48 protein-coding genes (1 of these 48 running past the window's edge) are annotated in these 46,924 nt (G+C 69.8%); 20 read left to right on the top strand and 28 right to left on the bottom strand.

The features are described 5' to 3' along the window. Window positions 1-478 precede the first annotated feature (478 nt). Window positions 479-1,120, bottom strand: coding sequence for a DNA-3-methyladenine glycosylase (locus tag ACF1B9_RS03645; protein ID WP_391739760.1), 642 nt, complete (start codon window positions 1,118-1,120; stop codon window positions 479-481). 73 nt (window positions 1,121-1,193) lie between these two features. On the opposite strand from ACF1B9_RS03645, the gene ACF1B9_RS03640 reads away from it, so the two are divergent. The 3 genes from ACF1B9_RS03640 to ACF1B9_RS03630 all read left to right on the top strand — a co-directional run bounded on the left by ACF1B9_RS03640 (window position 1,194) and on the right by ACF1B9_RS03630 (window position 3,387). Continuing rightward, the gene (locus ACF1B9_RS03640) at window positions 1,194-1,976 is read left to right on the top strand and encodes a sporulation protein (protein WP_391739761.1); all 783 of its coding nucleotides are present in this window, start codon (window positions 1,194-1,196) and stop codon (window positions 1,974-1,976) included. Between the two features lie 216 nt (window positions 1,977-2,192). Continuing rightward, window positions 2,193-2,723, top strand: a complete 531-nt coding sequence (locus ACF1B9_RS03635) for a YbhB/YbcL family Raf kinase inhibitor-like protein (RefSeq protein ID WP_391739762.1) — start codon at window positions 2,193-2,195, stop codon at window positions 2,721-2,723. Between the two features lie 157 nt (window positions 2,724-2,880). Then, window positions 2,881-3,387: an HNH endonuclease gene (locus ACF1B9_RS03630; protein ID WP_391739763.1), complete on the top strand. Its 507-nt coding sequence runs from the start codon at window positions 2,881-2,883 to the stop codon at window positions 3,385-3,387. A gap of 59 nt (window positions 3,388-3,446) precedes the next feature. Here the strand turns inward: ACF1B9_RS03630 and ACF1B9_RS03625 are convergent, their stop codons facing one another. From ACF1B9_RS03625 to ACF1B9_RS03610, 4 genes are all read right to left on the bottom strand, one after another. Further along, window positions 3,447-4,214, bottom strand: a complete 768-nt coding sequence (locus ACF1B9_RS03625) for a sulfite exporter TauE/SafE family protein (RefSeq protein ID WP_391739764.1) — start codon at window positions 4,212-4,214, stop codon at window positions 3,447-3,449. A 62-nt stretch (window positions 4,215-4,276) separates the two neighbouring features. Beyond that, window positions 4,277-5,206, bottom strand: a complete 930-nt coding sequence (locus ACF1B9_RS03620) for an SPFH domain-containing protein (protein WP_356480082.1) — start codon at window positions 5,204-5,206, stop codon at window positions 4,277-4,279. Between the two features lie 146 nt (window positions 5,207-5,352). Then, window positions 5,353-5,781 (bottom strand): NfeD family protein, encoded by a 429-nt coding sequence (locus ACF1B9_RS03615; protein WP_391739765.1) that lies wholly within the window; start codon window positions 5,779-5,781, stop codon window positions 5,353-5,355. Between the two features lie 187 nt (window positions 5,782-5,968). Further along, window positions 5,969-6,766 carry an ABC transporter ATP-binding protein gene (locus tag ACF1B9_RS03610; RefSeq protein ID WP_376222850.1) on the bottom strand — a complete coding sequence of 266 codons (798 nt, stop codon included), beginning with the start codon at window positions 6,764-6,766 and terminating at the stop codon, window positions 5,969-5,971. A gap of 143 nt (window positions 6,767-6,909) precedes the next feature. Between ACF1B9_RS03610 and ACF1B9_RS03605 the strand changes: the two genes are divergently transcribed. Beyond that, on the top strand, window positions 6,910-7,695 hold the full coding sequence (locus ACF1B9_RS03605; protein ID WP_391739766.1) for a hypothetical protein: 786 nt from the start codon (window positions 6,910-6,912) through the stop codon (window positions 7,693-7,695). A 73-nt stretch (window positions 7,696-7,768) separates the two neighbouring features. On the opposite strand, the gene ACF1B9_RS03600 is transcribed toward ACF1B9_RS03605, so the two are convergent. Together ACF1B9_RS03600 and ACF1B9_RS03595 are read right to left on the bottom strand one after the other, a co-directional pair. Continuing rightward, window positions 7,769-8,413 (bottom strand): response regulator, encoded by a 645-nt coding sequence (locus tag ACF1B9_RS03600; protein ID WP_376223218.1) that lies wholly within the window; start codon window positions 8,411-8,413, stop codon window positions 7,769-7,771. Next, complete coding sequence (locus ACF1B9_RS03595) at window positions 8,406-9,551, bottom strand: GAF domain-containing sensor histidine kinase (protein WP_391739767.1); 1,146 nt, start codon at window positions 9,549-9,551, stop codon at window positions 8,406-8,408. The genes ACF1B9_RS03600 and ACF1B9_RS03595 overlap by 8 nt, the downstream gene beginning before the upstream one ends. A gap of 667 nt (window positions 9,552-10,218) precedes the next feature. Between ACF1B9_RS03595 and ACF1B9_RS03590 the strand changes: the two genes are divergently transcribed. After that, window positions 10,219-10,983, top strand: coding sequence for a transglycosylase SLT domain-containing protein (locus ACF1B9_RS03590; protein ID WP_391739768.1), 765 nt, complete (start codon window positions 10,219-10,221; stop codon window positions 10,981-10,983). 114 nt (window positions 10,984-11,097) lie between these two features. Here ACF1B9_RS03590 and ACF1B9_RS03585 read toward each other — a convergent pair whose 3' ends face one another. After that, window positions 11,098-13,650, bottom strand: coding sequence for an FHA domain-containing protein (locus tag ACF1B9_RS03585; RefSeq protein ID WP_391739769.1), 2,553 nt, complete (start codon window positions 13,648-13,650; stop codon window positions 11,098-11,100). Window positions 13,651-14,026: 376 nt separating this feature from the next. Here ACF1B9_RS03585 and serB point away from each other — a divergent pair, with 376 nt between their 5' ends. Next, window positions 14,027-15,283, top strand: coding sequence for a phosphoserine phosphatase SerB (gene serB / locus ACF1B9_RS03580; protein ID WP_391739770.1), 1,257 nt, complete (start codon window positions 14,027-14,029; stop codon window positions 15,281-15,283). Window positions 15,284-15,421: 138 nt separating this feature from the next. Here the strand turns inward: serB and ACF1B9_RS03575 are convergent, their stop codons facing one another. The 4 genes from ACF1B9_RS03575 to ACF1B9_RS03560 form a co-directional block, all read right to left on the bottom strand. Next, on the bottom strand, window positions 15,422-15,940 hold the full coding sequence (locus tag ACF1B9_RS03575) for a histidine phosphatase family protein (protein ID WP_361452677.1): 519 nt from the start codon (window positions 15,938-15,940) through the stop codon (window positions 15,422-15,424). A gap of 75 nt (window positions 15,941-16,015) precedes the next feature. After that, a complete protein-coding gene (locus ACF1B9_RS03570; RefSeq protein ID WP_391739771.1) occupies window positions 16,016-16,222 on the bottom strand; it encodes a hypothetical protein in 207 nt (68 codons plus the stop codon). Between the two features lie 146 nt (window positions 16,223-16,368). After that, window positions 16,369-16,479 carry an SGM_5486 family transporter-associated protein gene (locus ACF1B9_RS03565; RefSeq protein WP_361452851.1) on the bottom strand — a complete coding sequence of 37 codons (111 nt, stop codon included), beginning with the start codon at window positions 16,477-16,479 and terminating at the stop codon, window positions 16,369-16,371. Between the two features lie 26 nt (window positions 16,480-16,505). Beyond that, the gene (locus ACF1B9_RS03560) at window positions 16,506-17,810 is read right to left on the bottom strand and encodes a CynX/NimT family MFS transporter (RefSeq protein ID WP_391739772.1); all 1,305 of its coding nucleotides are present in this window, start codon (window positions 17,808-17,810) and stop codon (window positions 16,506-16,508) included. Window positions 17,811-17,996: 186 nt separating this feature from the next. Between ACF1B9_RS03560 and ACF1B9_RS03555 the strand changes: the two genes are divergently transcribed. Then, the gene (locus ACF1B9_RS03555) at window positions 17,997-18,671 is read left to right on the top strand and encodes a FadR/GntR family transcriptional regulator (protein WP_391739773.1); all 675 of its coding nucleotides are present in this window, start codon (window positions 17,997-17,999) and stop codon (window positions 18,669-18,671) included. Between the two features lie 54 nt (window positions 18,672-18,725). Here the strand turns inward: ACF1B9_RS03555 and ACF1B9_RS03550 are convergent, their stop codons facing one another. From ACF1B9_RS03550 to fabG, 3 genes are all read right to left on the bottom strand, one after another. Continuing rightward, a complete protein-coding gene (locus tag ACF1B9_RS03550) occupies window positions 18,726-19,103 on the bottom strand; it encodes a hypothetical protein (protein WP_391739774.1) in 378 nt (125 codons plus the stop codon). A gap of 167 nt (window positions 19,104-19,270) precedes the next feature. Further along, a complete protein-coding gene (fabI, locus tag ACF1B9_RS03545; protein WP_391739775.1) occupies window positions 19,271-20,038 on the bottom strand; it encodes an enoyl-ACP reductase FabI in 768 nt (255 codons plus the stop codon). 5 nt (window positions 20,039-20,043) lie between these two features. After that, window positions 20,044-20,763, bottom strand: coding sequence for a 3-oxoacyl-[acyl-carrier-protein] reductase (fabG, locus tag ACF1B9_RS03540; RefSeq protein WP_351083715.1), 720 nt, complete (start codon window positions 20,761-20,763; stop codon window positions 20,044-20,046). Window positions 20,764-21,259: 496 nt separating this feature from the next. Here fabG and ACF1B9_RS03535 point away from each other — a divergent pair, with 496 nt between their 5' ends. The 3 genes from ACF1B9_RS03535 to tyrS all read left to right on the top strand — a co-directional run bounded on the left by ACF1B9_RS03535 (window position 21,260) and on the right by tyrS (window position 25,581). Continuing rightward, on the top strand, window positions 21,260-22,783 hold the full coding sequence (locus tag ACF1B9_RS03535; protein ID WP_351083713.1) for a TldD/PmbA family protein: 1,524 nt from the start codon (window positions 21,260-21,262) through the stop codon (window positions 22,781-22,783). An 82-nt stretch (window positions 22,784-22,865) separates the two neighbouring features. After that, window positions 22,866-24,260, top strand: coding sequence for a metallopeptidase TldD-related protein (locus tag ACF1B9_RS03530; RefSeq protein ID WP_391739776.1), 1,395 nt, complete (start codon window positions 22,866-22,868; stop codon window positions 24,258-24,260). A 55-nt stretch (window positions 24,261-24,315) separates the two neighbouring features. Further along, a complete protein-coding gene (gene tyrS, locus ACF1B9_RS03525) occupies window positions 24,316-25,581 on the top strand; it encodes a tyrosine--tRNA ligase (protein ID WP_391739777.1) in 1,266 nt (421 codons plus the stop codon). Window positions 25,582-25,683: 102 nt separating this feature from the next. On the opposite strand, the gene ACF1B9_RS03520 is transcribed toward tyrS, so the two are convergent. Next, window positions 25,684-25,959, bottom strand: coding sequence for a GlsB/YeaQ/YmgE family stress response membrane protein (locus tag ACF1B9_RS03520; RefSeq protein WP_391739778.1), 276 nt, complete (start codon window positions 25,957-25,959; stop codon window positions 25,684-25,686). A gap of 247 nt (window positions 25,960-26,206) precedes the next feature. On the opposite strand from ACF1B9_RS03520, the gene ACF1B9_RS03515 reads away from it, so the two are divergent. Both ACF1B9_RS03515 and ACF1B9_RS03510 read left to right on the top strand, forming a co-directional pair. Further along, a complete protein-coding gene (locus ACF1B9_RS03515) occupies window positions 26,207-26,572 on the top strand; it encodes a DUF3099 domain-containing protein (RefSeq protein ID WP_391739779.1) in 366 nt (121 codons plus the stop codon). A 415-nt stretch (window positions 26,573-26,987) separates the two neighbouring features. Next, window positions 26,988-27,245, top strand: a complete 258-nt coding sequence (locus ACF1B9_RS03510) for a hypothetical protein (RefSeq protein WP_389637967.1) — start codon at window positions 26,988-26,990, stop codon at window positions 27,243-27,245. A gap of 74 nt (window positions 27,246-27,319) precedes the next feature. On the opposite strand, the gene moaA is transcribed toward ACF1B9_RS03510, so the two are convergent. The 3 genes from moaA to ACF1B9_RS03495 form a co-directional block, all read right to left on the bottom strand. Continuing rightward, window positions 27,320-28,309 carry a GTP 3',8-cyclase MoaA gene (moaA, locus tag ACF1B9_RS03505; RefSeq protein ID WP_391739780.1) on the bottom strand — a complete coding sequence of 330 codons (990 nt, stop codon included), beginning with the start codon at window positions 28,307-28,309 and terminating at the stop codon, window positions 27,320-27,322. 247 nt (window positions 28,310-28,556) lie between these two features. Then, the gene (locus tag ACF1B9_RS03500) at window positions 28,557-30,197 is read right to left on the bottom strand and encodes a cation acetate symporter (protein ID WP_391739781.1); all 1,641 of its coding nucleotides are present in this window, start codon (window positions 30,195-30,197) and stop codon (window positions 28,557-28,559) included. After that, the gene (locus ACF1B9_RS03495; RefSeq protein ID WP_376220655.1) at window positions 30,194-30,559 is read right to left on the bottom strand and encodes a DUF485 domain-containing protein; all 366 of its coding nucleotides are present in this window, start codon (window positions 30,557-30,559) and stop codon (window positions 30,194-30,196) included. Before ACF1B9_RS03495 ends, ACF1B9_RS03500 begins: the two co-directional genes overlap by 4 nt. Window positions 30,560-30,882: 323 nt before the next feature. Between ACF1B9_RS03495 and ACF1B9_RS03490 the strand changes: the two genes are divergently transcribed. After that, window positions 30,883-32,418 (top strand): S8 family serine peptidase, encoded by a 1,536-nt coding sequence (locus ACF1B9_RS03490; protein WP_391739782.1) that lies wholly within the window; start codon window positions 30,883-30,885, stop codon window positions 32,416-32,418. A 120-nt stretch (window positions 32,419-32,538) separates the two neighbouring features. After that, window positions 32,539-33,957 (top strand): CoA transferase, encoded by a 1,419-nt coding sequence (locus ACF1B9_RS03485; protein WP_391739783.1) that lies wholly within the window; start codon window positions 32,539-32,541, stop codon window positions 33,955-33,957. On the opposite strand, the gene ACF1B9_RS03480 is transcribed toward ACF1B9_RS03485, so the two are convergent. Genes ACF1B9_RS03480 through ACF1B9_RS03470 form a run of 3 tightly spaced genes read right to left on the bottom strand, consistent with a single transcriptional unit; the run spans window position 33,947 to window position 36,576 of the window. Beyond that, window positions 33,947-34,990 carry a zinc-dependent alcohol dehydrogenase family protein gene (locus ACF1B9_RS03480; RefSeq protein WP_391739784.1) on the bottom strand — a complete coding sequence of 348 codons (1,044 nt, stop codon included), beginning with the start codon at window positions 34,988-34,990 and terminating at the stop codon, window positions 33,947-33,949. The two genes, ACF1B9_RS03485 and ACF1B9_RS03480, sit on opposite strands and share 11 nt — an antisense overlap. Before the next feature lie 21 nt (window positions 34,991-35,011). Continuing rightward, window positions 35,012-35,701, bottom strand: a complete 690-nt coding sequence (locus ACF1B9_RS03475) for a lysoplasmalogenase (protein ID WP_391739785.1) — start codon at window positions 35,699-35,701, stop codon at window positions 35,012-35,014. Further along, window positions 35,698-36,576 carry a sterol desaturase family protein gene (locus ACF1B9_RS03470; protein WP_391739786.1) on the bottom strand — a complete coding sequence of 293 codons (879 nt, stop codon included), beginning with the start codon at window positions 36,574-36,576 and terminating at the stop codon, window positions 35,698-35,700. Before ACF1B9_RS03470 ends, ACF1B9_RS03475 begins: the two co-directional genes overlap by 4 nt. Window positions 36,577-36,936: 360 nt before the next feature. Here ACF1B9_RS03470 and ACF1B9_RS03465 point away from each other — a divergent pair, with 360 nt between their 5' ends. Then, window positions 36,937-37,521: a TerD family protein gene (locus ACF1B9_RS03465; protein ID WP_351083685.1), complete on the top strand. Its 585-nt coding sequence runs from the start codon at window positions 36,937-36,939 to the stop codon at window positions 37,519-37,521. Between the two features lie 67 nt (window positions 37,522-37,588). On the opposite strand, the gene ACF1B9_RS03460 is transcribed toward ACF1B9_RS03465, so the two are convergent. From ACF1B9_RS03460 to ACF1B9_RS03435, 6 genes are all read right to left on the bottom strand, one after another. Beyond that, window positions 37,589-37,747: a hypothetical protein gene (locus ACF1B9_RS03460; RefSeq protein WP_391739787.1), complete on the bottom strand. Its 159-nt coding sequence runs from the start codon at window positions 37,745-37,747 to the stop codon at window positions 37,589-37,591. A gap of 338 nt (window positions 37,748-38,085) precedes the next feature. Continuing rightward, complete coding sequence (locus ACF1B9_RS03455; protein WP_391739788.1) at window positions 38,086-38,799, bottom strand: VIT family protein; 714 nt, start codon at window positions 38,797-38,799, stop codon at window positions 38,086-38,088. Window positions 38,800-38,824: 25 nt separating this feature from the next. Then, the gene (locus ACF1B9_RS03450; protein ID WP_391739789.1) at window positions 38,825-40,060 is read right to left on the bottom strand and encodes an amidohydrolase family protein; all 1,236 of its coding nucleotides are present in this window, start codon (window positions 40,058-40,060) and stop codon (window positions 38,825-38,827) included. Beyond that, complete coding sequence (locus ACF1B9_RS03445) at window positions 40,060-41,337, bottom strand: amidohydrolase family protein (RefSeq protein WP_391739790.1); 1,278 nt, start codon at window positions 41,335-41,337, stop codon at window positions 40,060-40,062. The genes ACF1B9_RS03450 and ACF1B9_RS03445 overlap by 1 nt, the downstream gene beginning before the upstream one ends. Window positions 41,338-41,347: 10 nt before the next feature. Further along, entirely contained in the window at window positions 41,348-42,232 is an 885-nt protein-coding gene (locus tag ACF1B9_RS03440) for an SDR family NAD(P)-dependent oxidoreductase (RefSeq protein ID WP_391739791.1), read from the bottom strand. Next, window positions 42,229-43,029, bottom strand: a complete 801-nt coding sequence (locus ACF1B9_RS03435; protein WP_391739792.1) for an acetoacetate decarboxylase family protein — start codon at window positions 43,027-43,029, stop codon at window positions 42,229-42,231. The genes ACF1B9_RS03440 and ACF1B9_RS03435 overlap by 4 nt, the downstream gene beginning before the upstream one ends. A gap of 267 nt (window positions 43,030-43,296) precedes the next feature. On the opposite strand from ACF1B9_RS03435, the gene ACF1B9_RS03430 reads away from it, so the two are divergent. The 5 genes from ACF1B9_RS03430 to ACF1B9_RS03410 form a co-directional block, all read left to right on the top strand. Beyond that, entirely contained in the window at window positions 43,297-43,971 is a 675-nt protein-coding gene (locus ACF1B9_RS03430; RefSeq protein ID WP_391739793.1) for a TetR/AcrR family transcriptional regulator, read from the top strand. 29 nt (window positions 43,972-44,000) lie between these two features. Beyond that, the gene (locus tag ACF1B9_RS03425) at window positions 44,001-44,999 is read left to right on the top strand and encodes a DEDDh family exonuclease (protein WP_391739794.1); all 999 of its coding nucleotides are present in this window, start codon (window positions 44,001-44,003) and stop codon (window positions 44,997-44,999) included. 63 nt (window positions 45,000-45,062) lie between these two features. Then, window positions 45,063-45,296, top strand: coding sequence for a hypothetical protein (locus tag ACF1B9_RS03420; protein WP_072482991.1), 234 nt, complete (start codon window positions 45,063-45,065; stop codon window positions 45,294-45,296). A 72-nt stretch (window positions 45,297-45,368) separates the two neighbouring features. Further along, window positions 45,369-46,184 (top strand): SURF1 family protein, encoded by an 816-nt coding sequence (locus tag ACF1B9_RS03415; protein WP_391740087.1) that lies wholly within the window; start codon window positions 45,369-45,371, stop codon window positions 46,182-46,184. A gap of 114 nt (window positions 46,185-46,298) precedes the next feature. Further along, window positions 46,299-46,924, top strand: the start of a protein-coding gene (locus ACF1B9_RS03410) for a glycoside hydrolase family 15 protein (protein ID WP_391739795.1). Its footprint extends 1,174 nt past the window's final position; 626 of the gene's 1,800 nt are visible here — the first part of the coding sequence; the start codon lies at window positions 46,299-46,301; the stop codon falls past the right edge of the window.

Raw genomic sequence — 46,924 nt, 5'->3', positions numbered from 1 at the left:
ACGCTGTTGAGTTCTCAAGGAACGGACGCTTCCTTTGTACTCACCCGCAGAACACTCTCTGGGGCTTTCCTCCGGGCTTTTCCCTTCGGTCTTGCGTTTCCGACTCTATCAGACTCTTTCGTGTCCGATTCCCGGTCGAAGCGGGGCCGCTTTCCAGTTCCACGCTTTCGCGTTTCCCTTTCCGGCGATTCCAATCTTACCAGACTCTTTTCTCACCGATTCCGGTTCGAATTTGAATTCCGGTGGCCGATTGGAGTGGCCTTGCCTTTCGGCGTGTCCACTACATTAGCCGATTTCCTTGGCGACTCATAATCGAGTCGATGAGGTCGAATTATGGCATGCCAAATTCGCACCCGTCAGGGTGAATCATAGGTAGTGGTTGGCCACTTCGGGATGCTCGGGCGATCCAATGGATCGTACCGACAGCAGCGCCCGTTTCAAGCGGCTCGGACTACATTAGGTGGCTCCCAAGGGCGAGTCAAGTTGCGCGACGGCGTGGCACATGAGCTCTGTACGGGCTCACCGTGGGGTCTCCGTCGATCCAGAAGCGCCAGGGGTGTGTGGCTCCGTCACCGCCCACTCCGGTGCGCGGACCGTTACGCACCTGGTCGTGGGGTGGAGGGGTGCCGTGCAGTAGGAACAGCGGGGCATCGGGGTGTGCGACGGCGTCGGTGCCGTTCAGGGCGCGGTCGACGTCGAGAGCGGTAGCCAGTCGGGCCGGACCTTTGGCCAGTTCCTTGTCATTGCGGGCCGAGAGTCGACGTTTGCGGGTCAGGTCGGCGCCGACCTGAATGTCGCCGGCCCGGAGCAGGACTCCGGAGGCCTTGCCCTCCGGACCGCATACCAGGTTCAGGCAGTGCCACATTCCATAGGTGAAGTACACGTACGCGTGACCGGGCGGCCCGTACATGACGCTGTTGCGCGGGGTGCGGCCTCTGAACGCATGCGATCCCGGGTCGATCTCGCCCGCGTAGGCCTCCACCTCGGTGAGGCGCAGCTCGATGGGGCCTTCGGGGGTGCTGCGTACCAGGGTGCGGCCCAGGAGGTCGGGTGCCACGTCCAGTACGGGACGGTCGAAGAAGTCGCGTGTCAGCGGGGTACGGTCCAGGCCCTCGATCATGGCGTTCGAGGCTACCTGGAACCGACCACGGTCGTGACGCGTATCAAGAGGTCAGGACCAAGGAGGAGTAAACATGGGCTTCAAGCGGCTGCTCGCGAGCATGGGTGCCGGTGGTGCCTCGGTGGAGACCGAGCTGACCGAACTCAATGTCGTACCGGGTGGGGTCGTCCAGGGCGAGGTCCGGATCCAGGGTGGATCCGTGGAGCAGCGCATCGAGGGACTCTCCGTGGGTCTGCAGGCCCGGGTCGAGGTCGAGGGCCAGGACACCGAGACCAAGCAGGACATCGAGTTCACCACGCTTCGACTCGGTGGCGCGTTCGAGGTGCAAGCCGGGGCCGTGCACGTCGTGCCGTTCGGGCTCGAAATTCCCTGGGAGACGCCGATCACGATGTTCGCCGGTCACCATCTGCACGGCATGAACATCGGCGTGACCACGGAGCTGGAGATCGCGCGGGCGCTGGACTCGGGCGACCTGGACCCGATCAATGTGCACCCGTTGCCGGCCCAGCAGGCCATTCTCGACGCCTTCGGGCAGCTCGGTTTCGGCTTCCGCAGCGCGGACATGGAGCGCGGCCACATTCGCGGTACGCGCCAGCGGCTGCCGTTCTACCAGGAGATCGAGTTCTTCCCGCCGCAGCAGTACCGCGGGCTGAACCAGGTGGAGCTGACGTTCGTCGCGGACGAGCGCGAGATGGACGTCGTACTGGAGATGGACAAGAAGTCCGGGCTCTTCAGCGAGGGCAGCGACTCGTACCGCACGTTCAAGGTCGGGCTGAACGACTTCCAGGGGACCGACTGGGCGGCGTACCTCAATCAGTGGCTCGCCGAGGTCGGCGGTCGGCGCAACTGGCTCTAGTGCTGTGGCCGGAAGGGTTTGTCGGGGAGCTCGCGGCGTCCGGTGCGGTGCATCGCAAGGCGGAGCATCGCCCGCGTACTGGATGTACGTGGGCGATGCGACAACGCGGCGAGGTGCCGTGCCGGGCGTCGTGGGCCGGTGAACCCCTCCGGCCACAGCGCTAGGGTCGGTGGAAGACCTGCTGACAGCAGTAGAGCGATCAGGAGAGGTGCTGACGTGACCGAGCCGAAGAGGGCGCCGCTGCCGCACGACTTCCATCCCGAGGTGCCGTCCTTCACGGTGGTGAGCGAGGACCTCGCCCCCGGTGCCGTTCTGGCGGACGCCCAGGTGTTCGCGGCCGGGAACACCTCGCCGCAGCTGCGGTGGGAGGGGTTTCCGGCCGGAACCAAGAGCTTCGCCGTGACCTGCTTCGATCCGGACGCTCCGACCGGCAGCGGATTCTGGCACTGGGTGGTCTTCGACATCCCGGCCTCGGTCACGGAGCTGCCGACAGGTGCTGGTAGCGGGAAGTTCGAGGGGCTGCCCACCGGTGCCGTACAGGTCCGTAACGACTACGGGTCGAAGGAGTTCGGCGGCGCGGCACCGCCGGCCGGGGAGAACCACCGCTATGTCTTCACCGTGTATGCGGTGGACAGCGAGAAGCTGGGTGTGGACAGCGATGTGTCGCCCGCGGTCGTCGGATTCAATCTGCGGTTCCACACGCTGGGACGTGCCCAGCTGATCGGTGAGTACACAGGTCCCGCCTGATACCCGGTGAGCCGAGAATTCTCCCGCTGTTTGCCCTGCCCTGGTCCTGGAGAGATCAGGGCAGGGCATTTTTTTATTGCGTTGTCCATCACGGCCTGCCCGGCCAGAGTTGATCCGGGCCTGCCAGAGGGCGGGCGGCACACGGGAGGTGGGCGAGATGCGGGACACGCTGGTACTGAACGCGAGCTTCGAGCCGCTGTCGACGGTGACGCTGAACCGTGCGGTGGTGCTGATTCTGCAGGACAAGGCCGTCGTCGAGCAGTCGCATCCCGATCTCCGCATGCGTGGCGCCGCCGTGGACATTCCGGTGCCCCGGGTGATCAGGCTCTGCCGGTACGTACGGGTGCCGTTCCGAAGACAGGCCCCGTGGTCCAGAAGGGGTGTGCTGATACGGGACCAGCACCGGTGCGCGTACTGCGGGCGGCGGGCGAGCACCGTCGACCATGTGGTGCCGCGTGCCCAAGGTGGTCAGGACACCTGGCTCAACACGGTGGCGTCCTGCGCGGAGGACAATCACCGCAAGGCGGCCCGGACCCCGGAACAGGCAGGGATGCCGCTGCTGAAGCAGCCCTTCGTGCCGTCTCCGGCGGACGCGATGCTGCTGGCGATGGGAGCCGGTGAGCGGTCGGCGCTGCCTGAGTGGCTGGACCGTACCGCGGCCTGAGGGATACGCGTCCTGTCGTACCGGAAGCCCGCCTCCTTGCGGGGGCGGGCTTCCGTGGGTCAGCGGAGCAGCAGCTGGACGATGGCGGCCGTGCCGACCACGACGATGAGGACGCGCAGGACGATCGGACTGAGGCGGCGGCCGACCTTGGCGCCTATCTGACCGCCGAGCGCGGAGCCGACCGCGATCAGTACGACGGCCGTCCAGTCGAAGTCCGCGACGAAGAGGAAGAAGAGCGCGGCGATGCTGTTGACGACGGCTGCCAGGACGTTCTTGACGGCGTTGAGGCGCTGCATCGTGTCGTCGAGCAGCATGCCCATCAGGGAGAGATAGATGATCCCCTGGGCTGCGGTGAAGTAGCCGCCGTAGACGCTGGCGAGCATCAGTCCGAAGACGAGGAGCGGGCCGCCGTCGGGGCGGGCGGTGGTGCCGGTGTGTGCGCGTCGGCGCTGGACGGCTTTGCTGATGCGGGGTTGCAGGACGACCAGGACGAGGGCCAGGGCCACGAGGATCGGCACGATCGTCTCGAACGCCGTGGAGGGCAGGGCCAGCAGGAGGGTGGCACCGGTGAGGCCGCCGATCAGCGCACCGACGGCGAGCTTGAGGACACGACGCCCCTGCCCGGCCAGTTCCTTGCGGTAGCCGATGGCGCCGCTGATCGAACCGGGGATCAGGCCGAGGGCGTTGGAGACGGTGGCGGTGACCGGGGGCAGGCCGGTGGCGAGCAGTACGGGAAAGGTGATCAGCGTTCCCGATCCGACGATCGTGTTGATCGTGCCCGCGCTGATGCCCGCGGCGAAGACGGCGAGCATCTCCCAGGTGGTCATGGCGAATCCCCCGTGCATGATCGGTGCTTGGTGCATTGATCATGCACGAGGGCGTGTACGCGTCAGTCGACCGGGGGTTGTTCCCGGCGTTCCTTGCCGGTGTCGAAACCGGGGGCGCCGGAGCCGAGGTTGCCGAAGGCCCCGCTGAGGCCCTTGAGGGCGTCGCCGATCTCGCTGGGCACGATCCAGAGCTTGTTGGCATCGCCTTCGGCGATCTTCGGGAGCATCTGGAGGTACTGGTACGAGAGAAGCTTCTGGTCCGGGTCGCCGGCATGGATGGACTCGAAGACCGTACGGATGGCCTGGGCCTCGCCCTCCGCGCGCAGGGCCGAGGCCTTGGCCTCACCTTCGGCGCGCAGGATCGCGGACTGCTTCTCGCCTTCGGCGGTGAGGATCGCGGACTGCCGGGTTCCTTCGGCCTGGAGGATCGCGGCGCGCTTGTCACGGTCGGCGCGCATCTGCTTCTCCATCGAGTCCTGGATGGAGGTGGGCGGTTCGATCGCCTTGAGTTCGACGCGGTTGACCCGGATCCCCCACTTGCCGGTCGCCTCGTCGAGGACTCCGCGGAGGGCTGCGTTGATCTCCTCTCGGGAGGTCAGGGTCCGCTCCAGGTCCATGCCGCCGATGATGTTGCGGAGGGTGGTGACGGTGAGCTGTTCGATCGCCTGGATGTAGCTGGCGACTTCGTAGGTCGCGGCCCTCGCGTCGGTCACCTGGTAATAGATGACGGTGTCGATGTTGACGACCAGGTTGTCCTGGGTGATCACCGGCTGGGGCGGGAACGGGACGACCTGCTCACGGAGGTCGATGCGGTTCCTGATGGAGTCGATGAATGGAACGACGATGTTCAGGCCCGCGTTGAGCGTGCGGGTGTAGCGGCCGAACCGCTCCACGATGGCGGCGCTGGCCTGTGGGATGACCTGGATCGTCTTGATCAGGGCGATGAAGACGAGCACCACCAGAATGATCAGAACGATGATGATCGGTTGCATCGTGTTCCTCGTTGCCCTTCGGTTGCCGACGGATCGCGATGATCGAGGTCGAGTTCGCGGGAGGGGCCGTACGGCTCGACGGCCCCGATCTCATGATGATCGACTTCGAGTCTGACAGAACGTGCGCTGTCGTGTGGGTGGTTCGGTCACATGACGACTGCTGTGGCTCCGTCGATGTCGACGACATCGACCTGTTGGCCCGGATCGAAGCTCTGGTCCCCGTCGAGTGCGCGGGCGGACCAGATCTCTCCGGCCAGCTTGATCCGGCCGCCGTCGGCGTCGACCCGCTCCAGGACAACTGCCTGACGGCCTTTCAGCGCATCTATACCGGTGGCGAGTTGAGGCCGGTCCGCGCGGTGTCTGGTGGCGATCGGGCGCACCACGGCGATGAGCGCCACGGAGACCACGACGAAGACCAGCACCTGGGCCACGATGCCGCCGCCGAGCGCCGCGACGACCGCTGCGGCGACCGCCCCGACGGCGAACATGCCGAATTCGGGCATCGCGGTCAGGACGAGCGGGATGCCCAGTCCCACCGCGCCGATCAGCCACCACACCCACGCTTCGATGTCCACGTGGTCATGGTAGGACCGAGGGTGCCCTCGGGGACAGGGTGCAGCCGGGCGGGCGCGACGTCGCCCGTGGAGACCGTCGTCCGGCCGTACTGGACCGTGCCGTCGAACCGCCGTCCGCCGTGCGACGAGGCGGCCCGGGGTCTTTCGTTCGGATCAGGCCGGTCCGGCACGATCCGAACAAGAAGCCCTAGGAGAGCGGGAGTCCGTGGGCCGTGTAACGGTCGCCGGTGTGCTCGACGACGAGCGGCAGACCGAAGCAGAGGGAGAGGTTGCGGGAGGTGAGCTCGGTCTCCATGGGACCGGCGGCGAGCACCTTGCCCTGGCGGATCATCAAAACGTGGGTGAAGCCGGGGGCGATCTCCTCGACATGGTGGGTGACCATGATCATGGAGGGGGCGTACGGGTCACGGGCCAGTCGGCCGAGGCGGCGGACCAGGTCCTCGCGGCCACCGAGGTCGAGTCCCGCGGCGGGCTCGTCCAGGAGCAGCAGTTCGGGGTCGGTCATCATGGCGCGGGCGATCAGGGTGCGCTTGCGCTCGCCCTCGGAAAGGGTGCCGAACTTGCGGTCGAGGTACTCCGTCATGCCGAGCCGGTCGAGGAAGGCGCGGGCACGCTCCTCGTCGACGGCTTCGTAGTTCTCGTGCCAGGTGGCGGTCATGCCGTACGCGGCGGTGAGCACCGTCTGCAGGACGGTCTGGCGCCTGGGCAGCTTCTCGGCCATGGCGATGCCCGCGATGCCGATGCGGGGGCGGAGCTCGAAGACATCGGTGCCGACGCCGCCGAGTTGTTCGCCGAGGATCCTGGCGGTGCCGGTGCTCGGGAAGAGGTAGCTGGACGCGATGTTGAGGAGGGTGGTCTTGCCGGCGCCGTTCGGGCCCAGGATGACCCAGCGCTCCCCCTCCTTGACCTGCCACGAGACGTCGTCCACCAGAGCGCGTCCGTCGCGGACCACGGATACGTCCACCAGCTCCAGTACATCGCTCATGGCGCGTTGTCTCCCCATGCAGTGTCGAGATCGTCGCGTGCCTGTGGGCACAGCTCCCAGGGAAATCTACGCCACCGCGGGAACACCGCAGGCGCTGGGCCCGTGTGACGACAGGCCCCCGCTCCGTTCCCTAGGCTGTTGCCATGCTTTCGGAACCACGCTCAGGGCTGCTGGCCGCTTGGGGAAACGCGCTTCTCGCGGGGCTCGTGTCCCCGGACGACGCGGCGCTCGCCATCGTCGGGGAGGACGCGGTGCACCGTGTGGAGGGACTGCCGGGTGAGGCGGGGCCGGTGGGGCTCACGCTGGCGCTCGGACGGCTGCGGGGTCTGGGGGTGACCGGCTTCCGGGTCGCGCTGCCGGCTCCCGGACATCCGCTGGGGCTGAGCGGTCCCCCGGACTTCAACGCGCGGGCGTTGGAGGCCGAGGAGGCGGTGGTCGCCGTCGGTGCGCCGTACGGGCTGGTACCCGACGTGCGTGAGGTGGGCCCGGAGGGGGATCTGCACGTCGAGGTGGTGTGGCGTTGCCTGCCGGTGCGGGAGGCGCCGTCGGCCGATGTGCCGTCGCTGGGTGAGGCGGAGCGGGAGCTGGCCGAGGCGTTGCGGGATGCGACGGCGGTGCTGTCGCGGTTGGACGTGGCCGGTTCCGGGCCGGTGGCGGAGGCGGCGGTGGATGCGTACCGGGCGCGAGTGGAGCGGGGGCGCGAGGTGCTGGCTCCGGGGTATCCGCCGCGGGCGGTGCGGGTGCTGGAGCTGGCGCAGCGCGTCGGTCTGCTGATCTCGGTGGCGTACGAGAACGGGCACGGCGGGGCGGTGAGCGCGTCGGAGATCGCGGCCCGGGGGGAGGCGCTGCGGCCGGTGGAGCGGGTTGCTCGGCGGGCGCAGGTCGCCGCCTACAACGCTTATGTGGAGGAGCAGGAGCGCAGGCGGTAGGGCTGGGGGGCGCCCGCGCCGTGGCCGGTGGCGGAGGACGCCGCCGGCACCGGCGGCGTCCTTTCCGTCCCGCTCAGCCCGCCGCCCCGTGCCGGACGGCCCAGAGGGCCGCCTGCGTCCGGTCCGAGAGGTCGAGCTTCATCAGGATGTTCGAGACGTGTGTCTTGACGGTCTTCTCGGAGAGGACCAGTGCTCGCGCGATCTCCCGGTTGGAACGGCCGTCGGCGATCAGGCCCAGTACTTCCCGTTCCCGTTCGGTGAGGGAGCTCCCCCGGCCCGTACCGCCGCCCGCGTCGTCCTGGGCGAGGAGGGCCCCCGCGACCTCCGGCTGGAGCAGGACGTGGCCCGCGTGCACCGAGCGGATGGCGCCGGCCAGGGCGTCCGGGTCGACGTCCTTGTACACGTAACCGGAGGCTCCGGCGCGCAGGGCGGGGACCACGGTGCGCTGCTCGGTGAAGCTGGTGACGATGAGGACCTTGGCCGGATTCCCCAGCTCGCGGAGCTTGCGCAGGGCCTCGATCCCGTCGGTGCCGGGCATCTTGATGTCCATCAGGACGACATCGGGGCGGAGCTCCTCCGTCCTGGCCACTCCTTCGGCGCCGTCGGACGCCTCGCCGACCACTTCGATGTCGTCCTGGACCTCCAGGAACGTACGCAGACCGCGCCGGACCACCTGGTGGTCGTCGACCAGCAGCACCCTGATGATCCTGTCAGCCACCGGGTACCTCCATCTCGATCGTGGTGCCCTTGCCGGGCGCCGATTCAACGATGAGTCTTCCGCCGACCCCGCTCGCGCGGTCCCGCATGGACACCAGGCCCAGGTGCCGGCCTGCCTGCCGGGTCGCCGCGGGTTCGAATCCGCTGCCGTCGTCGGTGATCCGGAGCAGCGTGCCGCCGCCGTGCCGGGCCAGCGTGACGTCGACGTGCTCGGCGCCGGAGTGGCGCAGTGCGTTGTGCAGGGCCTCTTGGGAGACCCGGAGCAGCGCCTCCTCCTGGGCGGCGGGCAGGGCCCGTACGCCCAGGCTCTCGAAGGTGACCCGGGCCGTGTGGGCCCGGTCCAGGACCTGGATCTGGGTACGGAGCGTGGCGATAAGACCGTCCTCGTCGAGCGCGGCGGGGCGCAGTTCGACGACGGCGGCGCGCAGCTCGTCCACTGCTTCCGCGGCGAGCGCGGCGACCTGGTGCAGCTCGCCCTTGGCGCGGGCCGGGTCGCGGTCGATCAGGGCGGTGGCGGCCTGTGCGGTGAGCCGCAGCGAGAACAGCTTCTGGCTGACCGCGTCGTGCAGCTCATGGGCGAGCCGGGACCGCTCCTCGGCGATGGTGAGTTCGCGGCTGCGCTCGTACAGCCGGGCGTTGGTGAGGGCGATCGCCGCGTGCTGGGCGAGGATCGCCAGCAGTTCCTCGTCCTCGCCGGTGAACCCGCAGCTTCCTTCCGGCTTGGGACAGCGCTTGTTGGCGAGGAAGAGTGCGCCGATGGTCTCGTCGCCGTCCCGGATGGGGAGGCCGAGGAAGTCGGACATGTCGGGGTGCGCGGCGGGCCAGCCCTCGAAGCGGGGATCCTTTCGGACGTCCGCGAGGCGCTCGGGCTTCGCCTCGTGGAGCATCGCGGCGAGGATGCCGTGCTGCCGGGGCAGGGGGCCGATGGCCTTCCACTGCTCGTCGCTGACCCCGTCGACGACGAACTGGGCGAAGCCGCCGTGGTCGTCGGGGACGCCCAGGGCCGCGTACTCGGCGTCCAGCAGTTCGCGGGCCGAGGCGACGATCGTCTTGAGGACGTCGCGCACTTCGAGGTGCCGGCTCATGGCGAGCAGCGCGGCACTCACCGCTGCGAGGCCCGATGGTGGGCGATGACTCATGGCCTCACGGTACCGGCGGGGGTGGACGTGGCGTATCAGCCCGTGGAAGGCCTCTGATCGGGACGCAGGGACTAGGTCCATCGACGGCGTGGACTGCGGCGATCCCCCACGGGTCCGGTGGGCCCAGCCGGAGCCGTGGGGGCCACAGGGCGTCGAGCCCGGCCGGGCCTCGTACGGGCGCGCTGATTCATGTCGCCCCTTGTCCGGGGCCCCCTTGTACGCACGTGACGGGGCGCCCCCAGGGGTCCCGGACCGAGTGCGGGCCGGCCGGGCGTACGGCTCCCGCTGTGCCCGGGTCTGCCTGCGTGGACGCGGGGGCCGGGTGGGTCCGGAAAGGCCCAACTACCGTTCCCCGATGCGGAACCTAACACTCTGGATTGCTTGAGCAACGGTTGGTGAGTTTGTTGCCCGGCCGGTGTGAGGCCGGGCATAGGACCCACATCACTTACGAAGCTCGCTAGTGGAGGTGTAGGTGGCACATCAATAGGCATGAGCACGGGCCATCACGTTCGAGCGGAGCACTGATCCACTATGCGGGTTCGTACGTCACACCTTTGCCACCAGATTTTGCTGACGCTAAGAATTGCCCTCGTCCCCGACGGAGATGCGAAAGCTTCCCGTCTTCGTCCTCCGTGAGGACTCCCGCAATTCGAAGAGGTACGTCTGTATGTCCATGTCCAGCATCCCCGGCAGTCGTCGTCGCCTGAACAAGACCCAGAAGCTCTCCGTCGCGGGCATCTCCGCCGTTGCCGTCGCCTCGCTCTCGTTCTCGCTCGTCCCCGCCAACGCGGAATCAAAGTCCGAGGCGCAGACCCCCGCGTCCGCCGCCCCCGTGGTTCTCGCGTCGGCCGCCGGTACTCCGCAGGCCAAGGCACTGCAGGCCAGCCTCATCGAGCAGCACTCCACCGCCGCGAATCTGGTCAAGGCCGCCGATCGCGCCAGGGCCGAGAAGGCCGCCGCCGTGCAGGCGAAGGCCGAGGCCGCCGCGAAGGCCAAGGCCGCCGCCGCTGCCAAGGTCAGGGCCGAAGCCGAGGCGAAGGCCAAGGCCGCCGCCGAGAAGCGCAACGAGACGCAGGCCGCGAGCCGCTCCGAGGCGCGCACCCCGGTCTACGCCAACAACCTGGACGGCTGGATCAGGCAGTCCCTGGACATCATGCGGGCCCACGGCATCCCCGGTTCGTACGACGGTCTGCACCGCAACATCATGCGGGAGTCCACCGGCAACCCGAACGCCGTCAACGGCTGGGACATCAATGCCAAGAACGGCACCCCGTCCTGCGGCCTGCTGCAGGTCATCCGGCCGACGTTCAACGCGTACCACGTCTCCGGCACCTCGACGAACATCTACGACCCGGTCGCCAACATCACGGCCGCGGCCAACTACGCCGCCGACCGGTACGGCTCGATCGACAACGTCAACAGCGCGTACTGACCGGCTCCGGACGTCCTCGGACGGCCCCTGCGTCGAACGGCACACACCGATGCCGGAGGGCGGCAACCCCACGTGGGGTTGCCGCCCTCCGGCATTCCGTACCGGTGCTCGTGCCTACTTGCGCATGACCTCGGGCTCGTGGCGGCGCAGCAGTCGCGCGACCACGATGCCGCAGATGATGCCGAGCAACAGCAGCACCGAGATGTTGATCCCCCACTGGCCTGCCGAGTGCTCCCACAGCGGGTCCAGGTCGGTCGGGTTCTTCGGGTCCCACGGCGCCATGAGGTGGGAGAGGTCGAGCGTCGTGCCCGCACCGGCGATGGCCCAGCGGGACGGCATCAGCCAGGCGAACTGCTCCAGGCCGGGCGATCCGTACACCTGGAAGAGGATGCCGGTGAAGACGACCTGGACGATCGCGAACATGACCAGCAGCGGCATGGTCTTCTCGGATGTCTTCACCAGCGAGGAGATGACCAGGCCGAACATCATCGAGGTGAAGCCGAGCGCCGTGATCGTCAGGCAGAGCTCGACGGCCGGCGGCATGATCAGGCCCTCTGCGGGCAGCTCACGGGTGGAGAATCCGATGCCGCAGATGATGACGCCCTGGAAGGCCGTGATCACGCCGAGGACGATCACCTTGGACATCAGATAGGCGGAACGGGAGAGACCGGTGGCCCGTTCCCGTTCGTAGATGACGCGTTCCTTGATCAGTTCTCGTACGGAGTTGGCCGCGCCGGAGAAGCACATGCCGACCGCGAGGATCAGCATGATCGTTCCGGCGGCCCCGTTGAACCGGGACGGCGGCTTCGGCGGGGCCAGGCCGAAGTCGGCGGGGATGACCACGCTGACGACGCCGAGCACGGCGGGGAGGATCACCATCAGGCCCATGAAGCCCTTGTCCGACGCGATCACCGAGATGTAGCGGCGCATCAGTGTGAACAGCTGAGCCGTCCAGCTCTGCGGCTTGGGCGGTCGCAGTTGCTGCGGGGGCGACATGTGCACCGACTGCGGGGCGACGGCGTCGATGTCCGCGGCGTACATCTGGTAGTGCTGCGAACCGCGCCAGCGGCCCGCCCAGTCGTAGTCGCGGTAGTTCTCGAACGCGGAGAAGACGTCGGCCCACGTGGTGTAGCCGAAGAAGTTGAGCGCTTCCTCCGGCGGGCCGAAGTAGGCGACGGAACCGCCCGGCGCCATGACGAGCAGTTTGTCGCAGATCGCCAGCTCGGCCACGGAGTGGGTGACGACGAGGACCGTACGGCCGTCGTCGGCCAGGCCGCGCAGCAACTGCATGACGTCGCGGTCCATGCCCGGGTCGAGGCCGGAGGTCGGCTCGTCCAGGAAGATCAGCGACGGCTTGGTGAGCAGCTCCAGGGCCACGGAGACGCGCTTGCGCTGGCCGCCGGAGAGCGAGGTGACCTTCTTGTCCTTGTGGATGTCGAGCTTGAGCTCGGCGAGGACTTCGAGGATCCGGGCCTCTCGCTCGGCCTCGGTGGTGTCTGCGGGGAAGCGGAGCTTGGCCGCGTACTTGAGGGCCTTGGTGACGGTGAGTTCCTTGTGCAGGATGTCGTCCTGCGGGACCAGACCGATGCGCTGACGCAGTTCGGCGAACTGCTTGTACAGGTTCCGGTTGTCGTAGAGGACGTCGCCCTGGTTGGCGGGCCGGTAGCCGGTGAGCGCCTTGAGCAGGGTGGACTTGCCGGAGCCCGACGGGCCGATGACCGCGATGAGCGACTTCTCCGGAACGCCGAAGGACACGTCCTTGAGGATCTGCTTCCCGCCGTCGACCGTCACCGTGAGGTGGCGGGCGGAGAAGGAGACCTCGCCGGTGTCGACGAACTCCTCCAGCCGGTCGCCGACCAGGCGGAACGTCGAGTGACCGACGCCGACGATGTCGTTCGGCCCGATGAACGCGGAGCCGGACTTCGAGAGCGGCTGACCGTTGACGTAGGTGCCGTTGTGGGACCCGAGGTCACGGATCTCGAAACGGCCGTCGGGGGTCGCGTGGAACTCGGCGTGGTGGCGCGAGACCTGGAGGTCGGAGACGACCAGTTCGTTCTCCAGCGCACGACCGATGCGCATGACACGGCCGAGGGCGAACTGGTGGAACGTGGTCGGGCTGCGGTCGCCGTAGACCGACGGTGCCCCCGCGGCACCGCCGGGCCCGCCCGCGCCGGGCGTGTTCGTCCTGCCCTGCTGCTGAGGCACATGGGGCTGCTGGGGCTGCGCGGGCTGCTGCGGCTGCCCCTGAGGGGCCTGCTGCCAGCCCTGCTGCGGCTGATGTTGCTGCGGGACGGGAGCCTGCTGGCCGGGCCAGCCGGCGCCACCCTGCTGGGGCTGCTGGACGGGGGCCTGCGGCGCACCCGCGGCGGCACCGATGCTCAGCCGCGGTCCGTCAGTGGCGTTGCCCAGGTGCACGGCGGAGCCGGGCCCTATCTCCAACTGCTGGATGCGCCGCCCCTGCACATAGGTGCCGTTGGTGCTGCCGTGGTCCTCGATGAACCAACTCCGGCCGCCCCAGCTGATCGTGGCATGCCGCCACGAGACCCTGGCGTCGTCGATCGTCAGGTCCCCCTGCGGATCGCGGCCCAAGGTGTACGACCTGGACGGATCGAGCGTCCAGGTCCTGCCATTCAATTCCAGTACGAGTTCCGGCACTCCGCGCCCCACTAGTCGTCCCCCGTGTTACCCCCGTTGCAGGGAGTCTAGGGATGCTGAACATCGTGGGGAACTATTCCAGGAGCGGTCCCGGATACGAAAGTCGGGCGGGGTGAAGACCCTGCCGGGACCTGCGGCGTCGCGCCGTCGCTCGGGAGGAACGGGAACGGAGAGTGGGAAGCAACCATGACTCGATATGAACCATGAGTGAACGGGTCATTACGGGACGTACCTTCCGGTCGGGCCGGTGCCCGGTCGCCGGACGCGCCCGCGTGCGTGCCGTCCGTCGTCGGCCGCACGCTCGGGTCGGGGCCGGGTGGCGGCACGCCGTCCGACCCTCGGGACGGACCGCCGGTGCCACGAGGCGTACCGATACGGTGGGAGCACCATGAGCGCATCTCAGCCACCTCAGCCCTCTCCCTCTCCTGAGCCCCCTGAGTACCGTCAGGGGGCGGACACGCCCACCCTTCTCGTGAAGATCTTCGGGAAGGACCGCCCCGGGATCACCGCCGGGCTCTTCGACACCCTCGCCGCCTACTCGGTCGACGTCGTCGACATCGAGCAGGTCGTCACCCGTGGCCGCATCGTCCTGTGCGCGCTGGTCACGCCCCCGACCGCGGGCGGCACCACCGAGGGCGACCTGCGGGCCACCGTGCACAGCTGGGCCGATTCCCTGAAGCTGCAGGCCGAGATCATCTCCGGTACGGGTGACAACCGGCCGCGTGGCTACGGACGTTCCCATGTGACGGTGCTCGGGCACCCGCTGACCGCGGAGTCGACCGCCGCCATAGCGGCCACGATCACCTCGACCGGCGGCAACATCGACCGCATCTTCCGGCTCGCGAAGTATCCGGTCACCGCGGTCGAGTTCGCGGTGTCCGGTGCCGGAACCGAGGAGCTGCGGACGGCGCTGGCGACGGAGTCCGCCGGGATCGGTGTCGATGTGGCGGTCGTGTCGGCCGGGCTGAGCCGCCGGGCGCAGCGACTGGTCGTCATGGACGTCGACTCGACACTCATCCAGGACGAGGTCATCGAGCTCTTCGCCGCCCATGCCGGCTGCGAGGACAAGGTCGCCGAGGTGACCGAGCAGGCGATGCGCGGCGAGCTCGACTTCGAGCAGTCGCTGCACGCACGGGTGGCGCTGCTGGCGGGACTCGATGTGTCGGTCGTGGACAAGGTGCGCGCCGAGGTGCGGCTGACTCCCGGAGCCCGCACCCTGATCCGTACGCTGAAGCGGCTCGGCTACCAAGTGGGCGTGGTTTCGGGCGGGTTCACGCAGGTCACCGACGATCTGAAGGAACGGCTCGGGCTCGACTTCGCCTCTGCCAACACCTTGGAAGTGGTCGACGGAAAGCTCACCGGACGGGTCGTCGGTGACATCGTCGACCGGGCCGGCAAGGCCCGGCTGCTGCGCAGTTTCGCCGCGCAGGCAGGGGTGCCGCTGGCACAGACCGTGGCGATCGGTGACGGTGCGAACGACCTGGACATGCTGAACACCGCCGGGCTCGGGGTGGCCTTCAATGCCAAGCCGGTGGTCCGCGAGGCCGCGCACACCGCGGTGAACGTGCCGTTCCTGGACACCGTGCTGTATCTGCTCGGCATCACCCGTGAGGAGGTCGAGGCCGCCGACGGTCTCGTCGACTGACGCGTATCCGCGCGCTCACGCACCCGCGTACGCGCGAACTCGCGTAGCAGCAGGGCCCCGGCGGTTTCCGCACTGGGGCCCTGCTCGTACATACGACAGAGGGAGCCGTACGGCAGCGCGGGCCGTGCAGCAGCGGGATCAGTCGTTGGGCGTCCAGTACTCGACCAGCTTGCCCACCCCGTGCTCCACGCCCTTCCAGGAGCCGGAGAACTCGACGACGGCGAAGGCGGCGGTCGGGAACCCTCCGCGGTTCATCCGGGACAGGGCGTCACCCTCGGCCGATTCCGAGAGGGCGTCGGCGACGGCGTGCATGCCAGGGTTGTGGCCGATGACGAGGAGATCGCGCACATCGTCGGGGGTTTCGTTGATCAGGGCGATCAGCTCGCCGAGGGACGCCTCGTACAGTCGCTCCTCGTACACGGTCCTGGGTCGGTGCGGCATCTCGTGCACCGCCAGTTTCCACGTCTCTCGCGTCCTGGCCGCCGTCGAGCAGAGGGCCAGATCGAGGACGATCCCCGAGTCGACGAGCTTGCGGCCCGCGACGGGGGCGTCCTTGCGGCCGCGCTCCGCGAGTGGCCGCTCGTGGTCCGAGTCCTGCGACCATTCCGCCTTTGCATGTCTGAGAAGGACGATCCTGCGAGGTGTATCGACGCTCATACACCTCAGCTTCGCACGAAACGTGCCGCCCGTCGCAGGGTGTTGGGGGGGCTCGGGCGGTGGGCGGGAGCGCCGTCAGCGGGTCACGAAGGCCACGATTCGCTCAAGCAACCGGCCGACCGCGGGGTCGGTCGTCGCCGCGTGGGCCTCGCCGGATCCCACGATCATCAGCAGCAGCGCGGCGAACCCGATCGCGGGCAGCGCGATGGCCCACCACGGCAGCCGGACCTCGAGGGTGCCCGTGGCCGGGTGGGTGGTCCGGGTGTGCGTACGGGCCGACATGTCCGCCTCCGTGGGTCATGGTTCTGATACCTCGAACCTACGGACGCGGCGGCGCCGGTCCCATCCGGTGACCCACCCACTTCACCCTGACCCTGGCCCCCTAGGGGATGGTGGGGCCAGCCCCACCATCGGCCGCCGGGCACGGGTCAGGGGGATGCGACCGTGGCGATCACCGAGATGATCACGGTGACCAGCAGCATCGCCCCGAGTACGAGGAGGAGCTTCTTCTGACCGTTCTGCGGATTCGGGTCGAGCACAGGAGACATGGGCTCAGTCTCGCATCTCAGCATTCGTCCTCGATCGTCCGGTCCCGCCCCGCCAGGATTCCTGCCGCCATCTGCGGCACCATGAGGCCCGCCATCAGCGCGATCGGCAGCCCCCAGCCGCCGCTGTGCTGGTGGAGCACGCCGACGAGCAGGGGCCCCGGAATCGAGATCAGATAGCCGGTGGACTGCGCGAAAGCGGACAGCCGGACCACTCCGGCGCCACTGCGGGACCGCATGCCGATCATGGTCAGGGCGAGCGGAAAGGCACAGTTCGAAATGCCCAGCAGCAGTGCCCAGGCCCAGGCCCCACCGGCGGGTGCAAGGTACAGGCCCGCGTATCCGATGAGGCCGCAGGCGCCGAGGACGACGACGATCGGGCCCTGGTTCTTCATGCGGGCGGCGACCCGGGGGATGACGAAGGCGAGCGGCACACCCATCGCCATGGTCACGGCGAGCAGGACGCCCGCGGTGCCGGCCGAGACTCCGGCGTCGCGGAAGATCTGCGGCATCCATCCCATGGTGATGTACGCGGCCGTGGCCTGCAGGCCGAAGAAGCAGGCGAGGCCCCACGCGGTACGACTACGGACGATCTTGAGTGCCGGGGCTTCCTGATGGTGAGCGGCGGTCTGTCCCGCGGCGCGGCGCCGGTCCCGTACCAGCGGGACCCACGGCAGGATCGCCGCGGCGGCGAGCACGGCCCAGATGCCGAGGCCCGCCCTCCAGCTGCCTCCCAGCGCGTGGGTCATGGGCACGGTCAGGGCGGCGGCGAGCGAGGTGCCGAGGGCCAGGGACATCGAGTAGAGCCCGGTCATGGAGCCGACACGGTCCGGGAACCAGCGCTTGACGATCACCGGCATCAGGACGTTGCTGACGGCGATGCCCATGAGCGCGAGGGCGCTCGCGGCGAGGAAGCCGGCCGTACCGCCGACGAGCGGCCGGATCACCAGACCCGCCGTGATGGCGATCATGCCGGCGCAGACGACCGCACCCGGACCGAAGCGGCGGGCGAGGCGCGGCGCCATGACACCGAAGACCGCGAAGCAGAGCGGCGGTACGGAGGTGAGGACGCCGGCGACACTGCCACTCATGTGCAGGCCGTTCTGCACCTCTTCGAGGAGGGCGCCGAGGCTGGTGATGGCGGGGCGGAGATTGAGCGCGGCGAGCACCAGCCCGACGGCGACCAGTCGGAGCAGCCACGGGGAGGCCTCGGGGGCGGTCCGGTTGGCCTGTGCGGCGTGCGGGGCCGGCGTGTTCACGGGGGCGTCCACTGCGGTGGCGGGGCTCAGGGTCCGGGTCTGCGGCTGGGTCTCGTCGTCGGGCATGGGGTCATCATAGAATCATGGGATGATTGATTGTCCAATCCTTCGAGCTCTGCTCTGAGACCATGCACTCCCGGCAGAACGCCCCCGTACCTCTCTCCCCTCCCGACGCACCGAGCACCGTCCCACCGAGCACCCCTCAACCCCAGTGAACCGAGTCATCACCCAGCGACCCGAGCAAGGAGCACCATGGCGCTGACGTCACCGCGACGTTCGGCACTCGCCGACCAGGTGATTGCCCAGCTGAGGAATCAGATCACCTCGGGCGAGTGGCCCGTGGGTTCACGGATTCCCACCGAGCCCGAGCTGGTGGAGCAGTTGGGGGTGGCCCGTAACACCGTCCGCGAGGCCGTCCGCGCGCTCGCGCACAACGGTCTGCTCGACATCCGGCAGGGTTCGGGCACCTATGTCGTAGCCACGAGCGAACTGGCCGGGGTGATGCACCGCCGCTTCGCCGCCGCCGATCCGCGCCATGTCGCCGAGCTGCGCTCCACCCTGGAGTCGTCGGCCGCGCGACTGGCCGCCGCACGGCGCACCGAGCGGGATCTGAAGCAGATGGACGCGCTCATGGCACGCCGGGAGGAGACCTGGGCCGCGGGCGACGCCGAAGCGTTCGTCGCGGCTGACGCGACGCTGCACCTGGCCGTGGTCGCGGCCTCGCACAACGACGTGCTGACCGGGCTCTACGCCGACCTGGGCGATCTGCTGCGCGACTACCTCAGGGGCGACGTCGGCCATGAGCTGGGGCCGGAGAGCCTCATGGACCACGGCCGGCTGGTCGAGGCGATCCGGGCGGGGGACGCGGAGACGGCAGCGGCCGAGGCCGCGAGTCATGCGCTGAGCTGTCTGGTGGACCGGGTGTGAGGCGCCACGTCCGAGCGTGCGGAGGGAACGTCGCAGAGAACGCCACAGCGGGCATCAGACGGAATCCTGGACCCGGTGTGTGACCCAGACGGTGCCTATTTCCTTCCAGCAGCGGTCGTCGATCCGTACCGTCCGCCCCGGTCCCACGTCGACCGGGGTGGCGTCCGCGTCTATGTCCCACCAATGGCGGCACTCGGTGTGCAGCTGCACGCGGTCGGTGGAGGGGTACGGGTTGTGGCAGTAGGCGACGACCCGGGAGCCGTGGACCGAGGTACGGCATTCGGCGCCGGAGGGTTCCGGGGTGGGTGCGGCGGGTGCGGGCGCGCCGGTTCCTGACCGCCCCGCCACGGATATGCCCACAGGGGCGGCAAGCGCGGCGGCGGCCACCGAGCCGGCCAGCAGAATCCTGGTTCGGCGACGTGTGGAGCGCACAGCGACCTCCTCCCCGCAGCCTGACAAGAAGTCCGGTTCCACCACATTCTGCGGTGGATCGACCATCTTTTCGACTTGAGCGGGCCGGACCGGGCACGGACGCACGACGGCCGCGTACCGCCTGTTCGGAAGCGGTACGCGGCCGTGTCACAGCCTGGGGTGCGCGATCAGGCGCCCATCATGTGCACGCCGCCGTCGACGTGGATGATCTCGCCCGTGGTCTTCGGGAAGAAGTCCGAGAGCAGGGCGACGACACCGCGGCCGGCCGGCTCCGGGTCCGCCATGTTCCAGGACAGCGGGGAGCGGGTGTTCCACACGTCCGCGAGCTCGGAGAAGCCCGGGATGGACTTCGCGGCCATGGAGCCGATCGGTCCGGCCGAGATCAGGTTGCAGCGGATGTTGTCCTTGCCCAGGTCGCGGGCGAGGTAACGGGAGGTGGCCTCCAGCGCGGCCTTGGCCGGGCCCATCCAGTCGTACTGCGGCCAGGCGAACTGCGCGTCGAAGGTGAGGCCGACGATCGAGCCGCCCTCGCTCATCAGCGGCTTGCAGGCCATGGCGAGCGACTTCAGCGAGAACGCCGAGACGTGCATCGCGGTGGACACGGACTCGAACGGGGTGTTCAGGAAGTTGCCGCCGAGCGCGTCCTGCGGCGCGAAGCCGATGGAGTGCACGACGCCGTCGAGCGAACCGAGCTCGTCCCGGACCAGGCCGGCGAGGCGGTCCAGGTGCTCGGTATTGGTCACGTCCAGCTCGATGACCTTGGCCGGCTTCGGCAGCTTCTTGGCGATGCGTTCCGTCAGCGTGGGCCGGGGGAAGGCGGTCAGGATGATCTCGGCACCCTGCTCCTGGGCCACCTTGGCGGTGTGGAAGGCGATGGACGACTCCATCAGCACACCGGTGATGAGGATGCGCTTGCCGTCGAGAATTCCGCTCATGGTGATCAGTGACCCATGCCCAATCCGCCGTCAACGGGGATGACGGCTCCAGTGATGTACGACGCGTCGTCGGAAGCGAGGAAGCGCACCGCGGCGGCGATCTCCTCGGGCTGCGCGTAGCGGCCGAGCGGCACCTGGGACACGATGCCCTTGCGCTGTTCCTCGGTGAGCACCTGGGTCATGTCGGTGTCGACGAAACCGGGTGCGACGACGTTGAAGGTGATGTTCCGCGAGCCGAGCTCACGGGCCAGCGACCGGGCGAAGCCGACCAGACCGGCCTTGGAGGCGGCGTAGTTCGCCTGCCCGGCCGAGCCGAGGAGCCCGACGACGGAGGAGATGAGGACGACGCGGCCCTTCTTGGCCCGCAGCATGCCGCGGTTGGCACGCTTGACGACCCGGAAGGTGCCGGTGAGGTTGGTGTCGAGTACGGACGTGAAGTCCTCCTCGGACATCCGCATCAGCAACTGGTCCTTGGTGATACCGGCGTTGGCGACCAGTACCTCGACGGGACCGTGCTTCTCCTCGATCTCCTTGTAGGCCTGCTCCACCTGTTCGGCGTCCGTGATGTCGCAGCGGACGGCCAGAACGCCCGCCTCGGTGAGGATCTGGGGAGGCTCGCCCGAGCGGTACGTGATCGCGACCTTGTCGCCGTTGTCGGCGAAAGCGCGGGCGATGGCGAGGCCGATGCCCCGGTTTCCTCCGGTGACGAGAACCGAGCGGCTCAACGGATCACCCTTTCGATAGCGGTCTGGTACCTCGAAAACCTATCGGTACCACGCGCTCCGAGAGCAATCGGCCCCTGACAGCGCCTCACGCCGGGCACTGTAGGAACCCCACAGTGTCCGCTTTGGACGAACGTTTCGTGTCAGCGGCGCGTCAGCGGAAGGCCAGGCGCACCCGGCGGGCGGCCCGAAGCTCCCGGTGAGTCCGCGCTCCGTCCGACAGGCCGGATGTCGCGTCCCGCGCCGCATGGATCGGACGGACGGGAGGACCGGAGGAGGGGCGGACGGCCCTGCGGACGGACGGACCGGCGGACGAAAGGTGCACGATCACCGGCACCCGGTCCACACAGGCCCGTGGGGGCCCGGACGGCGTTCCCGGCGGGCTCCGCCACGCCGAGCCGCGCGGCCGTGTGTGCGCGTCCGGCGAAACCTGTGGCCGATCGGCGTCGGCGCACGGCATTGTTCACTGCGGACACATGCCGAAAAGACGGAGTTCTACATGGCTCATCAGGTCGATCAGTCGTTTCTCGCCCTGCCCCTGCGGGCCCTCGCCGACGCGGCGCTGGCCCGCGCGCGTGCGCTGGGGGCCGTACATGCCGACTTCCGTTTCGAACGGGTGCGCAGCGCGTCCTGGCGGTTGCGGGACGCCCGGCCCGCCGGGACGTCGGACACCACCGATCTCGGGTACGCGGTGCGCGTGGTGCACGGCGGGGCGTGGGGGTTCGCGTCCGGCGTGGATCTGACGATGGACGCCGCGGCGAAGGTGGCCTCGCAGGCCGTCGCCATGGCGAAGCTGTCGGCGAAGGTGATCGCGGCGGCCGGGTCCGACGAGCGGGTGGAACTGGCGGACGAGCCGGTGCACGGTGAACGGACCTGGGTCTCGGCCTACGACGTCGATCCCTTCGACGTACCGGACGAGGAGAAGGCGGGGCTGCTCGCCGAGTGGAGCAGCCGGCTCCTGGGTGCCGAGGGTGTCGCGCATGTGGACGCCTCCCTGATGACCGTCCACGAGAACAAGTTCTACGCGGACACGGCGGGCACCGTCACCACCCAGCAGCGGGTGCGGCTGCATCCGCAGCTCACCGCGATCGCCGTGGACGGGACCACCGGCGAGTTCGACTCGATGCGGACGATCGCCCCGCCGGTGGGCCGCGGCTGGGAGTACCTGACCGGGACCGGCTGGGACTGGGACGACGAGCTGGAGCGGATTCCCGGGTTGCTGGCCGAGAAGATGCGGGCGCCGAGCGTCGAGGCGGGGACGTACGACCTGGTCGTCGACCCGTCCAACCTCTGGCTGACCATCCACGAGTCGATCGGCCACGCCACCGAGCTGGACCGGGCGCTGGGGTACGAGGCGGCGTACGCCGGGACCTCGTTCGCCACCTTCGACCAGCTGGGGAAGCTGGCGTACGGCTCCCCCGTGATGAATGTGACGGGCGACCGCACCGCCGAGCACGGGCTCGCGACCATCGGGTACGACGACGAGGGCGTCGAGGCGCAGTCCTGGGACCTGATCAAGGACGGGACGCTGGTCGGGTACCAGCTGGACCGGCGGATCGCGAAGCTGACGGGTCTGGGCCGTTCCAACGGCTGCGCGTACGCGGACTCGCCGGGCCATGTCCCCGTGCAGCGGATGGCCAACGTGTCGCTGCGGCCGGATCCGGGCGGGCTGTCCACGGAGGATCTGATCGGCGGGGTGGAGCGCGGGATCTACGTGGTCGGCGACCGGTCGTGGTCGATCGACATGCAGCGCTACAACTTCCAGTTCACCGGGCAGCGGTTCTTCCGCATCGAGAACGGCAGGCTGGCGGGTCAGCTGCGCGATGTCGCGTACCAGGCGACGACGACGGATTTCTGGGGCTCGATGGAGAAGGTCGGCGGCCCGCAGACATATGTCCTGGGCGGCGCCTTCAACTGCGGCAAGGCCCAGCCGGGCCAGGTCGCGGCCGTCTCGCACGGCTGCCCCTCCGCCCTCTTCCGGGGCGTGAACATCCTCAACACGACGCAGGAGGCCGGACGATGAGCGCTCACCACGGAACCGGCCGGGGGTCCGGGGGTCGACACCCGGGACAGCACAGTCTCAACACGACGCAGGAGGCCGGACGATGAGCCGCGTCAGCAAGCCGCACGAGATCGTCGAGCGGGCGCTCGAACTGTCCACCGCAGACGGCTGCGTGGTCATCGCCGACGAGGAGTCGTCCGCGAATCTGCGCTGGGCCGGCAACGCGCTCACGACGAACGGGGTGACGCGGGGGCGGACCCTGACCGTCATCGCGACCGTCGACGGTGCGCAGGGCACCGCGTCCGGTGTGGTGTCCCGGTCCGCGGTCACCGCCGACGATCTGGAACCGCTGGTGCAGGCAGCCGAGGCCGCCGCACGCGGGGCCGGTCCGGCGGAGGACGCGCAGCCGCTGGTCACCGGGGTGCCCGCGTCTCCCGATTTCACGGACGGGCCGGCCGAGACGGGCTCGGACGTCTTCGCGGAGTTCGCCCCGGCGCTGGGCGACGCCTTCGCCCGTGCCCGGTCCGGTGGCCGGGAGCTGTACGGCTTCGCCCACCACCAGATGACCTCGACGTACCTCGGTACCTCGACGGGCCTGCGGCTGCGGCACGATCAGCCGAACGGAACGCTGGAACTCAACGCCAAATCCCCCGACCGGACCCGTTCGACCTGGGCCGGCCGCTCCACGCGCGATTTCAAGGACGTCGACCCCGCCGAGCTCGACGCCGAGCTGGCACGGCGGCTGCGCTGGGCCGAGCGCCGTATCGAACTGCCCGCCGGGCGGTACGAGACGCTGCTGCCGCCGACCGCCGTGGCCGATCTGCTGGTCTACCAGCTGTGGTCGTCGACGGCACGGGACGCCGCGGAGGGCCGGACGGTGTTCTCCAAGGCGGGCGGTGGGACCAGGATCGGCGAGACGCTGTCCGAGCTGCCGCTGTCGCTGCGCAGCGACCCGCACGCACCGGGCCTGGAGTCGGCACCGTTCGTGATCGCCCATGCCTCCGGGGACGGCGCCTCCGTCTTCGACAACGGTCTGCCGCTGACGTCGACCGAGTGGATCCGGGACGGCCGGCTGGAACATCTGACGACCACCCGGCACACGGCGGGGCTGACCGGGCTGCCGGTCGCGCCGGCGATCGACAACCTGGTGCTCGAAGGCGGGGGCGAGCGGTCCCTGGAGGAGATGGTGGCCGCGACGACCGGCCGCGGGCTGCTGCTGACCTGCATGTGGTACATCCGGGAGGTCGATCCGGCGACGCTGCTGCTGACCGGGCTGACCCGCGACGGGGTGTACCTCGTCGAGGACGGCGAGGTCGTCGGGGAGGTGAACAACTTCCGGTTCAACGAGTCGCCGGTGGACCTGCTGTCGCGGGCCACGGAGGCGGGCCGTACGGAGAAGACGCTGCCGCGCGAGTGGGGCGACTGGTTCACCCGGGCCGCCATGCCCGCGCTGCGGATCCCGGACTTCAACATGAGCTCGGTGAGTCCGGGCGTGTGACCCGCCTAGACTGGCTGTTGCCTTTCGACACACGTAGCTGAGGAGACACGGAACCGTGACGGACATCGTCGACGAGCTGAAGTGGCGTGGGCTGTTCGCCCAGTCCACTGACGAGGACGCACTGCGCAAGGCTCTCGCGGACGGTCCCGTCACGTTCTATTGCGGCTACGACCCCACCGCGGCGAGTCTGCACGTCGGTCATCTGGTGCAGGTGCTCACCATGCGCCGGCTCCAGCGGGCCGGTCTGCGGCCGCTCGCCCTGGTGGGTGGCGCCACCGGCCAGATCGGTGACCCGAGGCCGACCGCCGAGCGCACGCTGAACGACCCGGAGACGGTCGCCAACTGGGTGTCGCGGCTGCGGTCCCAGATCGAGCCGTTCCTGTCCTTCGAAGGCGAGAACGCGGCGGTCATGGTGAACAACCTGGACTGGACCGCGGGCATGTCCGCGATCGAGTTCCTCCGGGACATCGGCAAGCACTTCCGCGTCAACAAGATGCTGACCAAGGACTCCATCGCCCGGCGGCTGGAGTCCGACGAAGGCATCAGTTACACCGAGTTCAGCTACCAGTTGCTCCAGAGCATGGACTACCTGGAGCTCTACCGTCGCTACGGCTGCACCCTCCAGCAGGGCGGCAGCGACCAGTGGGGCAACCTCACCGCGGGCCTCGACCTGATCCACCGCCTGGAGCCGGGCGCCGAGGTGCACGCGCTGGCGACGCCGCTGATGACGAAGGCGGACGGGACCAAGTTCGGCAAGTCCGAGAGCGGTGCCGTCTGGCTCGACCCGTCGATGACGACGCCGTACGCGTTCTACCAGTTCTGGCTGAACGTGGACGACCGGGACATCTCCCGGTACATGCGCATCCTCAGCTTCCTCAGCCCCGCGGAGCTGGAGGAGCTGGAGAAGGTCACGCAGGAGCGTCCGCAGGCCCGGACGGCGCAGCGCGCGCTGGCCGAGGAGCTGACGACGCTGGTGCACGGCGCCGATCAGTGCGCCGCGGTCGTCGCGGCGTCGAAGGCGCTCTTCGGTCAGGGTGAGCTGGGCGAGCTGGACGAGGCCACGCTGAGCGCCGCGCTGTCCGAGGTGCCGCACGCGCGGGTCACCGAGCTCGGGCCGCTGGTGGACCTCCTGGTGGAGGTGGGCCTGGCGCCGAGCAAGTCGGGTGCCCGCCGTACGGTGAAGGAGGGCGGCGCGTACGTGAACAACGTCAAGGTCACGGACGGTGAGAGCGCGCCGGCCCGCGAGGAGCTGCTGCACGGGCGCTGGCTGGTGCTGCGCCGGGGCAAGAAGAACCTCGCCGCCGTCGAGGTCACCGGCTGATCCCGTTGCATCGGCACTGCGGCCGGGCACGCGTGACGCGTGCCCGGCCGCAGTGCGTTCAGCAGTGCGTCGTGGCCCGGTGGCCCAGGCGCCCCGCTCGGCTCAGGCTCTTTGTTTGGTGCCGCGGAACGACGTCCACAGCATGTCGCCGACACCGACGACGACCACCGCGCCGATCAGCTGGAACAGATGGCGCGTCCAGTCGATGCCCTTGGTGTCGTTGACGCCGATCCCGGTGGCGACGGCATTCCCGAGGACACTGCCCAGGATGCCGAAGACCGTCGTCAGCCAGAGTGGGATGTTCTGTTTGCCGGGCAGGATCGCCCTCGCGATCACACCGAGCACCAGACCCACGATGATTGCCCACAACCAGCCCATGTCGCCTCCTCGTGCGACGCCATGTCGCGCATGTGGGCCCAGTCTCCGCCGGTGGGCCGTGTGCCGCATGCCGGGCACGTCCGTATGTGCGGCCCGGCTGCCGATTCGCGCGAATGCGGCGCGCCCCGGTCTCGAAGCCGTCGGACGCCGGGCGTACCGTGGATGCGGTCCGGTCCGGGGAGTGTCCGGCGCGGGAACGAGGTCCCTCCGGTCCGCCGGGTGCCGGGGGAAGGGTGGTGGAGACGTGATGCGGAAGCAGGGCGGTACCGAGGTCTTCCGGATCACGGAGGCCCGGCGGGGGCTCGCGGACGATGTGCGCGGCAGGCAGCGGCGCTATGTGATCTCGATGTCGGTGCGCACGGTTTCGGTGATCCTGGCCGCCGTGCTCTGGAACGTGGAGCGGTACGTCGCGATCGTGGCACTGGTGCTCGGGGTTCTGCTCCCGTACGTGGCGGTGGTCATCGCCAACGCGGGCCGGGAGAACACCCCTTCGCTTCCGTCGACCTTCGTCCCGGCGCCGATGCGGCCGATGCTCGATGCCGCACCCGTGCCCGGTGCCGCCGAATCCGGTCCGGAGGCCGACGGGGCCCGTCACGGCGGGGAAACGTCGTGAGCCACGGGCCCTCGATGTGAGCCGAAGGCGACCGTCGTGAGCCACGGGCCCTCGGCATGAGCCATGAGGAGTCGGTTCGGGGCGTGAGGATCCGGCATGAGCACAGGTGAGGCCGCACCGCACCCGAAGCTCGTGAAAACCTCAGATCAATCGTGAAGTTACGGTGCACCGCACCCCCGTCTGCGTGACATACTTCGTACGCGCTCCGCATCCCCCGTCGGAGCGACGGACCGACGCCGGGCAGCTCCCCCCGTGGCTGCTCGGCGTCGCTTTTTCTCCGGCCGGGGATGCGTTCGGGCCCTCCGCCGCGCGGGCCGCCGGGAGTCCGGAACCGGCGCCGGCCCAGGCCCTCTCGTTTGGATCACGCCGGGCCGGCCCGAACGAAAGATCCAACGAAAGACCCTACGATTGAGCCGTGAACTCCCCTGAATCCGCGGCCGAGAGCGCTGCCGCCGCCCCCGTCTGTTCCGCCAAGGGCTGCCGGACCGACGCCGTGTGGGTACTGGCCTGGAACAATCCGAAGCTGCACACCCCTGAGCGTCGGAAGACCTGGCTGGCCTGCGAGGAGCACCGGGAGCATCTGTCCTCGTTCCTGGATGTCCGGGGCTTCCTCAAGGATGTCGTGAAGCTGACGGAGTGGGAGTCCGACGGTCCGGGATCGGGCAGGCCGTAGGAAGGAAGGTCCGCCCGGGTCCGGCACCCCCGGCCTCGCGGAATCCGTCCGTCCCCTCTCGGCCCTCGACCGCCTCAGCCTCCGATCGCCGACATCGGCCGGTCCGGCTGCAGGAAGGACGGGTCGTCCAGACCGGATCCGGCCTTCTTCCCCCACATCGCCAGCGTCCAGATCCGGGCGATCTCCTCATCCGGCGCGTCGGAGCGCAGGGCGCCGCGCAGATCGGTCTCCTCGCGAGCGAACAGGCAGGTGCGCACCTGCCCGTCGGCGGTGAGTCTGGTGCGGTCGCAGGCCCGGCAGAAGGGACGGGTGACGGAGGCGATGACACCGACGCGATGGGGGCCGCCGTCGACGAGCCAGCGCTCGGCGGGGGCGGAACCGCGTCGGTCGTCGCCCTCCTCGGTGAGGGTGGAGCGGGTGCGCAGCGACTGGAGTATGTCGCCTGCCGTGATCATGCCGTCGCGCTTCCAGCCGTGCTGTGCGTCGAGGGGCATCTGCTCGATGAAGCGGAGCTCGTAGCCGTGCTCGACGGCCCAGGCCAGCAGGTCGGGGGCCTCGTCGTCGTTGAGTCCCGGCATCAGGACGGTGTTGACCTTGACCGGGGTGAGTCCGGCCTCGCGGGCGGCTTCGAGGCCGGCCAGCACGTCGTGGTGGCGGTCGCGGCGGGTGAGTGTTTTGAAGACGTCGGGGCGCAGGGTGTCCAGCGAGACGTTGACCCGGTCCAGGCCGGCGGCCCGGAGCGCGGACGCCGTGCGCTTCAGTCCGATGCCGTTGGTGGTGAGCGACATCCTGGGGCGGGGGCTCAGGGCCGCGCACCGCTCGACGATGGAGACCAGGCCGGGGCGCAGCAGCGGCTCACCGCCGGTGAAGCGGACGTCGGTGATGCCGAGCCGGGTGACGGCGATGCCGACCAGCCGGACGATCTCGTCGTCGCTCAGCAGGTCGGGCTTGGCCAGCCATTGCAGGCCTTCCTCCGGCATGCAGTACGTGCATCGCAGATTGCACCGGTCGGTCAGCGACACGCGCAGGTCGGTGGCGACCCGATCGTAGGTGTCGATGAGCATGTGAGCCCCCTCCCCCAGTTGCTGTCCGGCCGCCGTGCCCGGCGCGTCCGGCCTTCCCGCTCGCCCGTCCGGTCGGTTGTCCCGGTCGGCGCTTCCGGCTGACCTTTTCGAGACTACGCGAGACCTGTGACATCGGATGGGGCTCGTATGACACAAGGAGCGGCACGGCCGTGTCGTAGGACTCTACGACACGGCCGTTCAAGGGGGTGCGGCCCGGCACGGGCCGCTCTCGCCGGGTTCTCCCCGGTCAGTGCGCTCCGACTCCTGTGAGGGACTTGACCTCCAGTTCGGCGTACTTGCCCTTGTCCGGTTCCTCCTTCGAGAGGAGCGAACCGATCCAGCCGAGCAGGAAGCCCAGCGGGATGGAGATCAGCCCCGGGTTCTCCAGCGGGAACCAGGAGAAGTCGACGCCCTTGAACATCGAGGTCTTCGGGTTGCCGGAGACGACCGGGGAGAAGAGCACGAGGATCACCGAGCTCGCCAGGCCGCCGTAGATCGACCACAGCGCGCCCTGGGTGGTGAAGCGCTTCCAGAAGAGGCTGTAGAGGATCGTCGGCAGGTTGGCGGAGGCGGCGACGGCGAAGGCGAGTGCCACCAGTCCGGCGACGTTCATGTCGCGCGCGAAGGCGCCGAGGACGATGGCGACGGCACCGATGAGGACGGTGGCCCAGCGAGCGGCACGCATCTCCTCCTTCTCGGTGGCCTTCCCCTTGCGGATGACGTTGGCGTAGATGTCGTGAGCGAAGGAGGACGAGGAGGCGAGGGTGAGGCCCGCGACGACGGCGAGGATGGTGGCGAAGGCGACGGCCGAGATCACGGCCAGCAGCACGGCGCCGCCCGTGGAGCCGACCCCGCCGAGGTACTCGGCGAGCTGCGGGGCGGCCGCGTTTCCGGCCGGGTTCTTCGCCTTGATCTCGTCCGGGCCGATCAGGGCCGCGGCGCCGAAGCCGAGCGCGATCGTCATCAGGTAGAAGGCGCCGATGATGCCGATGGCCCAGTTGACCGACTTACGGGCGGCCTTCGCGGTCGGCACCGTGTAGAAGCGGATCAGGATGTGCGGCAGACCGGCGGTGCCGAGGACCAGCGCGATGCCGAGGGAGAGGAAGTCCAGCTTCGAGGTGCCGGTCGCGCCGTACTTGAGTCCGGGCTCCAGGAACGCCGCTCCGTGACCGCTCTTGGCGGCGGCCGTGCCCAGCAGGTCGGAGATGTTGAAGTCGAACTTCAGCAGCACCAGGAAGGTCATCAGAAGCGCACCCGCGATGAGCAGCACGGCCTTGACCATCTGGACCCAGGTGGTGCCCTTCATGCCGCCGATGGTGACGTACACGATCATCAGCACGCCGACCAGCGCGACGATGAGGATCTTGCCCGCGTCGCTGGTGATGCCGAGGAGGAGGGAGACCAGGACGCCCGCACCCGCCATCTGCGCCAGCAGATAGAAGATCGAGACGACGATGGTGGAGACGCCGGAGGCGGTACGGACCGGGCGCTGCCGCATCCGGTAGGCGAGGACGTCGCCCATCGTGTAGCGGCCCGAGTTGCGCAGCGGCTCGGCGACCAGCAGCAGGGCCACCAGCCAGGCGACGAGGAAGCCGATGGAGTACAGGAAGCCGTCGTAGCCGAAGAGGGCGATGGCCCCGGCGATCCCGAGGAACGAGGCCGCCGACATGTAGTCGCCGGAGACCGCGAGTCCGTTCTGGAAGGCGGTGAACTGGCGGCCGCCGGCGTAGAAGTCGGAGGCGCTCTTGGTCTGCCGGCCGGCCCAGACGGTGATGCCCAGCGTCGCGGCGACGAACACGGCGAAGAGCGTGATGATCAGCGGCCGGTGCTCGGTGGTCGAGGAGGCGGCCAGTTGGAGGGCGGGGTGCGAGTGGTACACGGCGCTCATGCGTCGGCCTCCATACGGGACTTGATGGCCTCGGCCCTCGGGTCGAGCTTCGCGGCCGCGTGGCGCGAGTAGAACCAGGCGATGAGGAACGTGGTGACGAACTGGGCGAGGCCGAAGACGAAGGCCACGTTGATGTTGGCGTAGACCTTGGTGCCCATGAAGCCGCCGGCGTAGTTGGACAGCAGCACGTACAGCAGGTACCAGAGGACGAAGGCGATGGTGAGCGGGAAGGCGAACGAGCGGTGCGCGCGGCGCAGTTCGCCGAACTCCGCGCTCTCCTGCGTCGCGATGAACGCCTCGGTCGTGGGCTGGGCAGTGCGGGTGTCCGTACTGACCTCGGGCGGCGGTGCATCGGTAGTCACGGAATCTCCTCGCGACGCGGGTGCGGTGGTGGGGACGGTGGATTTCACTGCGGAACCTCGATGGCCGGGGACGGTGGTGCGCTTCCCCTGACAACGGCACGGACGGCGCGGCGAAGCGGTTCACCGCACAACCGCACTTCTCCGACTGCCTCTGCGCGGCCATCCGGCCCAGCCCCGCCCCGCACCTCTTCGAACAGGTCCTTCGAATTCATTGATGACAACTCATTGATCAGCAAGGATGATCAGCGATAGCTTCACTCGTCATGTACGCGACTGGGCACACGCCGTGTCCGGTCGCCCGGCACGGATGATGTGGAGACCCCATGGCTCATCTGGGATCCAGACGGACGCGCGCACTGACGCTGCCCGTCGGATTGGCACTCACGGCCTCGCTCGGCTTCCTGCCGACGGGGGCCGCCTCCGCCGCACCGGTGGACGCGCAGCCCACGGCGGCGGTGTCCACTGACGGCCCGAAGCTCTCATACGTCGTCAACACGCGGAGCAACCACGGCACCGTCAAGCAGGTGAAGAAGGCGATCGCCGAGGCCGGCGGCACGGTGGTGATCGCCTATGAGCAGATCGGCGTCATCGTCGTCGAGTCGCAGAACCCGGACTTCGCGCAGTCGATCCGCCGGGTCAAGGGTGTCGATTCGGCGGGGGCCACCCGGACCAGCCCCATCGTTCCGCAGGCCACCACGGACATCGGGGTCGAGCAGCCGCTCACCGCCGAGCAGGCGCGGAGCGCGGCGGCGGAGGCGACGGCGGACCAGGATCCGATGGAGCCCCTGCAGTGGGATCTGCCCGCCATCAAGGCGGACCAGGCGCACCAGAAGACACTGGGCAGCAGCAAGGTGACGGTCGGTGTCATCGACACGGGTGTCGATGACACCCACCCGGACCTGGCGCCGAACTTCAACCGCGGGGCCTCCGCGAGCTGCGTGTCCGGGGCGCCGGACACGACGGACGGCGCCTGGCGTCCCAAGGCCGGTGAGAGCGACCACGGCACGCACGTCGCGGGCACCATCGCCGCCGCGAAGAACGGCATCGGGGTGACGGGTGTCGCGCCTGGCGTGAAGGTCGCCGGCATCAAGGTCGCGAACCCGGACGGCTTCTTCTACACCGAGTCGATCGTCTGCGGCTTCGTCTGGGCCGCCGAGCACGGCATCGATGTCGCCAACAACAGCTACTACACCGACCCGTGGATGTTCAACTGCAAGAACGACCCGGACCAGGGCGCCCTGGTCGAGGCCGTCACCCGCGCCACCGGATACGCGGAGCGGAAGGGCACGGTGAACGTCGCCTCGGCCGGCAACAGCAAGTTCGACCTGGCTTCCGGCGCGATCGACGACACGACCAGCCCGAACGACACCACGGCCGTGACCCGGACGATCAACCCGCGCGAGTGCCTCGACATCCCGGCGATGCTGCCGGGTGTCGTGACCGTCTCGGCAACCGGTGCCAAGGGTCTGAAGTCCTCGTACTCGAACTACGGCAACGGCGTCATCGACGTCGCGGCTCCCGGCGGCGACTCGACGGTCTACCAGACGCCCGCACCGCCTGCCACGAACGGTGCGATCCTGTCCACGCTGCCGGGCGGCAAGTACGGCTACAAGAACGGTACGTCGATGGCCTCCCCGCATGTCGCGGGTGTCGCGGCCCTGATCAAGTCGACGCACCCGCACGCTTCGGCGGCCCAGGTGAAGGCGCTCCTGACATCCGGGGCCGACGCCACTGAGTGTGGCGCTCCGTACGACATCAACGGCGACGGCAAGATCGACGCCGTCTGCGAGGGCAGCAAGAACCACAACGGCTTCTACGGGGCCGGTGTGGTGAACGCGCTGAACGCGGTCCGCCGGTAGGAACGCGACGCAGTGGGCGGGGCCGGAGTCATCGGCCCCGCCCGCCGTCCTCCCGCAGCGCCGTACCGGGCTCTCCCGGCACCCCTTTCCGATGGTGGCACTCAGTGCCATAGTGCGGACATGACTCATGCGCACACGTCCGGTACGGAGCAGGCCTGGGCGGCACTCGGCGGGGATCCCGCGCTCCTCGCGCGCATCGGGACGAGTGGCCCCGAGGGTCTGCTGCCCTCCCGGCTGCCCGTCATGGAGCTGGCCCGTTCCGCCGTCGCGGTCTGCTCCCTGGCCGCCGCCGAACTGGCCGCCCGCCGCACCGGGCACCCGGTGCCCCGGGTCCACGTCGACGCCGGCGCGGTGGCCACGGCGTTCACCAGCGAGCGCCATCTGCGGATCGACGGGCGCGCGCCGATGTCCTTCGCCCCGCTGTCCCGGTTCTGGCGCACGGCGGACGGCTGGGTCCGTACACATGCCAACTACCCGCACCATCGGGCCCGGCTGCTCGCCACGCTGGGGCTGCCGCCGGACACCTCGGACGACCTCGCCGTGGCCGCCGTCGCCGCCTCGTTCGCCGGGCGGCGGGGCGACGAGATCGAGCAGACCGTGTACGCCGCGGGCGGCCTGGCCGTCGCGGCCCGTACCCCCGGGGAGTGGTCGGCCGACCCTCGGGGTGCCGCGGTGGCGGGCACCCCGCTGGTGACCGGCGACCGTATCGACGGCGCGCCGGTTCGTCGGACGACGGCGCCGGCCGGCACACCGCTGCTGCCCGCCACCGGGATGCGCGTACTGGACCTCACCCGGGTCATCGCGGGCCCCGTCGCCACCCGTACGCTCGCGCTGCTCGGCGCGGACGTCCTGCGGATCGACTCCCCACGGCTCCCGGAGAGCCCGGACGCGCACGCCGACACCGGTTTCGGGAAGCGGTCGGTGAACCTGGACCTCGGCAGCCGCTTTGGCGCGGCCGTGTTCGACGAGCTGCTGGCCGAGGCGGACGTGGTCGTCATCGGCTACCGACCCGGTGCGGTCGAGCGGTTCGGGCTGACCACGGAGTCCCTGGCCGCGCGCAGACCGGGGCTGGTGATCGGGCGGCTCTCGGCCTGGGGCCACGGTCCATGGGCCGAGCGGCGCGGTTTCGACAGTCTGGTGCAGGTGGCCACCGGCATCGCCTCGGTCGAGACCACGGCCGGAGCGGAGCACCCGCCCGGCGCGCTGCCCGCCCAGGCACTCGACCACGGCACGGGCTATCTGCTGGCCGCCGCTGTGCTGCGCGCGCTGACCGCACAGCACGACGAGGGGGGCTCCCGGCTGGTCACGCTCTCGCTCGCCCGTACCGCCGCGTGGCTGCTCGACGAGCTGCCCGCCCGTCGGGAAGCGGGGGCCGCGGGTGCGTCGTACGACCCTCGGAAGTGGCTCACGGAGACGGCCGGCCCACTCGGCCGGCTGCGTCACGCCCTGCCGCCGGTCGCCTTCGACGGTTCGCCCACCGACTGGTCGCGCCCGCCCGGCCCGCTGGGGGCGGACGCGGCCGCCTGGCTCACGGCTTGATGAGCACCTTCAGCGCCGTGCGCTCGTCCATCGCCTTGTAACCGGCGGGGACGTCGTCGAGACCGATGGTCAGGTCGAAGACGGGTGACGGGTCGATCGTGCCGGACAGCACGTCGGGGAGGAGCTCCGGAATGTACGTGCGCACGGGTGCGACGCCGCCGCGCAGGGCGATGTTCCGGTCGAACATGACGCCGAGGTCCAGGCCGGTGCCGCTGCCGTGCGGTACGCCGACGTAGCCGATGGCGCCGCCGTCGCGGGTGATCCCGACGGCGGTGCGCATCGACTGCTCGGTGCCGACGGCCTCGATCACCGCGTGGGCGCCCTCGCCGCCGAGCAGTTCCCGTACGGCTTCGACGGCGGCCTCGCCGCGCTCGGCGACGACGTCCGTGGCGCCGAAGGTGCGGGCGATGTCCGTACGGACCTGGTGGCGGCCGAGCGCGATGATCCGCTCGGCGCCGAGCCGCTTGGCGGCCAGGACGCCGCACAGTCCGACCGCCCCGTCACCGACGACCGCGACCGTGCTGCCGATCTTCACGCCCGCGCCGACGGCGGCGTGATGTCCGGTGCCCAGCACATCGGACAGGGCCAGCAGAGCGGTGAGCAGATGGTCGTCGGAAGCCGCGGCCGCGGGGAGCTTGACCAGCGTGCCGTCGGCGAACGGGACGCGGACGGCCTCGCCCTGCCCTCCGTCGGAGCCGACGGAGCCCCAGAAGCCGCCCTGCGGGCAGGAGGTGGTCAGGCCCTCCGCGCAGTACGCGCAGGTGCCGTCGGACCAGACGAAGGGTGCGACGACGAGGTCACCGACGGCGAAACCGGCCACCTCGGAGCCCGCCTCCTCGACGATCCCGAGGAACTCGTGCCCGATCCGCTGGCCGGGCTCCCGGGCGGCCTCGCCGCGGTAGGCCCACAGGTCGCTGCCGCAGATGCAGGCCCGCAGGACCCGCAGGACCACATCGGTGGGCTGCTGGACCGACGGGTCCGGCACTTCCTGCACACGTATGTCGTGGGGGGCGTGGATGACGGTGGCGCGCATGCGTGGGGGTCCTTGCCGATCTCAGATGCTGGTACTCCGTTCACGGTACGCCCCAGGGGTGACACCGGCCCCTTTCGCACCCGGTGCCAGCGTTCCGGCGGTCAGCAGGAACTGCGCGGCGATGTAGGTGAGCATGATCCAGAAGTCGGGGGCGGGCAGCTGGGGCCAGTCGGCGACACCGGTGCCGATGAGCGTGTCGGAGAGCAGGAAGAGCGCCCCGCCGACGGCCGCGTACCGGCCGCGGGTGCCGGCCCGGTAGGCCATGGCTGTGAGCAGCAGGCTGTAGCCGGTCATCGGAATCCGCATGTCCGCCGGCAATCCGCTCCAGAGCAGCGCGACGACGGTGACCAGGACGGCCGCGTACACCGCCCCGACGGCCGGGGAACTCCGGGCACGTCCGAAGAGCAGCAGGTAGCAGACGTGCCCCGCGGCGAAGGAACCCATCCCGATGAGGAAGGTGGCATCGGCGTCGGGCAGCAGGAGCGTGTCGCCGCCCCAGCCGAACAGGAGTGCCGCGATGAGCAGCCGGGGGCCGCGCCGGGCGGCGGCGTACCCGGCCAGCAGCGGCATCAGCAGGGGCTTCGCGACGAGGTGGGCGACCGGGACGTCGGCGAGCACGCCGAACAGGTCGACGACGGCGGCCAGAAGGAAGGCTACGAGCAGCGGTCGTACGAGACGTTCCCGCCGGTCCGGGAGGGTGTCGGCGCTCATCCGATGCGCTCCTGGGCGGGGAGGGGCGTGGGTGCGGCCGTTGTGGACGGCTGCCAGCCGGGGCCGCGGAAGATCCGCCCGGCGCGCTCGCTCCAACTGCCCGCCGCGCGCACGTCGCGGGCGATCGCGGCGTACTCGTGGGTGGCGACGCGGAGCGGGTTGAACGTGTCGATGTTCTTGGTGAGTCCGAACACGGGCCGCTCCGTCTCGGCGGTGAAGGACCCGAAGAGGCGGTCCCACACGATCAGGATGCCGCCGAAGTTCCGGTCCAGGTAGCCGCCCTGCGACGCGTGGTGCACCCGGTGGTGGGACGGCGTGTTCAGTACGAACTCGAAGGGCCGGGGGAGTGTGCCGACGCGCTCCGTGTGCACCCAGAACTGGTAGACGAGGTTCGCCGACGAGCAGAACGCCAGCGCGGCAGGGTGGACACCGCAGGCGATGAGCGGCACGTAGAACGGCCAGACGGTCAGCGACGTCCAGGGCTGGCGCAGCGCGGTGGAGAGGTTGAACTTCCGGCTGGAGTGGTGGACCACGTGGCAGGCCCAGAGGATCCGGATGACGTGGTGTCCCCGGTGGGACCAGTAGTAGAAGAAGTCCTGCGCGAGCAGCATCAGCAGGACGGTCCACCACAGGACGGGGACGCGGAGCGGGGTCAGCTGGTAGACCGCGGTGTAGATGGCGACGATGGGCACTTTCCACAGCAGGTCGAAGACCAGGCTGCCGAGCCCCATCGTGATGCTGGTGGCGGCGTCCTTGGCCTCGTATCCGGCGGCTTCCTCATCGGGATGGAAGTGATGGAGTGCCATTTCGAGGACGGTGAGCAGCACGAAGGCCGGTATGGACCAGAGCACGACATCGGGCAGGTTCGGCGGCATGCGAGCACCGTAGAGCCGCAGGTCGGCTGCGGACTAGGGGTTGTTACCAACAAGTATGCGAGACACATTGTCAGCAGTCTTTGGTGGCTTCTGCCAATGCGGGGCCCGGACGGTCCCTGCACCGCAGCTTGAGCGGCGGAAGAACCGCCGTGCGGGGCCCGGCAGTTGCGAGGGTCCGGCCGGCCATGACGACGAACGGCAACGGTCGCCCGGACGCCGGCGGCGCCGAAGCCCCGTGCGGGCCTCCCGGAGCGCGCGGCGCCCCTCGTGCGCGCCCACGGGGACCCGTCGCATGGAACCGCCGAGGCGCCAGGCACACTCTGCGTGTTGTAGTACCCGTGACAGAAGGATGGCCCGCGCATGATCACACTCACCAAGGAAGACGGTCCCGCAGACCTGGACGGAGTGACCCATCTGTCCATCGGCGTGTCCTGGGACCCCACGGCCGGCAGCAGCGGCGGTGTCATGGGCCTGCTCCGCCGCAAGGCCGGAACGGACCTCGACCTGATCGCCGTCGCCACGCAGGACGGGGACCCGGTGCGCCTGGCCGGCCTCGACTCGCTGGACCCCATGGGAAACGGCTCCCTGGTGCACAGCGGCGACAACCAGACCGGGCGCGGGGACGGCGACGACGAGACCGTCACGGTCGAGTTCGCGCGCATCCCGCGCAACATCACGTCGATCGTGTTCGTCGCTGCCGCCTTCAAGAAGGGCAGTTCCTTCCAGAAGGCCCGCAACATCAGCTTCAAGGTCTACGACGCCACCGGGGGGAGCTCGCAGCAGGTCGCCGACATATGGCCCAGCCTGCTCACCCAGGACAACGGCTGCGCGGTGGCGAAGGCCGTGCGGTTCGGCGACACGTGGAAACTCGAAGTGATCAATGTGACGGGGAAGATCAAGCAGGGCGACGAGCATGCCCTGATGCGCTTCGCCGTCAGCAAGTAGTACGTCCCCGGGGCCGGGCGTCCGAGTGGCGCCCGGGCCCTGGGACACGGCCCGCGCCGCCGGGGCACTACTGCCGCCCCCGTGCGGTACGAGAGCCGGACCCGCTGGATGCCGTGTCGCGGTCCCAGGTGTCCGCCAGGACGCGGGCGGCCGCCGGGTCCTGGGCGGCGACGAGATGGGGCAGCTCCTCGGGGTCGGCGACCTGTGCGATGAACGGGGCGCCCAACAGCTCGTCGCCCCAGGGGCGAATCTTGTTGGCGAGCCTCCCGCTGAAGGCGAGATCCGCGTAGTCATGGTGCTCCCACAGGTCGTGGGCCAGCGGATGAAGGAGCCGACGCCGTCCACCCGGAGCAGCGCGGAGGGACCGAGCCGGTGCCGGGCCTCTTCGGGTGCGGCGAGGGCGGCGTCGGGCAGGTTGAATCCGACGTCGATGCGCCGCTCGTCCGTGAGGGCGTCGCCGCAGCAGGAACAGGAAGTCCGGTGGTTGGTCACGCCGCGAGCCTAGGTCGTGTCCGCGGCACGGGCCCTGCTCGCCGATCCGACCCGGTCCGGACGAGAAGACCGTCAGCCCCCCACCGCCCCCAACAACTCCCCTGCCGCGTACGTGACCGCCATCGCCATCGCTCCCCCGCCCATGTTCCGCAGCACCGCGGGTCCTGCCGCCGCCTCGCCCAGACGGGCGCTCCACCAGCCCGTCAGTGCCAGCGCCGCCAGTACCGACACCACGGTCACGATCAGTCGCAGCGGCGCCGGGGGCAGCACGATCGCCAGCAGCGGCAGCAGCGCGCCCACCGTGAAGGCCAGGAAGCTCGCGCCCGCCGCGTGCCACGGGTTCGTCAGCTCGTCCGGGTCGATGCCCAGCTCCACCTCGGCGTGGGCGCGGAGTGCGTCGCGTTCGGTCAGCTGGAGCGCGGCCTCGCGGGCGACCTCCCGGCTCAGCCCCTTGTCCTCCAACAGGCCGGTGAGTTCGACAAGTTCGGCCTCCGGAGTGTCGGCCAGCTCCCGCTTCTCCATGGCCAGCGCGGCCCGTTCCGAGTCGCGCTGGGTGGACACCGAGACGTACTCGCCCGCCGCCATCGACATGGACCCGGCCAGCAGTCCGGCCAGGCCCGCCGTGAGCAGGGTGGCGCGGTCGCCGGTGGCGCCGGCCACGCCGACGACCAGGCCGGCGGTGGAGACCACACCGTCGTTCGCGCCGAGGACCGCGGCGCGCAGCCAGTTCAGCCGCGCGCCGAGGCCGTTGTCGTGTGCTTCGTCATGCGTCTGGGTACCCGTCACCCGCGGATGGTCTCACCCTGCCCCGTCACCAGACGCGTACCGACCCGCCGGGCGCGAAGGCGGGGCTGGTCGCGTCGGACGGGGCCTCCTTCAGGGGTTGAGCGATCTCGTCCACCGTCGGGCCGACGGTCGCGGCGATACGGTCGAGGGCGGCCAGGTCGAAGCCGTAGACACGGGCGGCGTTGCCGCCGGTCATCGCCGCGACCTCGGAGGGCGGCAGGCCCGCGTACGCGATCCGCAGGCCCTCCCGGGAGTACGGATGGGTGCCCTCGTCGTGCGGGTAGTCGCTGCCCCACATGATCTTGTCGAGGCCGATCCGGTCCCGCAGCGGCACCTCGTGCGGTCGCATGAAGCTGGCGCCGACGTAGCAGTTGTCGCGCCACACCTCGCTCGGGCTCGCACCCATGGAAGCGGCAAGGCCCGCACCGAACTTGGACTCGGCGGTGGCGGCCCGTCCGGCCGCCGCCACCAGTCGGCCGTGGTAGTAGTCCAGCATCTCCACCACACCAGGGATCCAGCCGGATCCCTGTTCGGTGAGGACGAGTTTCAGTCCGGGATGGCGGCGGAACGCCCCGCCGAAGACCAGGTGCCACAGCGCCCGGTGCGAGAACCAGGTCGTCTCCACCATGAAGACGGCACGGGCCGCCGGTTCGTCGCCGAGCGGCGGGGAGGCCGAGCCGCCGTGGTGGTTCACCGGTACGTCGAGTTCCGCGCAGACCGCCCACAGCGGGTCGTACACCTGGGAGTACAGCTCCGGGATGCCGGAGCCGGGCGGAGCACCGGGCAGCAGGATGCCGCCGGTCAGGCCCGCCTCCTTGGTGCGGCGGACCTCTCGGACGGCCTCCTCGGGATCGTTGAGGAGGATCTGCGCGACACCCGCGCGCCGGCCCGGCGCCTGCGCGCAGAAGTCGGCGAGCCAGCGGTTGTGGGCGCGCAGACCCGCCCAGCGCTGCTCGTACTCGGCCCGGGAGGGCGCGGGCGCCATCAGGGCGGCGGAGGGGAAGAAGGGCGGGATGGTGTTGGGGAAGACCACCTCCGCGACGATGCCGTCCGCCTCCAGCTCCGTGACGCGGCGTGCGGAGTTCCAGTTGCGGTCGGCGGTGTCGGCGAGGAGGTCCTCGTACGGGTTGACGTAGGCCGTCGCCCACGCGTCGAAGTCGTCGTGGTGCTTCGTCTCCAGGTACGACCGGTAGTCGAGGAGGTCGGCTCCGGCGTGGCAGTCGGCGGAGATGACGGTGTAGCGATCCGAACGACGGTCCATCAGCCGGCCCCCAGGACCGGGAAGTCGTGGCCGGTCAGCCAGTGCCGGCCCACGTCGCGCGACCGCGCCCAGGACGCCTCGACCGCTGTCTGGTCGGGGCTCTGGCCCAGGTCGCCGGGGGTGGGACCGATGCGCTCGGCGATCGGGGCGAGCTTCGCCGTGTCGAAGCCGAAGACGTCCGCGGCGGCGAGGCCCAGCATGCGGCGGGTCTCGGCGACGGGGATGTCGTGGAAGGTGTCGCGCAGCCACTGGGCGGTGTTCGGCCAGGTGCCTTCCGGGTGGGGGAAGTCGCTGCCCCACAGGATGTTGTCGACGCCGATCTCGTACCGCTGGGCGAGTTCGCGGCGTTTGGTGTTGGTGGCGCAGACGAAGACCTGGCGGTCGAGGTACTCGTGCGGGGGCCGCCTCAGTTCGGCGAACGGCGAGAGCTTCTTTCCGCCGTGGGCACCGAGATAGAGCCGGTCCATGAACCAGAGGAGATTCGGCAGCCACCAGCAGCCGGACTCGGCGACCCCGAACCGCAGCCCGGGGTGGCGTTCGAAGGCCCCCGACCAGAGCAGGAACCAGAGCGGGCGGGACGGCCACCAGGTGACCTCGGAGACATAGATGCCGAGGTGGTCCCCGTACTCGTGGCGCGGGGCCGCTCCGGAGTGCGTGACGACCGGCATGGCCGTCTCGGCGGCGGCCGCCCACACGGGGTCGTAACGTCGGTCGTGGTACGGGGCCTTGTCCACCCACATGGAGGGGATCATGAGCGCGCCGAGCCCGGACTCCTTCGCCCGGTGGATCTCCGCGACGACCCGGTCGACCTCGCCGGTGACGGGCAACAGGGCGACCCCGCAGTGGCGTTCGGGGTTCTGCGAGACGAAGTCGGCGAGCCAGCGGTTGTGGGCCTGCGCGCCGGCCATGCCCAGCTCCGGGTCCTGGTCGCCGGAGAGCCCGAGGCCCACACCGAACGGGGCGGCGGTCCGGCTGTCGACGGCGTCCGCGTCCGGGAAGACGACCTCGGCCGCCACCCCGTCGCCGTCCAGTTCCTTCAGGCGCCGGGCGGCGTCCCAACCGCCCTTCAGGCCTTGCTCGTTGTCATGGAACCACTTGTCCGCGAAGGCCTCGTTGCGTACGCCGAGGCGGGTCATCTCCTCGCGGCGGCGGTCGCGGCCGGCGAGGAAGTCGTCGAAGTCCCGGTGGAAACGGGGGTCGAGATAGGGCCGGTACTCCTCGGTGGGAAGTCCGGCGTGGCAGTCGGAGGAGATGATCAGGTACGGGTCGTCGGTCATCGCTCGCTCCTCAGTCGAGTATGAAACTCTCCAGGTACGACGGTTCGGCCCGGTCGAGCATCGACTGCGACCTGGCGCGGATCTGCCGGTCGCTGTGCTCGCTCTCCGGCAGCATCCAGAAACGGTCGGCGCGTATCCCGTCCACGACGGTCTGCGCGACGTCCTCGACCGGGGTGAACTCCACCTCGTGGCCCGCCTCCCGCATGGCGGACTCCCACTGGTCGAGGCTGCGGTACGGGGTCCTGCGCGGGCGCTCCTTGGCGTACCGCTCGGGCCGGTTGCGGTGCGACTCCCACAGCCCGGTGCGGAGCATGTGCGGGCCGGGGAAGAGCACCGAGGCGCCGACCGCCGCCCCCTCCGCCTTCAGATGCGCGTACAGCGACTCGGTCATCGTGACGACGGCGGACTTGGTGACCGCGTACACGGAGGCGGTCGGCAGCGGGGCGATCCCGCCGTCGCCGGACGAGGTGTTGACGACGTGCCCCGGGCCGCCGTCCGCAATCATGCGGGGCACGAACGCCTGGATGCCGTGGAAGACACCCCACACGTTGACGGCGAAGGCCCACTTCCAGTCGTTCGGCTCGTGCTCCCACATCCGACCCTCGGCCCCGGAGCCGACACCGGCGTTGTTGCACAGCACGTGCACCGCGCCGAAGGTGTCGTACGCGGCTTCGGCCATGGCCTGTACGGACTCCCGTTCGCCGACGTCGACGACCCGGGCCAGCACCCGCGCGCCCTCCCGGCGCAGTTCGTCCGCCGCCCTCTCCAGCGCGCCCTCCTCCACATCGGCGAGGACGACCTTCAGCCCCTCGGCCGCGAACCTGCGCGCCAGCGCGAGGCCGATGCCGCTCGCCGCACCCGTGACGACGGCGACCTGGCCCTCCTCCAGCCTCATCGGGCACTCCCTTCCGGCGGGCCGTCATGGATCTGCTGCGGGTCGTCGTAACGCTGGTGGATGTACGGCAGCAGCGCCTCGGCGCTCACCCGCCGCACGGCTTCGCCCCGCTGGTCGCTGGTCTTCTCGCCGATGGTGAGGTCGACCAGCCGGCGCACGGGGAGGTCAGCGACCGGGTCGTACACCGACTCGCGCAGCACCACGTCGCCCGAGATCCTCTCCAGCCTGCGGACCTTCTCGTGGCGGGTGCAGTGGATCAGGACGGGGGCGGAGTCGAAGCCCTCGCCGTCCACGGCGGGCAGGAACTTGAAATAGAAGTCGAGCTTGGCCGTCGGTTCCGGCAACGGAAGCGGTCCGCCGACCGCGCCGCGCACCTCGACGAACGCGATCCCGTGCCGGGCGAGTGCGGCACGGACGACGAGACCGTCGCGTTCGACGGTCACCTCACCGAGCTTCTTCGGTTCGCCGAACACCTCACGGCCGCCGATCAGCGCCCGTTCATGGGTCATCGGCATGACGAGCGGATACCAGCCCTCGTGCCCGTCATGGACGGCGGCGACGGAGACGGAGCCCGCGCCGAGTGGATAACCGGGCAGTTCGACCGTGCTGATGTTGGCCCGGACCAGCGGGCGTCCGGCGGGTTCGAGGGGCGGCGGGAGAACGGCCGCCACCGCGTCGGGGTCGCTCTCCCAGAGGGCCACCACACCGGTGGACCAGATGTCGGGGAGCTTGGAGCGGGCCGCGCGGGCCGCCGCGATCTCGGCCGTGGTGCGCGCGCCGTACCGTACACGTGCCATGCCGTACCACCCTTCTCGGCCGTCCGTGGACCGGTCGGCCGTGAATCGGTTCTCCGTGTCTCCGTGACTCCGTGACTCCGTGACTTCTCGTCTTCGTTTCTTCGCGTCTTCGCGTCTTCGCGTCTTCGCGTCTTCGCGTCTTCGCGTCTTCGCGTCTTCGCGTCTTCGCGTCCGGGCCTTCCATAGGGTTCTGTAACACAGTTACACCGTCGTCGATGAAGGGTAAATAGACGTGCACGTAACGGAGTTCGGAAGTCAAGGAGCACTGTGCCGCGATCGTCACTGACCCGCGAAGAGGTCCTGGAAACGGCCGCCGCCCTGGTGAGGCGACACGGCTCGCAGTCCCTCACCATGCGTGGGCTCGCCGCCGAACTCGGCACGGCGGTCACGTCGATCTACTGGCACGTCGGCAACCGCGAGTCATTGCTGGACGCCCTCGTCGAGCGCACCGTGCGGGAGATGGGCACCCTCCGCCCCGCCGGCCGGACCCCGGCGTCCCGCATCGTCTCCGTCGCCCGCGGTCTGCGCCGTGAACTGCGGGCCCGTCCGCATCTGATCGCGATGGTCCATGAACGGGGCCTCACCGAGCGGATGTTCCTCCCCGCGCAGCAGGCCCTCGTCCGCGAGGTGCACGCCGCGGGGCTGCGCGGGGCGCGGGCGGCCGCCGCGGTCCGGGCGGTGCAATTCCACACCGTCGGCTTCCTGCTCGTCGAACGCAACCGCGAGCGTTCCCCCGTGCAGTCCCCCGGCGAGGGCGATCTGTGGACCGTGGCCGCCTCGGAGGACGACCCGGCACTGGCCCGCGCACTGGCCCGGCCCGCAGATCCGGACCGGCTGTTCACGGATTCCGTACGGGCCTTGGTGGCGGGGCTGCTGGCCGGCCCCGTACAGCACGCCTCGCGCCCCGGAACCTCCGCGCCGGAGCGGGAGGCGGCCGAATAGGAGACTGTCAGTCGCGGCCCGTATTCTCTGTGACCATGCTCGACGACCGCCAGACCGCAGCACCGTGGCCGACCGCGTACCCGCAGGGGTACGCGGTCGTCGACGTGGAGACCACCGGACTCGCACGGGACGACCGGATCGTGTCCGCCGCCGTCTACCGCCTGGACGCGCAGGGCGATGTCGAGGACCACTGGTACACCCTCGTCAACCCCCAGCGTGATCCCGGTCCTGTCTGGATCCACGGACTGACCAGCGACGTCCTCGAAGGCGCTCCGCTCTTCCCGGAGATCGCCGCCGAACTGTCCGAACGGCTCGCGGACCGTGTGCTCGTCGCGCACAACGCGGCCTTCGACTGGTCGATGCTGGCCCGGGAGTACGCACGGGCCTCGGTCACCGCCCCCGTCGAGCACCGGCTGTGCACCATCGCCCTCTCCAAGGAACTGCGGCTGCCGCTGCCCAACCACAAGCTGGAGTCGCTGGCCGCGCACTTCGGGGTCGTGCAGCAGCGCGCCCACCACGCGCTGGACGACGCCAGGGTGCTGGCCGAGGCGTTCCGGCCGAGTCTGCACGCGGCGGCGCGGGGCGGGGTGCGGCTGCCGCTGCTGGAGTGCCGGCCGCTGACCGAGTGGTCGGACTCCCCGGTCACGCCCCGGATCGGGTACCAGCCTTCGTACGGTCACACCAGCTGGCGTCCCTCGCGCAAGCGTCCGGCGTGCCCGTATCCGAACCCCGGACGGTACGAGAAGGACAAACCCCTCATGCAGGGCATGCGGGTCGCGTTCTCCGGGGACACCTCCGTCGACCGCGAGTTGTTGGAGGACCGGGCCGTGGAGGCCGGGCTGCATGTGGCGACCAGCGTGTCCCGGCTGACCAGTCTGCTCGTCACCAACGACCCGGACTCGGCGACGTCGAAGACGGTGAAGGCGAAGTCGTTCGGCACCCCCGTCCTGGACGAGAGCGCCTTCACGCATCTGCTGCGCGATGTGGCGCCGGCCCGGACGCAGCCGGCCGCGCCGTCATCGGAGTGAACCGGGGCGACTCGCCCGCCCGCCGCTCGCCCGCCGCGGCTCCGGCGTCCCACCCTGTGGCGCATGGCACGTTGCGAGGTTTGCGGAAACGACTACGGCATGTCCTTCGAGGTGCACGCGCAGGGCGCCGTGCATGTCTTCGACTGCTTCTCCTGCGCCATTCACCGCATGGCGCCCATCTGTGAACACTGCAGGGTCCAGATCATCGGCCAGGGTGTCGAGGTCGACGGGCACTGGTTCTGCGGCGGTCACTGCGCCCGCGCCGAGGGGAAGGTGGGCATCATCGACAAAGTCTGACCCACCGGCCGCCGCGCCCCCTTCCCCCACCCCTGCGCGATGCACCCCATGACGCAGTTGTACCGTCATGGGGTGTACCGCTTCCTGTTGACCCGGCAGTGGCTGATCCTCGCCCTCCTCTCCCTCGTGCTGATTCCCACGATGATCGAGCTGGGGTTCTGGCAGCTGCACCGGCATGAGCACAAGGTCGCGCAGAACGCACTGATCTCCCGCAACCTCAAGGCGAGACCGGTTCCTGTCGCCTCGCTCACCTCCCCGGGCCACACGGTTCCGCGCTCCGACTACTGGCGCACGGTGACCGCCACGGGTACGTACGACACCGCGCACGAAGTGGTCGTACGCCGCAGGACCTCCACCGACGGCCGGATCGGTGTCCACGTCCTGATCCCGCTCGACCTCAAGGGCGGCGGCACGGTCCTGGTCAATCGCGGCTGGGTGCCCTCCGCCGAGAGTCAGCGCGCCTTCCCCCACGTGCCCGCCGCGCCCAGGGGCGAGGTGACCGTCACCGGACGGCTCAAGGCCGACGAGACGACGAGTGCCAGCGGCATCAAGGACATCTCGGACCTGCCGGATCGCCAGGTGATGCTGATCAGCAGCTCGCAGGAGGCCAAGAGGCTCTCCCGGCCGGTGCTCGGCGGGTACATCGAGCAGACCGGCCCCGAGCCGGCCGGCGGCTCCCCGGAACTGATCGCCTCCCCCGACGACGGCTCGATCGGCCCGCACATGGCGTACGCCGTGCAGTGGTGGCTGTTCGCCGCCGGTGTTCCGGTCGGCTTCGTGGTCCTCGCCCGCAGGGAGAAGCGCGACCGGACGGAGGCCGCGGCCAAGGCCGCCGCCGAGGAGCGGGAGACGTCCGGCCCGCAGCAGCCGGAACCCGCGAAGGCCTGAGCCCGGCCCTGCGGCTGCCGGCCGGACCGTCCGGGCTCTGCGTCGGCGTGACCCCCCGCTTCTCGTGGGACAGGAACTGCTTAACGGGGTCCAGGTTCGGGAACACGCCAGAACGTGACCCCACGCATCGAGGACTACGCCCTCATCGGCGATCTGCAGACAGCCGCCCTGGTCGGCAGGAACGGTTCCGTGGACTGGCTCTGTCTGCCCCGCTTCGACTCGGGCGCCTGTTTCGCGGCCCTCCTCGGCAACGAGGACAACGGCCACTGGCGGATCGCCCCGAAGGGCGCCGACTCCTGCACCCGGCGCCGCTATGCGGGTGACTCCCTCGTCCTGGAGACGTACTGGGTGACCCGTACCGGCACGGTCAAGGTCATCGACTTCATGCCGCAGCGCGACCAGGAACCCGATGTCATGCGGATCGTCGAGGGCATCAGCGGCACCGTCGACATGACCTCCGTGATCCGGCTGCGCTTCGACTTCGGCACGGTCGTGCCGTGGGTGCGCCGCTCAGAGGGGCACCGGGTGGCGGTCGCGGGACCGGATTCCGCCTGGCTGCGCAGCGAACCGCCGGTCAAGACCTGGGGCCAGCAGTTCTCCACCTGCTCGTCGTTCACCATTTCCACCGGCGAGCGGGTGGCGTTCGTCCTGACCTGGCACCCCTCCCACTCGCCCCGCCCCGATCTCGTCGACCCGTTCGAAGCCCTGGAGAACACTCTGTCCGACTGGGCCGAGTGGTC

It is taken from the genome of Streptomyces sp. NPDC014727, assembly GCF_043083485.1.
Classification (GTDB): Bacteria; Actinomycetota; Actinomycetes; order Streptomycetales; family Streptomycetaceae; genus Streptomyces.
This window is presented reverse-complemented; position numbering and strand designations above follow the sequence as displayed.

Bases quoted from the DNA above. Each gene is read 5' to 3' on its own strand.
- ACF1B9_RS03535 (WP_351083713.1), top strand. From the start codon at position 21,260: ATGGCTCATCAGGTCGATCAGTCGTTTCTCGCCCTGCCCCTGCGGGCC.
- ACF1B9_RS03435 (WP_391739792.1), bottom strand. From the start codon at position 43,029: ATGGCACGTGTACGGTACGGCGCGCGCACCACGGCCGAGATCGCGGCG.
- ACF1B9_RS03645 (WP_391739760.1), bottom strand. From the start codon at position 1,120: ATGATCGAGGGCCTGGACCGTACCCCGCTGACACGCGACTTCTTCGAC.
- ACF1B9_RS03625 (WP_391739764.1), bottom strand. From the start codon at position 4,214: ATGACCACCTGGGAGATGCTCGCCGTCTTCGCCGCGGGCATCAGCGCG.
- ACF1B9_RS03515 (WP_391739779.1), top strand. From the start codon at position 26,207: ATGCGGAAGCAGGGCGGTACCGAGGTCTTCCGGATCACGGAGGCCCGG.
- fabI (WP_391739775.1), bottom strand. From the start codon at position 20,038: ATGAGCGGAATTCTCGACGGCAAGCGCATCCTCATCACCGGTGTGCTG.
- ACF1B9_RS03610 (WP_376222850.1), bottom strand. From the start codon at position 6,766: ATGAGCGATGTACTGGAGCTGGTGGACGTATCCGTGGTCCGCGACGGA.
- ACF1B9_RS03605 (WP_391739766.1), top strand. From the start codon at position 6,910: ATGCTTTCGGAACCACGCTCAGGGCTGCTGGCCGCTTGGGGAAACGCG.
- serB (WP_391739770.1), top strand. From the start codon at position 14,027: ATGAGCGCATCTCAGCCACCTCAGCCCTCTCCCTCTCCTGAGCCCCCT.
- ACF1B9_RS03445 (WP_391739790.1), bottom strand. From the start codon at position 41,337: ATGACCGACGACCCGTACCTGATCATCTCCTCCGACTGCCACGCCGGA.
- ACF1B9_RS03590 (WP_391739768.1), top strand. From the start codon at position 10,219: ATGTCCATGTCCAGCATCCCCGGCAGTCGTCGTCGCCTGAACAAGACC.
- ACF1B9_RS03595 (WP_391739767.1), bottom strand. From the start codon at position 9,551: ATGAGTCATCGCCCACCATCGGGCCTCGCAGCGGTGAGTGCCGCGCTG.
- ACF1B9_RS03480 (WP_391739784.1), bottom strand. From the start codon at position 34,990: ATGCGCGCCACCGTCATCCACGCCCCCCACGACATACGTGTGCAGGAA.
- ACF1B9_RS03570 (WP_391739771.1), bottom strand. From the start codon at position 16,222: ATGTCGGCCCGTACGCACACCCGGACCACCCACCCGGCCACGGGCACC.
- ACF1B9_RS03530 (WP_391739776.1), top strand. From the start codon at position 22,866: ATGAGCCGCGTCAGCAAGCCGCACGAGATCGTCGAGCGGGCGCTCGAA.
- ACF1B9_RS03500 (WP_391739781.1), bottom strand. From the start codon at position 30,197: ATGAGCGCCGTGTACCACTCGCACCCCGCCCTCCAACTGGCCGCCTCC.
- ACF1B9_RS03640 (WP_391739761.1), top strand. From the start codon at position 1,194: ATGGGCTTCAAGCGGCTGCTCGCGAGCATGGGTGCCGGTGGTGCCTCG.
- ACF1B9_RS03440 (WP_391739791.1), bottom strand. From the start codon at position 42,232: ATGAGGCTGGAGGAGGGCCAGGTCGCCGTCGTCACGGGTGCGGCGAGC.
- ACF1B9_RS03555 (WP_391739773.1), top strand. From the start codon at position 17,997: ATGGCGCTGACGTCACCGCGACGTTCGGCACTCGCCGACCAGGTGATT.
- ACF1B9_RS03470 (WP_391739786.1), bottom strand. From the start codon at position 36,576: ATGCCGCCGAACCTGCCCGATGTCGTGCTCTGGTCCATACCGGCCTTC.
- ACF1B9_RS03575 (WP_361452677.1), bottom strand. From the start codon at position 15,940: ATGAGCGTCGATACACCTCGCAGGATCGTCCTTCTCAGACATGCAAAG.
- ACF1B9_RS03475 (WP_391739785.1), bottom strand. From the start codon at position 35,701: ATGAGCGCCGACACCCTCCCGGACCGGCGGGAACGTCTCGTACGACCG.
- ACF1B9_RS03485 (WP_391739783.1), top strand. From the start codon at position 32,539: ATGACTCATGCGCACACGTCCGGTACGGAGCAGGCCTGGGCGGCACTC.
- ACF1B9_RS03520 (WP_391739778.1), bottom strand. From the start codon at position 25,959: ATGGGCTGGTTGTGGGCAATCATCGTGGGTCTGGTGCTCGGTGTGATC.
- ACF1B9_RS03630 (WP_391739763.1), top strand. From the start codon at position 2,881: ATGCGGGACACGCTGGTACTGAACGCGAGCTTCGAGCCGCTGTCGACG.
- ACF1B9_RS03560 (WP_391739772.1), bottom strand. From the start codon at position 17,810: ATGCCCGACGACGAGACCCAGCCGCAGACCCGGACCCTGAGCCCCGCC.
- ACF1B9_RS03450 (WP_391739789.1), bottom strand. From the start codon at position 40,060: ATGGACCGTCGTTCGGATCGCTACACCGTCATCTCCGCCGACTGCCAC.
- ACF1B9_RS03465 (WP_351083685.1), top strand. From the start codon at position 36,937: ATGATCACACTCACCAAGGAAGACGGTCCCGCAGACCTGGACGGAGTG.
- ACF1B9_RS03490 (WP_391739782.1), top strand. From the start codon at position 30,883: ATGGCTCATCTGGGATCCAGACGGACGCGCGCACTGACGCTGCCCGTC.
- ACF1B9_RS03420 (WP_072482991.1), top strand. From the start codon at position 45,063: ATGGCACGTTGCGAGGTTTGCGGAAACGACTACGGCATGTCCTTCGAG.
- ACF1B9_RS03620 (WP_356480082.1), bottom strand. From the start codon at position 5,206: ATGCAACCGATCATCATCGTTCTGATCATTCTGGTGGTGCTCGTCTTC.
- moaA (WP_391739780.1), bottom strand. From the start codon at position 28,309: ATGCTCATCGACACCTACGATCGGGTCGCCACCGACCTGCGCGTGTCG.